This window comes from Streptacidiphilus anmyonensis (assembly GCF_000787855.1).
GTDB lineage: Bacteria > Actinomycetota > Actinomycetes > Streptomycetales > Streptomycetaceae > Streptacidiphilus > Streptacidiphilus anmyonensis.
On record NZ_BBPQ01000010.1, the window covers coordinates 1 to 57,543 of the forward strand.

Consider the following 57,543-nt stretch of genomic DNA (forward strand, 5'->3'; position numbering starts at 1 on the left):
CGCACGTCGCGCACGCGCCAGCTCCGCCGCTGAGAAGAGCAGCAGCCGGTCCCGTTCAGTCGGAGTCAATCGCACGGTGCCTCGCAGGTTAGGCGGTTTAGAACGCCGTTCAAACGTCTCTCGCATTGAACCCCGACATTGGCCGCCTGTCCAGCCCAAGCCCCGGGAACACGCGCGGGGGCACCCGCCCGGATCAGCCGGACGGATGCCCCCGCGACGCGTCGGGACCCTGGCGGGGCCTACACCCCGAGCACCGCCTCGCGGTGCTCGAACCAGGCCAGGCTGTCGGAGATGCCCTGCTCCAACGAGAGCTCCGGACGCCAGTCGAGCAGGCGCTCCGCCTTCTCCGTGCGGGTGAACGCGCCCGCGCTGTCGCCGGGACGCGGCGGCGCCACCTCCACCGGCAGCGCCGCTCCGGTGACCGACTCGAAGGCCCTGATCAGCTCGCGGACCGTGGTGCCCTGCCCGGTCCCGAGGTTGATCACCTCGTAGCAGTTCGGGCCGTCCAGCGGCAGCACCTCGTCGAACCGCTGCACGGCGGCGACATGGGCCTGGGCGAGGTCCCAGACGTGCACGTAGTCGCGGATCCCGCTGCCGTCGCGGGTGGGCCAGCCGGTGCCGGTGATCCGGAAGGGCAGGCCGTTCGCGCGGGCCTGGATCAGCTTGCCGAGCGCGTGCGAGGGCAGTGCCGCCTGGAGGCCGGTGCGCAGCTGCGGGTCCGCGCCGACGGGGTTGAAGTAGCGCAGCGAGAGCACGCGCAGCGGGGTCGCCTGGGCGGCGTCCTTGAAGACGAGCTCGGTGACCATCTTGGTGCGGGCGTAGGGGGAGAGCGGGTCGAGTGCGGACTCCTCGTCGACGGAGAAGTCCTCGCCGGCCGTGTAGATCGAGGCGGACGAGCTGAACAGCAGGCGGTCGCAGCCGTTGCGCAGCAGGTGCTCGGTGAGCGCGATCGTCTTGGCGACGTTGACGCGGTAGTACCGCAGCGGCTGGGCCACCGAGTCCGGCACGACGATCAGCGCGGCGCAGTGGATGGCCGCGCTGATGTCGGGATGTTCCTCGAAGATCCGGTCGATGAGATCCCCGTCGCTGATGTCGCCCTCGTAGAACGCGCGGCCCCGGGTGAACTCGGCGCGTCCGGTCACCAGGTTGTCGAGCAGGACCGGGGTGATCCCGGCGTCCAGGCAGGCCGAGGCGACGGTGCTGCCGATGAAACCCGCTCCGCCGGTGATCAGGACCTTCACGTTCTCGTTCCCCTCCGTAGGTGGACGGGCGCCAGTGACGGCGCCCTCGGAAAGCCCGACGTCCGGGGTCTCGTGATGGTTCCGTAATCGGGGAGAGATGTCGCGGTGACCGTATGGTCGGTATGTCGTGACGCAACCAGGCTTGCGTCAGCATTGCCGCTGGACGTTTCATCCGACAGGATGAAGTCCGGATATACACCCCAAGATCCACCATTCCAGCTCCGAGCTGGGACAATGGGTGAGTAGCAAGCCGCGCACACCAGGCGCGGCCTCTTTGCAGGGCAGGAGAACGATGGCGCCTAGGACGCAGCCGCCCCGGATCCCGAGCCCCGCGCACCGCCCGCCGCAGCAGAGCCAGACACCGGACTGGCTGGAGTCGGCGGCAGCGGCGAACGGGATCGGTTCCTGGCACTGGGACATCCGCGCCGACCGCATCGTCTGCGACCAGCGCGCCTTGGCCATCCTCGGACTCGAGGAGCTCGGCCTGCAGGCGGGTGAGCACGTGCCGGTCTGCGGGCTTCAGACGGCGGCCGCCGTGGCCGCGGTCACCGCTGACCTGGCGGAGACCACTGCGCGGCAGGCGTCGATCACCTCGGAGGAGTTCCTCGCGCTGCTGCACCCCGAGGATGCGCCGGTGGTCAGGGGCCGCGTCGAGCGGGCCGTCGCCGAGCTGGGTCAGTGCGGGGCGTACTACCGCACCCTCTTCCCCGGCGGGGAGATGCACGCCGTCCGCTTCCGCGGCCGCGTGCTGGCCGACGGGAACGGCCGCCCGACCCACATGATCGGCTTCGTCTGGGACGCCACCGTCGAGCTGCACAAGCGCCGCCGCGCCGACCAGGCCGCGTCCGTGCGCGAGGAGCGGACCCTGTTCATCCGCGAGGCCGCCAAGGGCCTCTCGGAGGCGGTGACCACCGCCGACGTCGCCCGCGTCTTCACCGAGCTGCCGCTGCCCGGCATCCCGCCGGACGGCCTGGTCCTCGCCGTGCTGGAGAGCGGGCGGATCCAGATCCTCGCCTCCTCGGGCTACGACGGAGGCTCGCGTCCGCCGCACGACCACGTGCCGCTGGACGCCGACCACCCCGCCGCACTCGCCCTGCGCACCCGCACGCCCGTCTTCCTGGCCAGCCAGCAGGAGTACCGGCAGCGGTTCCCGATGGCCTGGCCCCAGGTCGTCGGCCACCCCAAGCACGCCTGGGCGTTCCTGCCGCTGGTCGCCAGCGGGCGGCCGCTCGGCGTCTGCCTGGTCAGCTTCGACGAGGACCGCACCCTCGACTACGAGGAGCGGACCCTGCTCAGCACCCTCGGCGGGCTGGTCGGCCAGTCACTGGCCCGGGCCCGGCTCCACGACGCCGAGCACGAGCTCGCGGCCGGCCTGCAGCGGGTGCTGCTGCCGCGACGCGTCCCGCCCGTCCCCGGCTTCGAGGCCGTGGCGCGCTATCTGCCCGCCGGCACCGGCCTGCAGATCGGCGGCGACTGGTACGACGTCGTCCCGCTGCCGAACGGCCACGTCGGCGTGGTCATCGGCGACGTCCAGGGCCATGACGTGCACGCCGCAGGCGTCATGGGCCAGCTGCGGATCGCGCTGCGCGCCTACGCGGCGGAGGGCCACCCGCCGGCCGCCGTGATGACGCGGGCCGCCCGCTTCCTCGCGGACCTGGACACCGGTCACTTCGCCACCTGCCTCTACGCGGAGGTCAATGTCGACTACGGCGCGGTCTACGCCGTCCGGGCCGGCCACCTCAACCCGCTGATCCGCCGCGCGGACGGCAGTACGGCCGTCCACCACGTCGACGGGGGCCTGCCGCTCGGCGTCGACCCCGAGCAGAGCTACCCGGTCAGCCGGTTCACGCTCGACCCCGGTGACGTCCTGCTGCTGTGCACGGACGGGCTGGTGGAGACCCGCCGGACCGGCATCGACGAGGGCATGGAGCGGCTGCGGCGCGTGGTGGGCGGCTGCAAGGACGCAGGGCTGTCGGAACTGGCCGACAAGATCGCCCGCTCCGCCGCGGACAGCGCGGAACGCGACGACGACGTGGCCCTGCTGCTGCTCCGCTGGGAGGGGTTGTCCGCCTCCCGTCCGCGTGAGCACCTGCGCCGCCGCATCGGTCAGGCGGATCTGGCCCGCATCGCCGAGGTCCGCGCGGAGCTGCGGGACGCGGTGCGGCGCTGGGGTGTCGGCGACCTCTCCGACACCGTCGAGCTGCTGGCCTCGGAGCTGGTCACCAACGCGCTGGTGCACACCGATCGTGACGCGATGCTGACCGCACGGCTCTCGCGCCAGCCCGAGGGCGGGCAGGCGCGGTTGCGGATCGAGGTCGCGGACGACTCCGACCAGTGGCCCACCCGTCGTACGCCCGGCGAGCAGGCCTCCTCCGGACGCGGGCTGATGCTCGTCGAGGCGATGAGCGACGCGTGGGGCGTCGAGCCGAACGGGACCGGCAAGCGGATGTGGTTCGAGCTGGTCTGCGAGGCCGCGGCGGAAGCTCAGCCGTAGAGCTTCTCGAGGTCCTTGAGCTTCTGCTCCAGGGAGTCCCAGGCGCTGGCGCGCGGGACCTTGGGCATCGCCACGGTGTCGTCCTCGGCCGTCAGGTCGAAGACGCGTTCCTGGGCCTGGGCCTGGGTTTGGGCCTGTCCCTGGGCCTGGGATTGAGGCTGGGGCCGGGCGTCCTTGCGAGCGTCGGATCGGGGGCTGTCGTCAGCCTTTATGGCGGGCTCCCCGGAGCTCACGTCGTCCTGTGCGGACCCGCCGGAACGAGGCAGCTGCGGCAAGCGGCGGCCGCCGCCCAGCGCGTGCAGCTGCGGCCGCTCGGCCTGCCGCTGCCGTACCCGGGCGCGGCGCTCCTCGCGTACCTCGTCCACCGCCTCGTCGAGGCTGCGGACGTTCTCCAGCAGCATCAACGACCAGGCGGCGTACGTCTCGCGCGGCGCGCGCAGCCAGCGCACGACGCGGATCTGCGGCAGCGGACGCGGCACGAGGCCCTGCTCGCGCAGGGCGGCCTTACGGGTCTGCTTGAGCGCGCGGTCGAAGAGGACCGCCGCCGAGAGGGACATCCCGGCGAAGAACTGCGGCGCACCGCTGTGGTCGATGCCGCGCGGCGCGTGGACCCAGTTGAACCAGGCGGACGCGGCCGCGAACATCCAGACGAGACTGCGGGACCCCAGCGCCGCGTCACCGTGGCTGGCCTCGCGCACGGCGAGCACCGAGCAGAACATGGCCGCGCCGTCGAGCCCGAACGGCACCAGGTACTCCCACCCGCCGCTCAGGCCCAGGTTCTGCAGACCGAAACCGACCAGCCCGTGGAAGGACAGCGCCGCCGCGACGGCCGCGCAGCAGAACAGCAGCACGTAGGAGGCCGACCCGTACACGGTCTCCTTGCGCCTGCGCCGCTCCTCGCTCCGCTCCCAGCTGTCCGCGCCCTGCGCGCGCCCGGCCCGGGCCCGCAGCACGACCAGCAGCACGGCCACCACCAGCAGCAGCAACGCGGTGAGCGTCAGAACCCACCCGAGAGCACCGTCGCTCAACCTCATCGTCGTCTCCTTCCCCCGTGGCAAACCGCCCGAGGCGGCTCCATCCTGACGGAGCAGGAGAGACGATCATGTGGATTTGGGACACATACACCAGAACGGGTGAATGCACCACCCCTGAGTCATCCACCCTCGGCCTGCCTCCGGCCGTCCGTGCCCCCGTGCCGGTGGGCTCAGTCCAGCGTCAGCCAGACCGGGGTGTCGGCGAAGGCGCGGGCGAGGCGGCGGGCCTCGGCGCGCAGTTGGGCGGCCTCGGCCGCCGGGGAGACGTCCGCGAGGGCGGCGAGTGCCGGGGCGATCCCGACGGCGAAGCCGGTCTGCTCGCGCAGGCGCAGGGACTCGGCGTAGCCGTGACGCGCGCCGGCGACGTTGCCGTCCTCCTGGGCGATCGCGGCCAGGTGGCGCCAGGTGTACGAGAGCAGGTGGGCGTCCTGCTGCTGCTCCGCTCCGGCGTGCGCACGCCGGTACGCGGCGCGTGCGGAGGTCGCGTCGCCCATCAGGGCGTGGGCGATCAGCCCGCGGCGGAAGTCGAGGAGGGGGCGGGCCGGGTCCTCGGGGGCGAGCAGCGCGGACGCGCGCCCCAGCGCGGCCTGCGCCTCGTCGAGGCGGTCGTGGACCTTCAACACCGTGGCGGCGTAGGCCAGGAAGCCGCGTGCGCAGGCCGCCGCCGCGCGCTCGTGGTTGTCGCGGACCGCGGCCTCGGCCGCGCGCAGCGCCGTCTCCGCGTCGTCCCAGCCCTGGCCGGTGAAGAACGCCGCCTCGATCAGCAGTTCCGCCCGTTCCAGCGCGGAGCCGGCGTCGCCGTCCAGCAGCTCCGCGGCGGCCTGCCAGCAGCCGCGGGACCGCAGCAGCCAGATCCGTCCGGCGTCGGCCGTCCGTTGCTCGGGGACGTGAGCCGTCACGGAGGACTCCGACGCGCGGGGCCGCTGCTGCTCGGACAAGGACACGCCATCGCCCCTCACTGCGACCGCTGTCGGCCGCCGTTGGTCCGCCCTCGGTGACGGTCATTCAACACGCGGGCCGCGACCCGCGCCAGATCATGGACGCGAGGAGTTACGGACCAACTCCCGTGCGGCGGTGTTGACTGCCTGCGGCATGCCCGTCAGATCAAGCTCGAAGAGGGCCACCAGCAGCTGGTCCGCCCGGTTGCGGGCCTCGAGCGAATAACCCGCGAGGGTGAACATGGCGGGGACCAGCTCGTCACCGTGAAGGGTGTTGAGCCAGAGGCACTCCACCGCCCGCAGGTCGGCGGGCTCGGTCCAGGTGTCCACCTGGGCGACGATCGTCGGGCCGAGCAGGCAGACGCCCTCGCGGTCCTGGGAGTCGGAGACCTCCAGCTCGCCGAAGCCGAGCCACTCCAGGTAGCGCGCGGCGGCCAGCACCGCGTCGTCCGAGGTACGGACGGGGTGGGGCAGGAACGGCTTGCGGGCGAGGGCGCGCGGCGGCTGCACCGGGCGCCCGGACGCGACCGGCGCGGGCGCCGGCGGCACCGGCCCGGGGGAGACCGGACGCACCGGCTGCACGGGCTGCACCGGAGCCGGTCCGCCGACCGGGCCGACCGTGCGCGGGCGGCCGCCGGTGTCGACCGGCAGGCGCACCGTCGCCCCGCAGGCGCAGGTGAACTCGGGCTGCGGCCACTGCTCGGAGCGCCCGCAGGAGGGGCAGCGCATGCTCAGCCAGGAGTCCTCCCAGGAGCGGAACCGCACCTGCACCGGGACCCCGCCCTGCAGCAGCGGGATCTTCAGCGCCGCCCCGCACGGGCACGGGAACACCGGCGGCTCGTACGCGTGCTCCCGCCTGCAACTGGGGCAGCGGACGGGCTTGGGTGAACCTGACATGAGGGACCGTCCGTTCCTTCCGAGGCCGTGACTCGAGACGCGACAGAGCAGGACGTTGTTTATGAGACTACGCCGCAGTCGCCCTCGCGGTTCCATGCTTCCCGATCCGGCCCGTGAGCGGAATGCCCATCCGCGCCACACTTGGGGAAGGCACAGCCTCGCGGGGCACCGGCCGGGGCTAGCCGCCGATGGCGGACATCGGCCGGGCGGGACGCTGGAAATCCGCGCTGTCGATGGCATGACCTGGGCCCTTGCCGGCGATGCAGGCACGCCAGGCCGCCTCGATCCGGTCGTCGTCGGCGCCGCCGCGCAGCAGCGCGCGCAGATCGGACTCGTCCGTCGCGAAGAGGCAGTTGCGCAACTGCCCGTCCGCGGTGAGCCGGACCCGGTCGCAGCCGCCGCAGAAGGGACGGGTGACGCTGGCGATCACGCCGACGGTGGCCTCGCTGCCGTCGATCCGCCACTGCTCGGCGGGCGCGTTGTCCTCGCGCGGGACGGGGTGCAGCGTGAAGACCGTGCCGAGGGCGGCGAGGATCTCCTCCGCGGTGACCATCCGGGCGCGGTCCCAGGCGCCCTGGGCGTCCAGCGGCATCGACTCGATGAAGCGGAGCGCGTAGCCGTGCTCGACAGCCCAGACCGCGAGATCGGTGATCTCGTCGTCGTTGACGCCGCGCACCGGCACGGCGTTGACCTTGACCGGAGCGAGGCCCGCCGCCTGGGCGGCGGCGAGTCCGGCGAGGACGTCCGGGAGCCGGTCGCGGCGCGTGATCGCCTGGAAGCGGTCCCGGCGCAGCGTGTCCAGGCTGACGTTGACCCGGTGCAGCCCCGCCGCGCGCAGCGCGTCGGCCTGGCGGGCGAGGCCGATGCCGTTGGTGGTGAGGGAGAGTTCCGGCGCGTCCGGCAGTACCGCGAAGGCGGCGACGAGCTCCGCCAGACCGCGCCGCAGCAGCGGCTCGCCGCCGGTCAGCCGGAGCGACCGGATGCCGAGACGGGTGGTCGCGATCCGGACCAGGCGCAGCAGTTCGTCGTCGCCGAGCACGTCCGGCTTGGGCAGCCAGTCCAGCCCCTCGGCCGGCATGCAGTACGTGCAGCGCAGGTTGCAGCGGTCGGTCAGCGAGACCCGCAGGTCGGTGTGGACCCGGCCGAAGCGGTCCAGGAGTGGGCGGGGGATCGATGAACGCTGCTGCATCGGCCCAGTACAACGGCCCCGTGGCAGGCCGGTCCAGCGGGTGAAGCCCCGGTGAACACCGCAGGTCCCGGCGGCAGGCTTGTGTGATTCTCCAAGCACGGCGGGATGGCGTACGCGCCATGCTGGGACCGTGGACGACGTGATCGGCCTGCTGCTGGCCGCCGGGGGCGGACGGCGCATGGGAAACCGCCCGAAAGCCCTGCTGCCGTACCGGGGACGGCCGATGGTTGAGCACGCGCTCGGGGTGCTGCGCGCGGGCGGCTGCGCGCGCGTGCGGGTCGTCCTGGGGGCCGAGGCGGCGCGGGTGCTGGCCACGGCGGATCTGGGCGACGCGGAGGTCGTGCTCAACCCCGACTGGGAGACCGGTATGGGGTCCTCGCTGCGGGCCGGTCTGACCGGACTCACCGCTGACGCGGCGCTGATCGGCCTCGTCGACACGCCCGGCGTCACCCCCGAAGCCGTCGCCCGCGTGCTCGCCTCCGGCGCGGAGCTGGCCGCCGCGAGCTACCACGGAGAACGCGGCCACCCGGTGCTGATCGCCGCGCGGTACTTCGAGGAGGCCCGGCGGGGCGCCGTCGGCGACGCGGGCGCGCGGGCCCTGCTGCGCGCGCACGCGGGGGAGTTGCGCCTGGTGGAGTGCGGCGACGTCGCCTCGCCCGAGGATGTGGACACCGTCGAGCAGTGGGTCGGCTTGCAACTCCCTCAGGGGCGCGGGGAGCTGCGCGACAAGCCACCCGAGTAGCAGCAGCTCCGAACGCGCAGGGCCATCCGCATGCGGGTGGTTGCTCGCGCCCCTGAGGGAGTTGCACACCGGCGGAGCCGCACAACGGCAGAGCCCCGCGCCCCTGGAGTCCTGCGACTACTCCGCCGCTGACGACGCCAGCGCCTCGCCCAGGCGCTCCGCGATGTCCTGCATCTGCGGGATCAGCGCGCGGGCGCCGGTGCGGGCCTCCAGGGCCCGCAGGCGGGCCTCGGGACCGGAGATGGAGAGGGCCGTCGGGGTGGGCGCGCCGGGGACGACGACGGCGATGCAGCGGACGCCGATCTCCTGCTCCTGGTCGTCCACCGCGTAGCCGACCTCCCGGGCGGTCTCGAACTGCGGCAGCAGCTCTCCGGGGGAGGTGACCGTGTGGACGGTGTGGGCGGGGAGCGGGCCGTTGCCGAGGGTGGCGAGGGCCTCTACGGGCGGGAGTTGGGCCAGCAGCACCTTGCCGACGGCGGTGCAGTGGGGCTGCACCCGGCGTCCGACCTCGGTGAACATCCGCATCGAGTGCCGTGAGGGCACCTGGCCGACGTAGACGACCTCACCCGCCTCCAGGACCGCGAGGTTCGCCGTCTCGCCGGTGGCCTCCATCAGCTCGGCGAGGAACGGGCGCGCCCAGCTGCCCAGCAGGCGACCCGCCGTCTCGCCGAGCCTGATCAGGCGCGGGCCCAGGGTGTAGCGTCGAGCGGTGTCCTGACGGACGTAACCCTGCTGCACGAGCGTGCGGACGAGGCGGTGGATGGTCGGCATGGGAAGCCCGGAGGCGGTGGCCAGATCGCTCAGCGTGCTGACGCCGCCCGCCTCGGCGAGCGCCTCCAGCAACTGGAAGGCGCGCTCGACCGACTGCACTCCTCCGCCGGCGCGGTCGGCGCCCGCGGCCCCGGAGCGGGGATCGGACGAGAGGGATGACGTCACCACAACAGCCTTCCTGGCAGGGTCCGGCAAGCCAACTCAACAAAGTGTTGAATTTCTGTATCGCGGAAACTAGCCTCCACCTTACAGAAGCGAGGCGCGCCGCACAGTGCGCTTCGATCATCCGTATCTTCTGATCTGACGAGGGTTCCATGGGTGCAGCGCAGGAAACCGGGAGCAAGCCGCTTCCTACCGGGGTCGAGATCGTCGGGCCGGTGGTGGACCGCGGGGACGAGGTGCTGACTCCGGCCGCACTCGCCTTCGTCGCCGACCTGCACCGACGCTTCGGCGCCCGCCGCAACGAGCTGCTGGCACGTCGCAAGGAGCGCCGCGCCGAGATCGCGCGGACGGGCAGGCTGGACTTCCTGCCCGGGACCGCCGAGGTCCGCGCGGCCGAGTGGCAGGTCGCCCCCGCCCCGCGGGCGCTGAACGACCGCCGGGTCGAGATCACCGGCCCGACCGACCGCAAGATGACCATCAACGCGCTCAACTCCGGCGCCAAGGTCTGGCTCGCGGACTTCGAGGACGCCACCGCGCCGAGCTGGCGCAACCTGATCGAGGGTCAGCTCAACCTCAGCGCCGCGCTGGCCCGCACCATCGACTTCACCTCGCCCGAGGGCAAGGAGTACAAGCTGGGGCCCGACGCCGAGCTTGCCACCATCGTGGTGCGCCCCCGCGGTTGGCATCTGGACGAGGCGCACCTGCTCGTCGACGGCGAGCCGGTGGCCGGCGCGTTCGTCGACTTCGGCCTGTACTTCTTCCGCAACGCGGCCACGCTGCTCGCGCGCGGCGAGCAGGACCCCAACTCCGGTCCCTACTTCTACCTCCCGAAGACCGAGAGCCACCTGGAGACGAGGCTCTGGAACGACGTCTTCGTCCACGCCCAGGAGGCCCTCGGCATCCCGCGCGGCACGATCCGGGCGACGGTGCTGATCGAGACGATCACCGCCGCGTTCGAGATGGAGGAGATCCTCTACGAGCTGCGCGAGCACGCCGCCGGCCTCAACGCGGGCCGCTGGGACTACCTCTTCTCGATCGTCAAGAACTTCCGTGACGGCGGCGAGAAGTACATCCTTCCGGACCGCAACAGCGTGACCATGACGGCCCCGTTCATGCGCGCCTACACCAGGCTGCTGGTCAACACCTGCCACCGCCGTGGCGCCCACGCGATCGGCGGCATGGCGGCGTTCATCCCCTCGCGTCGCGACCCCGAGGTCAACGCCGCGGCGCTGGAGAAGGTCCGCGCCGACAAGGACCGCGAGGCGGGCGACGGGTTCGACGGCTCCTGGGTCGCGCACCCGGACCTGGTCCCGGTCTGCCGGACCTCGTTCGACGCGGTTCTGGGGGACGCGCCGAACCAGAAGCAGGTCGTGCCGGCGAACGAGGTGACCGGCGATCAGCTCCTCGACGTCGCGTCCGCGGGCGGCAGCTGCACCCGCGCCGGTCTCCAGAACGCCGTCCAGGTGGGCCTGCGCTACATCGAGGCGTGGCTGCGCGGCTTCGGCGCCGTGGCGATCTTCAACATGATGGAGGACGTCGCCACCGCCGAGATCTCGCGCTCGCAGATCTGGCAGTGGGTCAACAACGCGGTCGTGCTGGCGGACACCGGCGAGAAGGTCACCGCCGCGCTGGTGCGCGAGATCGTCGCGACCGAGCTGGCGGTCATGAAGCAGTCCGAGGGCCGCTGGGACGAGGCGGCGCGGCTCTTCGAAGAGGTCGCACTGGCCGACGAGTTCGTCGACTTCCTCACGCTTCCGGGTTACGCGCTGCTGTAGCGCGCACCCGGAGTAGGACAGCGGCGTCTCACGCAACCTGGGGAGGTCCTGCGTGAGACGCCGCTTGGTTCCCACCTTCTGAGTTCGCTCTGGATTCCCTGACGCCGTATTGAACGCGGGGTGTCAGCTCGACTAGCGTCGCGGTCCAGAAGGCAACAACACTACGCGTGGTGGCACAACTGCCGTCCGGCCGGCGGCAACCGCACAGCCCTCCCGTTCCTCGTCGAGAAGGGCCCCACCGTGCTCCGTTCCGCCCTCGTCGCCGGATGCGCCGCCGCGCTGGCCACCGGTGCGCTCGTCGCCGCCGCTCCCGCCGGAGCCAGCGAGCTCGCCCCCCACCACATGAGCCCCCACTCCGCCGCGAAGAAGGCCCCCGCGGCCTCGGGCAACAACCTCGCCTACGGCGGCGGCAACATCGTGACCTCGCCGAAGGTCTACGTCGTCTACTGGGGCAACCAGTGGGGCACGGGTTCCACCGTGACCAACGACCCCTCCGGCGAGGCCGCGCTCCAGCTCAGCTTCTTCCAGCACGCCTACGGCAGCGGTGACACGTTCTTCACCTCGCAGACCCAGTACTGCCAGGGCGTCGCGGCCGGCACCACCCAGTGCGGGACCTCCGGCACGCACGTGGGCCACCCCGCGTCGAACCCGGTCGGCGGCACCTGGCTGGACAGCTCCGCGAAGGCCCCGACCAAGCCGAGCGACGCCCAGATCGCCGCCGAGGCGAAGAAGGCGGCCTCGCACTTCGGCGTCTCCGGCGACAACGTCCAGATCATCGTGGACGCGGCCCACGGCGTGGTGCCCTCGGGCTTCAAGACGCAGTACTGCGCCTGGCACGACCACACCACCGCGAGCAACGGCGCGGACCTGCCCTACACCAACATGCCCTACGTCAGCGACGCGGGCACGAGCTGCGGCGCGAGCTTCGTCGCCACGGGCTCCAGCGGCGTCAACGCCGCGACGGAGGGCGTCACCATCGTCGGCGGCCACGAGTACGCCGAGACGCTGACGGACCCGGCGCCGAGCAGCGGCTGGGTGGACAGCACGGGCGCGGAGACCGGCGACAAGTGCGCCTGGATCTCCAGCGGCCAGGGCGCGTCCGCGATCATCAGCCTGAACGGCGCGAACTTCGCCGTGCAGTCGCTGTGGAGCAACAACTACGGCGGCGGCGCGGGCAACTGCGTGGTCTCGTACACGAGCGCGACCAACCAGCACTGAGCGACCCGTAGGGGCGCGGGGAACTGCGCGGCAAGCCACCCTGTGTGGTGTGTCGCCGCGCGAGCAGGGCCATCCGCACAGGGTGGTTGCTCGCGCAGTTCCCCGCGCCCCTGGATTGCCCGCTCGCGCCCGAGCGGCGGAGCCGCGTATCAGTACGAGCCCCGCGCCCCTGGATGGTCAGGGGCGCGGGTCCAGCACCAGCTTGCCGGTGGTCTTGCGGGCGCGGAGCGCCTCGTGGACGGTGCGGGCCTCGCTCAGCGGGTACGTGCCACCGATCTGCGGGGTCAACTCGCCTGTGGCGACCAGCTGCAGGAGCTCGCGCATGGGCTCGGTGTGGAGGTCGGGACGCCCCAGCGCGTGCATGAGCCAGAAGCCGACCACCGACGTGGAGTGGCCCATCAGCTTCGCCGCGGCCAGCGGCGACGGCTCCTGGCGGGAGGCCATGCCGTAGGTGACCAGGCGTCCGAAGGGCGCGAGCGCCGCGAGGGACGCGTCGAAGACCGGGCCGCCGGTCATCTCCAGGACGATGTCGACCTTCTTGCCGCCGTTCGCCTCGACCAGGCGGTCCTTGAGGCCCTCCGCCTCCGCGTCGACCGCCTCGTCCGCGCCGAGCGCGAGCGCCAGCTCGCGCTTCTCCTTCGTCGACGCCGTCGCGATGACCCGCCCTGCGCCGAACCGCTTCGCCAGCTGCACGGCCAGCGAGCCCGTGCCGCCTGCCGCGGCGTGCACGACGACCGACTCGCCCGGCGTGATCCGCGCCGACGTCCGCAGCAGGTTCCACGCCGTGAGGCCCTGGACGACCAGCGCGAGCGCCGCCGCGTCGGAGACCTCGTCCGGGACGTCCGTCGCCATCGGCGCCCACGCGCAGGCGCGCTCGGCGTAGCCGCCGGTCGCGGTCAGGGCGACGATGCGGCGGCCGTCCGCCGTGCGGCCGACGACCTCGCCGCCCGGGATCATCGGGAGCGAGGAGCGGGACAGGTAGGAGTCCTCGACGGCGTGGGTGTCGGCGTAGTTGACGCCGGCGCCGTCGACGTCGACCAACAGCTGGCCGGGCTGCGGGACGGGGTCGGGGACCTCGGCCAGGCGCAGCACCTCGGGGCCGCCGAACTCCGTGATCTGGATCGCCTTCATGTGCGCCGCTCCAAGCTACTCACCAGTAGTACGTTGCGCACAACATACCCGCTGGTATGGCCGAAGGGAACACCGAAACCCCGGACCCTCGCCGTGGGTCCGGGGTTCCAGCCTCCTCGGCACGCGAACGCGCCGGGGAGTCCGAGCGGCACACCGTCCCAGTGCGCGCCCGGAGTCGATCGGTCACATGTGCGCGTCAGCCGCGCGAGGCGAGCTCCTTGGCCGCGTCCGCGCACGCCTTCGCGATGCGGTCCTCGTTCACCGTGGTCAGGTGGCCGTGCTCGACCACCGGACGGCCGTTGACCAGCAGCAGCGACAGCGGCGGAAGCGCGCCCATCACGAGCGCCGCGACCGGGTCGGCGATGGAGGAGTGCATGATGCCGTCGACCTTCCACAGTGCGAGGTCGGCGAGCTTGCCGACCTCGACCGAGCCGATCTCGGCCTGGCGGCCGAGCACCCGGGCGCCGCCCATGGTGCCGAGGCGCAGCGTCTGACGCGCGGTCAGCGCGTCGGGGCGGCCGTGGAGCCGGTTGATGAGCAGCGCGTTGCGCAGCTCGGTGCCGAGCTCGCCCGACTCGTTGGAGGCGGTGCCGTCCACGCCGAGGCCGACCGGCACGCCGGCCGCCATCATGTCCGGCACCCGGGCGATGCCGGCGGCGAGGCGGGCGTTGGAGGACGGGCAGTGGGCGACGCCGGTCCCGGTCTCCGCGAACTTGCGGATGTCGGAGTCGTTCATGTGGACGCAGTGCGCCATCCACACGTCCTCGCCCAGCCAGCCGACCGACTCGAAGTAGTCGGTCGGGCCCATGCCGAACAGCTCCTTGCAGAACTGCTCCTCCTCGGCCGTCTCCGAGCCGTGGGTGTGCAGGCGCACGCCCTTGCGGCGGGCGAGCTCGGCCGCCTCCTTCATCAGTTCCGTGGTCACCGAGAACGGCGAGCACGGGGCGATGGCGACGTGCAGCATCGAGCCGAAGGAGGCGTCGTGCCACCGGTCGACCGCGGCCTCGGAGGCCAGCAGGATGTCCTCGGTCTTCTCCACCGCGTGGTCCGGCGGCAGGCCGCCGTCGCTCTTGCCGCGGGACATCGAGCCGCGCAGCGCGGTGAAGCGCATGCCGAGCTCGGAGACGGCCTCGATGGACGCGCCCAGGATGTCGCCGCCGCCCTGCGGGAACACGTAGTGGTGGTCCGAGGCGGTGGTACAGCCGGACTTCAGCAGGGCGGCCGCCGAGCCCTGGGAGGCGGCGTGCACCAGCTTGTCGTCGATCCGGGACCAGGTCGGGTAGAGCGCGACCAGCCAGTCGAACAGGATGTCGTCCTGCGCGACCCCGCGGGTGATCCACTGGTAGAAGTGGTGGTGCGTGTTGACCAGGCCGGGCGTCACCAGGTGGCCCTCGGCGTTGATCCGCCGCGCCACGTTCTCCAGCCACATCGGGGCGGGGCCCTCGCCCACGGACTCGATGATGTTGCCGGCGATGACGACGTGGCCGCGGGTGTACTCGGTGTCCAGGGCGTCGACCGTCGCGATCGCCGCGTTCTCGATGACGATGCGCGGGGCGGCGCCGACACCGTTGTTTGCTACGGAAGCCATTGCTCGTGCTCCTCAGAAAGCGGACTTTGTCAGTACCGCCGTCTGGTGCGGCCCAGGGCGGGACGGCGGAGAGAATCCCTGGGGTCGAGCGGGGTTATGCGGGCATTACGCCACGGGGATGACCGGAGTCACGCCCTCGCGGTGCACGGTGCCCTCGATGAGACCGTACATCCTGTCGGCAGCGTAGTAGACCTCGTTGTCGTTCTCCAGACCGAACGGCTCCAGATCCACCAGGAAGTGGTGCTTGTTCGGCAGCTCCAGGCGGACCTCGTCCACCTCGGCGCGGTTGTTCAGGACGCGGGTGCCCATCGCGTAGAGGGTCTGCTGGAGCGAGTACGAGTAGGTCTCGGCGAACGCCTCCAGCATGTGGCGGCGGACCTGCTGGTAGGAGCGGTCCCAGTTGGGCTCCTGCTCGCCCTCGGCGCCGGTGAAGCCGAACTTCCAGCGGGCGGTGACCTGGGTGGCCAGGATCCGGTCGTACGCCTCCTTGAGGGTGGTGTACTCGTCCTTGATGTAGCCCCAGAACTCCGAGTTGGTCGAGTTCATCACGACCAGGTCCTTCAGGCCCGAGATGACCTGCACGCCCGAGGCGTCGTAGACGATCTCGGAGGTGCGGACCTCGGTGCCGCGGCGGACGAAGGAGTGGCCGATCTCCTCCGAGCCGATGAAGCGGGCCTTGTTGTCCGGGATCTCGATGCGGTCCCAGACGTACTCCTCGATCCGGATCCGGGCCCGGTGGATCGGCGGTGTGTCGTCCACGAAGTGCCGGGCCAGCAGGATGCCGAAGTTCTCGGGCGACTGGATGCCGAACTTCTTGGCGTACGCGAAGACGGTGTTCTTGGTGGTGTCCGTCGGCAGGCAGTGCGCGTTGGAACCGGTCAGGTGGACGTCGTCGAGGTCGCCGGAGAGGGCGACGGAGACGTTGAGGTCCCGGATCTCGTGGCGGTTGCCGTTGCGGGTGATCCGTACGACGCGGTTCTCCGCCTTGCCGTACTGGTTCTGGCCGAGCTGGTGGGCCATGGTCTAGCTCCCTCGGTAGACGGAGTACCCGAACGGGTTCAGCAGCAGGGGTACGTGGTAGTGGGCCTGGGCCGGGTCGACGTCGAAGACGATGGCGACCTCGGGGAAGAAGGCCCCGTTGGTGGTGAAGCGGAGCCGGAGCACGGTGCCCGCGTCCAGGTCCGGGACCGGCAGGTCCTTGCAGCGGCCGTCGGCGTCGGTGGCGGAGGCCCCGAGGGCCTTCCACTCGCCGGCGACCTGCTGGGCCAGCTCGACCGGGATGCCCGCGGCGGGTCGGCCGAGGCTGGTGTCCAGCACATGGGTGGAGATGGAGGTCATGTCGTCCTCGCGGGGTGCCTGGGCGGCGGCTGGGAGACCGTCAGCCCTCGTCGAGCAGGCGGTCGATGCGGATGTCGTTGATCTTGCGGAGCTCGCCCCGGACGATCTCCCGCTCGGTGGCGGCGTCGTTCGGGTGGCGCTCGCGTAGTGCCGCCAGCATGGTCTCGGCGGTGCGCCCGGTGGCGCAGATCAGGAAGACGTGGCCGAACTTCTCCTCGTAGGAGGCGTTCGCGGCGGCCAGGTCGGCCAGCAGCGCCTCGTCGGCGCCCTGGACGCCGGCCTGTTCGCGCTGGGAGGTGGCGTCGCCCGGCTTGGGGGTGCCGATCCGGGCGTGGCCGGCCATCGCGTCGTCCAGGTCCGCGGGGGAGAGGGCTTCCATCGCGCCGGCGTTGGCGGCGTGGAAGGCGTCCCGGTCGCGGTAGGGGCGGGCCAGACGCACGAGCGTGGCCCAGGTGTGGCTGGAGCAGATCTCCTTCAGGAGTGCGTCCAGCACCTCGCCGTCGATCGCGTTCACGCGGTCGAGGACGATGTCCGTCGGGGTGGCGGGTTGGGTCACTCGTGACCTCCGAAAGTGGGTGCCACGAGAAAAGTAGATCCGCCGACCCCGATCGTCAACAGTTTGTTGAATTCAGCCGCGCGTCGACATCAGCTCTTCCCCGCCGCCTGCTGGCGGTTGAGGTAGTTGTAGACCGTGAACCGGCTGACGCCGAGGGCCGCTGCGACGTTCTCGACGCCGTGCCGGATGGTGAACGCGCCGCGCTCCTCCAGCAGCGCGACCACGCGCTGCTTGTCGGCGCGGTCCAGCGTCGTCAGCTCGGCGCCGCCGAACTGGCGACGGACCTCGTTCAGCAGCCGGTCGAGGGCGCTCTCCAGGCCCGGCAGCCGCACGGCGACGGCCGGCGCGCCCTCCCATTCGAGCGTGACGTCGTTCGGCTGGGCCTCGTCCAGGCTCACCGCGCTGGCGCCGACGGCGTCGAGCAGCGGCTTGATGGCTATGGCCAGCGGGTGCTGCTCGCTGCTCATCCGGCTCCCTCCCCCTCGTCCATGACGCTGACCTGGAGCGAGATCCGGGTGGCGCCGTGCGCCAGGGTCTCGCGGACCAGCCGGTCGATCGCTGTGAGCGCCTGCTCGGCCTGGCCCTCGGCCGTGGTGCCGAACGGGCCGACCTCGACACTGAGCCCGGCCTCGTCGACGACGCGGCGCGCTGTGCGCGCATGCTCCGGGAAGCCGTCCAGTTCGAACGGCTCGGTTGTGAACTCCACCTTCAATCGCACGCCCGAAGCGTATCCGGGGATCGGCCAGGATCCGAGAGGTGCTTGACAAACTGTTGAAGCGACGTGCCATAGTTTCACCACGCAGAAAACATCTTCCGCAATGTGGAACAAGGTGATGGCATGACCGCCGCGCAGAGCTGGCTGAACCAGCGCTGGACCGTGAACCTCTCGATCCTCTTCACCGAGCTTCCGCTGGTGGAGCGCCCGGCGGCCGCGAAGGCCGCGGGCTTCGACGCCGCGGAGCTGTGGTGGACCCTCGACGGCCCCACCCCGCCGCAGGCCGATCTCGACGCGCTGCGTGCGGCGTTCGTCGACTCCGGCGTGCAGCTGACGGGCCTCAACTTCGACGCAGGCAACATGGCCGGCGGCGACAAGGGCCTGCTGTCGCGTCCCGCCGACTCGCAGCGGTTCCGCGACAACATCGCGGTGGCGGTCGGCCTGGCCGAGTCGCTCGGCTGCAAGGCGCTGAACGCCCTGTACGGCAACCGTGTCGAGGACGTGCCGGTCGCCGAGCAGGACGCGCTCGCGCTGGAGAACCTCGCGCTGGCCGCACAGGCCGCGCAGGGCATCGGCGCGGTGCTGCTGGTCGAGGCGCTGAACGCGCCGGAGGCGCCGCAGTACGGTCTGCTCAGTTCGAAGGACGCGGTGGCGGTGGTGGACGCGGTGAACGCGACCACCGGCCTCGGAAACACGAAGTTCCTCTGCGACCTCTACCACCTGGCGCGCAACGGCGAGGATCTCGCCGCGGTCATTGCGGAGTACGCGGACCGGATCGGCCACGTGCAGATCGCCGACGCGCCGGCGCGCAACTTCCCTGGTTCGGGCGAGCTGGACTTCCCGGCGCTTCTCGGCCAGTTGGAGGCCGTCGGCTACGAAGGCTACATCGGCCTCGAGTACAAGCCCGTCGCCGGGGTCGCCTCGGCCGACTCCTTCGAGTGGCTGCCTGCCGCGCTGCGGACCAGCAAGCGCTGAGCGCTCTCCCACTCCCACGAAACTTCCCACGGAGGAGAACTCCCATGAGCACCACCCCGCGCCGTATCGCCTTCATCGGGCTCGGCATCATGGGCAGCCCGATGGCCGCCAACCTCGTCAAGGCCGGTCACACCGTGACCGGGTCGAACCTGACCCGTGAGCCGATCGAGAAGCTCATCGCCGACGGCGGCAAGGGCGCCGACTCGATCGCCGAGGCGGTCAAGGACGCCGAGATCGTCATCACGATGGTCCCCGCCGACCCGCAGGTCGAGCAGGTCTACTTCGGTGAGGGCGGCGTGCTCGACAACGCCCCCGCCGGGGCGCTGCTGATCGACATGAGCTCGGTGACGCCGCAGATCTCGCAGCGGGTGGCCGCCGCCGCCAAGGAGAAGGGCCTGCGCTCCATCGACGCCCCCGTCTCCGGTGGCGAGGCCGGCGCCATCGAGGGCGTGCTCTCCATCATGGTCGGCGGCGAGCGGGCCGACTTCGAGGAGGCCGAGCCCGTCCTGAAGGCGCTGGGCACCACCGTGGCGCTCGTCGGCCCGTCCGGCTCCGGGCAGACCGTCAAGGTCGCCAACCAGCTGATCGTCGCCGTCAACATCCAGGCGTGCGCCGAGGCCGTGGTCTTCCTGGAGAAGTCCGGCGTGGACCTGGAGGTCGCGCTCGACGTCCTGAACGGCGGTCTGGCCGGCTCGACCGTGCTGACCCGCAAGAAGAACAACTTCCTGAAGCGCGACTTCGCCCCGGGCTTCCGCATCGACCTGCACCACAAGGACATGGGCAACCTGCTGGCCGCCGCGCGCGCCGTCGAGGTGCCGCTGCCGACCGCTGCCCTGGTCGCCGACTTCATCACCGCTCTGCGCAACGCCGGCGACGGCGGGCTGGACCACTCCGCCCTGCTGCGCAACCTGGAGCGCCTGTCCGGAAAGGTCAACTGACCCATGGCCCGCATGACCGCGGCCGAAGCGGCCGTCGAGATCCTCAAGCGCGAGGGTGTCACCAACCTGTTCGGCCTGCCCGGCGCGGCGATCAACCCCTTCTACTCCGCGATCCGCAAGCGCGGCGGCCTGCACCACACGCTGGCCCGCCACGTCGAGGGCGCGTCCCACATGGCCGAGGGGTACACCCGGGCCAAGGCGGGCAACATCGGTGTCTGCATCGGCACCTCCGGCCCGGCCGGGACGGACATGATCACCGGGCTCTACTCGGCCTCCGCCGACTCGATCCCGATCCTGTGCATCACCGGCCAGGCGCCGGTCGCGAAGCTGCACAAGGAGGACTTCCAGGCGGTCGACATCGCGTCCATCGCGAAGCCGCTGACGAAGATGGCCGTCACGGTGCTGGAGCCGGCCCAGGTGCCGGGCGCCTTCCAGCAGGCCTTCCACCTGATGCGCTCCGGCCGTCCCGGCCCGGTCCTGATCGACCTGCCGATCGACGTGCAGATGGCGGAGATCGAGTTCGACATCGACACCTACGAGCCGCTGCCGGTCTACAAGCCGTCCGCGACCCGGGCCCAGGTGGAGAAGGCGCTCAACCTGCTGCAGGCCTCCGAGCGTCCGCTGATCGTCGCCGGTGGCGGCGTCGTCAACGCCGACGCGGCCGACCTGCTGGTCGAGTTCGCCGAGCTGACCGGCGTGCCGGTCGTGCCGACCCTGATGGGCTGGGGCGCGATCCCGGACGACCACCCGCTCACCGCGGGCATGGTCGGCCTGCAGACCTCGCACCGCTACGGCAACGAGTCGCTGCTCGCCTCCGACTTCGTCATCGGCATCGGCAACCGCTGGGCCAACCGCCACACCGGCAACGACACCTCGATCTACACGTCGGGCCGGAAGATCGTCCACGTCGACATCGAGCCGACCCAGATCGGGCGCGTCTTCGCCCCGGACTACGGCATCGTCTCCGACGCGAAGGCGGCGCTGCAGCTCTTCGTCGAGGTCGCACGTGAGCGCAAGGCCGCGGAGCTGCTCAAGGACTACAGCGCCTGGGCCGCCTCCTGCCAGGAGCGCAAGGCGACGCTGCTGCGCAAGACGCACTTCGACAACGTGCCGATCAAGCCGCAGCGCGTGTACGAGGAGATGAACAAGGCGTTCGGGCGCGACGTCCGCTACGTCACCACCATCGGCCTCTCGCAGATCCAGGCCGCGCAGCTGCTGCACGTCTACAAGGACCGGCACTGGATCAACGCCGGCCAGGCGGGCCCGCTGGGCTGGACCGTCCCGGCCGCGCTCGGTGTCGCCACCGCGGTGCCGGACGAGACCGTCGTCGCGCTCTCGGGCGACTACGACTTCCAGTTCATGATCGAGGAGCTGGCCGTCGGCGCGCAGTTCCAGATCCCCTACGTCCACGTCGTGGTGAACAACGCGTACCTGGGCCTGATCCGTCAGGCGCAGCGCCAGTTCGACATGGACTTCTGCGTGCAGCTCTCCTTCGAGAACGTGAACGCCCCGGAGCTCAACGGCTACGGCGTGGACCACGTGAAGGTGGCCGAGGGGCTGGGCTGCAAGGCGATCCGGGTCTTCGACCCGAGCGAGATCGGCAGCGCGCTGGAGCAGGCCAAGAAGCTGGCGGCCGAGTTCAAGGTGCCGGTGATCGTCGAGGTCATCCTGGAGCGGGTCACCAACGTCTCGATGGGCCTCCAGATCAACGGGGTCAACGAGTTCGAGGAGCTCGCGACCGAGCCCGGCGACGCGCCGACCGCCCTGCTGGGCGGCTGATGCCGCAGCCCGAAAGGGCTGCATAGTCTCCTCCCGGCGGCGTGATCCATCCGGTCGTGCCCGCGTCGCCGGGAGGCATTCGTGAAGCAGAAGGTGAGGCTGTCAGTGTCGGACAACCAGGGTCATGTCGTGGTCGCGCCCGACAAGTTCAAGGGCAGCCTCACCGCTGCGCAGGCCGCGGAGCACATCGCGGCCGGCATCCGGCGCGCCGCGCCGGGCACCGAGGTGCGGGCCCTGCCCGTCGCCGACGGCGGCGAGGGGACGGTGGCCGCGGCGATCGCGGCCGGGTTCCGTGCCGTGAGCGTGAAGGCGGCCGGTCCGACCGGCGAGCCGGTCGAGGCGGTGCTCGCCGTCCAGGGTGGGACCGCGGTCATCGAGGCGGCACAGGCCAGCGGCCTGCAACTGCTGCCGGGCGGTGTCAAGGCGCCGCTGACGGCCACCAGCTACGGGACGGGCGAGCTCGTCCGCAAGGCGCTGGAGCTGGGCTGCCGCACGCTGGTGCTGGGCCTCGGGGGAGTGGCCTGCACCGACGGCGGCGCCGGCATGGCGCAGGCGCTGGGCCTGCGGCTGCTGGACGCGGACGGCGCGGAGCTGCCGCCCGGCGGCGCGGCGCTGGCCCGGCTGGCGTCGATCGACCCCGGCCCGCTGGCGGACACCCTCGGCGGCGTGGAGGTCGTCGTCGCCAGCGACGTCGACAACCCGCTGCTGGGCGAGCGCGGCGCGCCCGCGGTCTACGGCCCGCAGAAGGGCGCGACGCCCGAGGACGTGGCCGAGCTGGACGCCGCGCTCGCCCACTGGGCCGATCACGTCGCCGCTCTGACGGGTGACGACGTGCGGGAGGCGCCGGGAGCCGGTGCTGCGGGCGGCCTGGGCTTCGGGGCGATCGCCCTGCTCGGAGCGTCCCTGCGGCCCGGGATCGCGCTTCTGCTGGAACTTCTGGGTTTCGACCAGGCGGTGCGGGGAGCCCGTCTGGTCGTGACCGGCGAAGGCTGTCTTGACGTGCAGACCCTGCACGGCAAGGCGCCCGCCGGAGTCGCCGAGGCGGCGGCCGGGCATGGCGTCCCGGTCGCGGCCGTGTGCGGCCTGCTGGAACTGAGTGAGACGCAGTGGCGCGCCGCGGGGTTCGCCGCCGTGCTCTCGCTCGTGGAACTGGCGGGACCGGACGGCGACAGCCTCACCCGCGCCGGGGAACTGGCGGAGCTGGCTGGGGAGCGGCTCGCGCGCAGCTTCCTCGGCGCGGACTGAGGATGGATCGTACGAACACCCCAACACGGACGTCCGCTCTGCTTCAACAACTAGTTGAAACAAACCGTTGACGTTTTGTTGAAGCGAAGCCTAATCTCACGGCAACCCGATCAGGAGGCCCCAGTTGACCAAGGTGTTCCGTTCCCGACATGCCGTCCTTCCGGACGGCGAGCGCGCCGCCGACGTGGTCGTGAGCGAGGGGCGGATCGTCGAGGTCCTGGCCTACGGCGCCGGTGCGGGCGAGCTCGTCGACCTCGGTGAGCTGGTTCTGCTCCCCGGTCTGGTCGACTCCCACGTCCACGTGAACGAGCCCGGCCGCACCGAGTGGGAGGGCTTCGCCACCGCCACCCGGGCCGCCGCGGCCGGCGGTGTGACGACCATCGTCGACATGCCGCTCAACTCCATCCCGCCGACCACCACCGTCGAGGGACTGGAGGCCAAGCGCAAGGTCGCCGAGGCCCGGCTCTTCGTCGACACCGGGCTGTGGGGCGGCGCCATCCCGGGCAACACCGGCGACCTCGCCCCCCTCCACGAGGCCGGCGTCTTCGGCTTCAAGAGCTTCCTCGCCCCCTCCGGCGTCGACGAGTTCCCGCACCTGAACCGCGAGCAGCTCGAAGAGGCGCTCACCGAGCAGGCCCGGATCGGCGCGTTGTCGATCATCCACGCCGAGGACCCCCGGATCCTGGACGAGGCCCCGCACACGCCCGGACCGCAGTACGCGGACTTCCTCGCCTCCCGACCCGACGACGCCGAGGCCGTCGCCGTCTCCACGCTGCTGGAGATCGCGCGGCGCACCGGCGCCCGCGTCCACATCCTGCACGTCTCCTCCGCGGCCGTGCTGCCGCTGCTGCGCGAGGCCCGCGCCGCCGGCGTGCAGGTGACGGCCGAGACCTGTCCGCACTACCTGACGCTGGCCGCCGAGCAGGTCCCCTCCGGCGACACCGCGTTCAAGTGCTGCCCGCCGATCCGCAGCGAGGCCAACCGCGACCTGCTCTGGCAGGCGCTCGCCGCAGGCGAGTTCATCGCGGTCGTGTCCGACCACTCGCCCTCGACGCCGGAGCTCAAGCACCTGCCGAGCCTGGGTGGGGACGGCGACTTCGCCGCCGCCTGGGGCGGGATCGCCTCCCTCCAGCTCGGACTGCCCGCCATCTGGACCGAGGCGCGCCGCCGCGGCCACAGCCTCGCCGACGTCGTGCGCTGGATGTCCTCCGGCCCGGCCTCGCTCGTCGGACTTTCGACCAAGGGCGCCATCGCCCCCGGCATGGACGCCGACCTGGTGGCCTTCGACCCGGACGCCGCGTTCACCGTGGACCCGGCCGGGCTGCACCACCGCCACCCCGTGACCCCTTACGCAGGCCGTTCACTGTCCGGCGTCGTCCGCACCACCTGGCTCCGCGGTGAGCCGGTGGACGCGAACGACGTGGACGCAGCCCCGAGCGGCCGACTGCTGACCCGAGGAGAGAAGTGACCGACAGCCAGAAGCCCGCCGCCTTCACCGAGTTGGTCAACCTCGCCGCCCGGTCGCTGGGTGCGGGCGTCATAGCCGCCAACGACGAGCTGTTCGCCGAGAAGGAGAACCTGCTCGTCGCCAAGCCCGCCGAGTTCCGGCCGCACACCTTCGGCCACAAGGGCCAGATCATGGACGGCTGGGAGACCCGCCGCCGTCGCGGCGCGAGCGCCGAGGAGCCGCACCCCACCGACGACGACCACGACTGGGCCATCGTGCGCCTGGGCGTGCCCGGCGTCATCCGGGGCGTCGTCGTCGACACCGCGCACTTCACCGGCAACTACCCGGAGACCGGCTCGGTCGAGGCCGCGTCCGTCCCCGGCAACCCCTCGCCCGAGGAGGTCGAGGCCGCCGAGTGGACCGAGCTCGTGCCGCGCACGCCCCTCAAGGGCGACACCGCGCACGAGTTCGCCGTCGACCTCGAGCAGCGCTTCACCCACGTGCGGCTCAACATCTGGCCGGACGGCGGCGTCGCCCGTCTGCGCGTGCACGGCGAGGTCGTCGCCGACCCGCGCGACCTGGACGGGCTCACCTTCGATCTGGCCGCCCAGGAGTTCGGCGGCGTCGCCACCGGGGCTTCCGACCGGTACTTCTCCTCCCCGCACAACCTCAATTCCCTGGGCCGGGCGGCCGTGATGGGTGAGGGCTGGGAGACGCGGCGCCGCCGCAACAAGGACAACGACTGGGTCGAACTCGACCTGGTCGCCGAGGGCGAGGTGCTGGCCGTCGAGATCGACACCACCCACTTCGTCGCCAACTGCCCCGGCTGGGCCTCCGTCTCAGGCCGCTCGGCCGCCACCGGCGAGTGGATCGCGCTGCTGCCGCGTACGCGGCTCCAGCCCGACACCCGCCACCGCGTACGGGTCGCCCCGAGCGAGCCGGTCACCGCCGCCCGCCTGGACGTCTACCCCGACGGTGGCATCGCCCGGCTGCGGCTCACCGGCCGCCTGACCGAGGTCGGCCGCGCCGCGCACGCGCTGCGCTGGCTGAACCTGCTGCCCGCGACCGAGGCCGAACAGGCCCTCACCGAAGCGGGTCTGACGGTCGGTGAGGCCCGCACGCTGGCCGCCGCCCGCCCCCTGGCCGAGGCCGCGGCCGTCCGGGCCGCGGAGGCCGCGTTCCAGCCGGCCGACACCCCCGACGGCGCGGAGAACTCGCGCCGCCGGGCCGCGATCTGGCGGCTGCTGGGAGTCTGACGCCCGCCGACGGCTCTTGTCCCTCCCAGCAGCTGCCGTCCAAACCACCACTGGCGTGCGGATGGTGCTGCGCGTTCGGCCTGACACGTGGATGCCTGGCCGGTCGCGCCCACGCGGCGGAGCCGCATATGAGCACAGCCTCGCGCCCCTGGGGAGTGCAACGCACCCTTCTCGTCACCCTTTGACTCCGTTCCGAGGTACCTCCATGTCGAAAATCCTGACCACCGAGTCCGGCGCGCCCGTCGCCGACAACCAGAACTCCGCCCAGGCCGGCATCGGCGGTCCGCTGCTGATCCAGGACCAGCAGCTGATCGAGAAGCTCGCCCGGTTCAACCGCGAGCGCATCCCGGAGCGCATCGTGCACGCCCGCGGCTCCGGCGCGCACGGCTACTTCGAGGTGACCGACGACGTCACCGGCTTCACCCGGGCGGCGTTCCTGAACACCGTCGGCAAGCGCACCGAGCTGTTCCTGCGCTTCTCGACCGTGGCCGGCAACCTCGGCGCGGCCGACGCGGTGCGCGACCCGCGCGGCTTCGCGGTGAAGTTCTACACCGAGGAGGGCAACTACGACCTCGTCGGCAACAACACCCCGGTGTTCTTCATCAAGGACCCGATCAAGTTCCCCGACTTCATCCACTCGCAGAAGCGCGACCCGTTCACGGGCATGGGCGAGGCCGACAACGTCTGGGACTACTGGTCCTACTCGCCCGAGTCGCTGCACCAGATCACCTGGCTCTTCGGCGACCGCGGCATCCCGGCCTCCTACCGCCACATGAACGGCTACGGCTCGCACACCTACCAGTGGGTCGCCGAGGACGGCGCCGCGTACTGGGTGAAGTACCACTTCAAGACCAACCAGGGCATCCGCTGCCTGGACGCCGGCCAGGCAGCCGAGCTGGCCGGCCAGGACCCGGACAGCCACCAGCGCGACCTGCACCAGGCCATCGAGCGCGGGATCTTCCCGAGCTGGACCGTCTACGTGCAGCTGATGCCGGTCGCCGAGGCCGCCGACTACAGGTTCAACCCCTTCGACCTGACCAAGGTCTGGCCGCACGCCGACTACCCGCTCCAGCGCGTCGGCCGCCTGGTGCTGAACCGCAACCCGGAGAACGTCTTCGCCGAGGTCGAGCAGGCCGCCTTCTCGCCGAACAACTTCGTGCCGGGCATCGGCCCGTCGCCGGACAAGATGCTCCAGGGCCGCCTGTTCGCCTACGCCGACGCGCACCGCTACCGCCTGGGCGTCAACCACACCCAGCTGGCGGTCAACGCGCCGAAGGCCACCGAGGCCGACAACTACGGCCGCGACGGCTACGGCGCGGTCAACGCGGGCGGCCGGGCCAAGAACTACGAGCCGAACTCCTACGACGGCCCGCGTCAGACCGACGCCGCGCTGGCCGCCCCGACCGCCGTCTCCGGCTGGACCGGCACGCACAGCGCCGCCCAGCACGCCAAGGACGACGACTTCTTCCAGGCCGGTGAGCTGTACCGGCTGATGTCGGAGGGCGAGCGGGAGCGTCTGATCGCGAACCTGGCCGGCTCCATCGGCTCGGTCACCCGCGACGACGTCGTCGAGCGGGTGCTGCCGTTCTTCCACGCTGCGGACGCGGACTACGGCCGTCGCCTCGAGGCCGCGGTCAAGGCGGTCCGCAACGCCGACGAGGGCTGACCTCGCAGCTCGCGTCACCCTCCGCGCGCGCCGTCACCGTTCCGGTGGCGGCGCGCGTGCGTTGGTAGAAGAGTGTGCGGCGAAGGGGGGTCACGCTTCGAAGGAGAGGCATGTCCACGACCACCAAGCCCTACGCACCAGGCACCCCGTGTTGGGTCGACCTGATGGCCAAGGACCAGCAGGCCGCGCTGGACTTCTACAAGGACGTCTTCGGCTGGGCGGGAGTGCCGGGCCCGGCCGAGTTCGGCGGCTACGCCGTCATGGAGCTGGGCGGTCGCGCCGTCTGCGGCATCGGCCCGGCGATGGCCCCGGAGGGGCAGCCCGAGCCGCCGCACGTCTGGACCACCTACCTGGCGAGCGACGACGCGGACGCGACCGCCAAGAAGGTCAAGGACGCGCACGGAACCGTCCTGTTCGAGCCGATGGACGTCGGCAACCTCGGCCGCATGTTCGTCGCGGCGGACCCGACGGGCGCGGTCTTCGGCGTCTGGGGTCACAAGGAGTTCTTCGGCGCGGTGGCCGTCAACGAGCCCGGCGCGCTGACCTGGAACGAGTGCAACACCCGCGACGTGCCGGCCGCCGCGGCGTTCTACCAGGCCGCCCTGGGCCTGAAGGCCGAGCCGGCCGAGCAGATGCCGGGCTACTTCGGCCTGGAGGTCGAGGGCCGGACGGTCGGCGGCCTGCAGGACATGGGCGACAACTTCCCGGCCCAGGTGCCGCCGCACTGGATGGCGTGGTTCGCGGTCGACGACACCGATGCGACAGTCGATGCGGCCGTCAAGCGCGGGGCCACCGTCGTCGTCCCGCCGATGGATATTCCGCCGGGGCGGATGGCGGGTATCCAGGACCCGTGGGGAGCGGTGTTCTGCGTGCTCAAGCTGGCGGAGCAGCCGTCCTGACACCCCGGCCGGGGAGTCCGCGGACGCTGCTCGAACACTGCGTAACCCATGCTCACCAGGCTCGCTGACGGCTAGTCTGGTGAGCATGGCTGCGCGGAACCACAACCCCCGGAGCTCCGTGGAACGCGCCCTGAGACTGCTGGAAGCCGTCGACCGACGCGGCTTCGGCGCCAGGGCCGACGAGCTGGCCGAGGAGGTCCAGCTCCCGGCCGACCACGCCCGGCGACTGCTGCGCTCGCTCGTGCGCGAGGGCTACCTGGAGCGCCTGGAGGACGGCGCGTATGTCCTGGGCGGCGCGCTCGCGATGCTGGGCCAGGCCAACCGGGAGCAGTTGGTGCACTCCCGCCTGGTCGCCAAGATGGCCTCGCTGCGCGACGAGTTGGGCGCGGCCGTCTACTTCAGCCGCTACGCCGACGGCGAGGTGAGCGTGCAGGCGGTGGTGGACGGCCCGTTGACGCCGAGCGTGCACGAGTGGGTCGACTTCCGCGCCACCGGCCACGCCAGCGCGATCGGGAAGTGCCTGCTGGCGCAGCTCGACCACGACGCCCGCCGCGACCACCTCTCCCGTCACCCGGCGGCCCGGTTCACCTCCCGCACCGACGTCGACACCGGCGCGCTGCTCCAGCGCCTGGACCGGCATCCGACCACGGTCCCGATGCTGGACCTCCAGGAGTACGCGATCGGCACGGTCTGCGCGGCGGTCCCCGTCACGGCCGGGACGGCGGTCGGCTGCCTCGCGTTCTCGCTGCCGGTCGAGGAGGCGTACCGCCTCAAGGAGACCGCCGAGACGATGGCGGCCAAGGCCGCTCCGGTACTGCTGGCGCTGACGGTCTGACGTCCGCCGCGCCCCTGCCGCCGCCCGCCCCTCGACCCTCGGGTGGCATTGCGCCACCGAAGGGCCGAGGGAGCCAGGACGACGTCGGGGGTCGCCGACCGGCCGGCGGTCGCGTGCTCAGCCGCAGCCGGTGACGTGGTCCTCGGTCACGTAGCCGTGGGCGGCCCGGATCAGGTGGTCGTAGCAGGCGCCGGTGTCCGTCGTGCCGGTGTAGTGCTCGGAGTCCTGGCCGTCGGCGGCCGTGGTGACGCCGTTCGTGCGGGCGAGGACGCCGGAGGCGTCGACGACGTCGCGGCTGAAGTCGACCGTGCGCCAGTGGTCGCCCTGGCTGACGCTGTCGATCAGGACGCGGCCCTGGTGGACGGTGGCGGACAGGGAGTAGTTGTCGCCGTCGGTGTACAGCGGGACGTCGGAGTCGACCGTGATCGGGTAGTCCCAGCTGTGCCGGACCGCGGTCGCGTGCCCGTGCGCCGGTGTCGTGGTGACGACGGTGGCGCCGTTCTCGCGCTGCGACATCACCTGCTTCTGCCCGCCGCTGGAGACGGCGTCGGTGTTGAGGTAGCCCGCCTGCTGGGTCACCGTGGTGCGGACGCGCCCGGCCGAGGTGTCCAGCCAGCCCGAGGTGGTCCAGGCGCGCCGCGCGCTGACGCGGACGTCGACCAGGTCGCCCGCGCCCGGGGTCTCCGTGGTGGTGACGGCGGGGCTCAGCGACAGGGTGTCCTCGGTGAGCGCGCCGCTGGTCCGGGCGGCGTGGTGGTCGGTGTCGAGGAACAGCGTGCTGTCCACGGTCCAGCCGTCGGCGGCGCCGTAGGGCGTGATGGTGAAGGTGTGCGGCCTGCCGTCCACCAGCAGTCCGGCGAAGGGCGTCAGGTCCAGGTCGTAGGCCTGGGTGACGAACTGGTCCACGGCCGGGATGGGACGCCACAGCGTCGGCACGATCCCGCCGGAGTACACGACGGGGTACGGCTGCGCGATCCCGGCGGGCCGCCCGTCGACCGAGACCTGCACCTCGCGGTAGGGCCCGCCGCCGCACAGGTAGTCGGGGTACTTGTTCGCCAGGTCCGTCGGCACGGAGTCGAACCACTGCTCGTCGCAGCCGCCGCCGCGGGCGTAGACCTCCATCCGCACGTCGGTGAGGTTGCGCGGGAGGGTGACCGTCTTCGACGACGACTGGCCGGGGTTGAGATAGGTCCAGCCGGCGTCGGTGGTCGACGCGGAGAGCGGCAGCACCTGGTCGGCGGTGTGCGCGGCCGGGTAGCGGCGGTCGGCCTGGTAGTACGTCAGCGTCAGCTTCATGTGGTAGACGCCGGTGTAGGTGGAGTTGACCACGTTGCCGAGCGAGACGGCGATCGGCTGCTCGGTGCGCAGCAGCGGGATGAAGGCGCTGACGTCCTTCTCCAGCGACCAGCTGATGCCCTGTTGGGTCGGCTCGGGCGTGCTGGTGCGCAGCACCTCCGCGCCGCCGATCCAGACTCCGGCGAGCCGGTCGTACTGCCGTCCCTGCACGCTGCCGGACCAGTTCAGGACGACCTTGCTCCACGGCCCGGCGCAGTCGGCCGGCGGTGTCACCGTCCCGCTCCAGGCGGGGGAGGAGATGGTGTTGCCGAAGTCGTACTGCATCTCCGTGACGGTGCAGTGGTGCGTGTCCGGCTGGCTCACCGGGGGCAGTGCGGTGACCGGGTTCTGATAGCTCGTCTCGATCCGCCCCTGGTCGGCCTGGGCCGTCCCCGCTCCGAGCAGGGCGGCGCAGAGCAGGGCGGCCGTTCCGAGCACGCCTGCGGCGCGCATGCGCATGGGTTCCCCTCCCGTCGATCTTGACTGGGTGGTACGGGGAGGACCCTGGCACCCCTACACGGGGAGACACAAGAGGGCGTCGTCCGGCTCGTCCCGCCGGTCCACCCCTGAGTTGCCGTCGCACCCGGCCGGGCATGTCATGAGAGGCGGAAGCGGGGGAGTCCCGAGCGGGAGGAGTGGTTCCCGATGCCCGTCGTGACGATCGTCGGTGCCGGCGTCATCGGAGTCTCGTGGGCGCGCCTGTTCGGCGCGGCCGGCTGGGAGGTGCGGGTCAGCGATCCGCGACCCGATCTGCGGGACGTCGTCGCCGAGCACCTCTCCGGTCTGTCCGTGGTCGCGACCGACGACCTGGCCTCGGCCGCGCAGGGCGCGGACTTCGTGCAGGAGGCCGGGCCGGAGCGGATGGAGATCAAGGAGCAGATGTTCGCGACCCTGGCCGCCAACACCGGCGAGGGGGTCGTGCTGGCGTCCTCCTCGTCCTCGCTGCTGCCCTCGCACATCGCCGCCGGCAACCCGGCGGCCGACCGGATCGTCATCGGCCACCCGTTCAACCCGCCGGAGCTGATGCCGCTGGTGGAGGTCGTCCCCGGGCCGCAGACGTCGCCGAAGACGGTCGAGCGCGCGGTGGAGGTCTACAAGGCGCTGGGCAAGCTGCCGATCCGGCTGAAGAAGGAGTACCCGGGCTTCGTCGGCAACCGCCTGCAGAAGGTCATCAACGACCAGGCCATGTACCTGGTGCAGGAGGGCGTGATCGACGTGGCGGACCTGGACGATCTGGTCCGCGCCTCGCTCGGTCTGCGCTACGCGACCATCGGGCCGTTCCAGAGCGGCGTCCTCGGCGGCGGTCCCGCGGGCATCCGGCACCTGATCGAGGGCATCGCCTCACAGATGACCTTCGAGATCGGCGCGCCGGACCCGGCCCGGACGGGCGCGGTCGTCGACGCGGTCGACGAGGCGTACGGCACCGGCCAGGAGGCGTACGACCGGCTCGCCGCGCTGCGGGACGAACGCACTCGCGCGGTGCTGCGGCCGCTGGGCTGGGCGGAGCCCCGGCAGGAGGGGTGAGCCGGGCGGGCCGCTCTGTGGCATGGCTGTGACAGTCGGCTCACGAAGCTGTGGATCTCCGCGGGATAGAAAAGGTGCACAAGGTCACCGAACACCCGCGAACACCCGCGAACACCGGAACTACACGTGACGGCAGGCCCGCCGGCCTGCCGTCTGGGGGATTCACATGCGCACCACGTCACGCCTGATCGTCACCGCCGCGACCGCCCTGACCGCCGGGCTCGCGCTGACCGCCTGCGGCTCCGGCTCCTCGCCCGCGGCGGCGGGTTCCGGCTCACCGGTCGCCGGGGGGACGGCGTCGGCGAGCCCGAGCACCGGCACGACGTCCGGCTCCACCACCGGCGGGGCGGGCTCGACCACCGGCGGCACCGCCGGCAGCACCACGGGCGGCGCCACCGGCGGCTCCGGGGCGACCGGAGCCACCGGGGTGAGCGCCACGGCGAAGCGCTGCACCGTCGCCGACGTGAAGCTCACCGTGCAGGGCCCTGCGGGGCGCGCCTCCGAGCAGGAGCCGGCCGTGGCGAGTATCAAGCTCGTCAACACCTCCGGCCACACGTGCTCCGTCTCCGGTTTCCCCGGAGTGCGGCTCGCGGACGACCAGGGCAAGTCCTCCCCGATCGACGCGGTGCGCCACCCGGGCGTCCAGGTCTCCCCGGTGACGCTTCCCGCGGGCGCCACCGCGACCGCGGAGCTGCTCTACAGCGACGTGAACAGCGAGGGCTCGGCCTCGGGCCGGCTCGTGTGCGGGGTGACCGGCTCCAAGGTCTCGGTCATCCTCCCGAACACCACCCAGCAGGTGAGGGTGCCGGTCAGCGGCGGCGTCGACAACGGCACCCTCAACGTCTGCGGGCAGCTGACGGTCAACCCCTTCCAGGGCATCCAGGACTGACCGTCCGTCAGCCCATCTCCTCCAGCGCCTTGCCCTTGGTCTCGGGGACGAAGCGCAGCACGAACGGGATCGAGAGCAGGGCGAACGCCGCGTAGATCACGTACGTGGCCGTCAGGTTCCAGCCCGACAGGCTCGGGAAGCTCGCGGTGATGACCCAGTTGGCGATCCACTGGGCCGCCGCCGCGACGCCCAGCGCCGCCGCCCGGACGCGGTTCGGGAACATCTCGCCGAGCATCACCCAGACCACCACGCCCCAGGACATGGCGAAGAAGAAGACGAAGGCGTGCGCCGCGACCAGCGCCACCACGCCCTGCGCGTGCGGGAGCGTGCCGTCGTGCAACCAGGCGAAGGCCCAGGCTTCGAGCGCCAGCGCGACGGTCATGCCGACGGAGCCGATCAGCGCCAGCGGCTTGCGGCCGATCCGGTCCACCAGGACGATCGCCACGACCGTGCCGACGATGTTGATGATCGACGTGGTGAACGAGTAGAGGAACGAGGAGCTGGGGTCGACGCCGACCGACTGCCACAGCGTGGAGCTGTAGTAGAAGGCCACGTTGATGCCGACCAGCTGCTGGAACACCGACAGTCCGATGCCGACCCAGACGACCGGCAGCAGCCCGAAGCGGCCGCCGAGCAGGTCGCGGAAGGTCGACCGGTGCTCGCTGCGCATCGCCGCGTCGATCTGGGCGACGCGCGCGTCAAGGTCCGTGCCGGCGCCCTCGACCTCGGCGATGACGGCCTTGGCGCGGTCGGTCCGCCCGACGGAGATCAGGAAGCGCGGGGACTCGGGGATCGCGAAGGAGAGCAGGCCGTAGAGCGCAGCCGGGACCACCATCACGCCGAGCATGACCTGCCAGGCCTCCACGCCGAGCAGGTGGCCGCGCTGGTCGCCGTGGGCGGCCTGCAGGATGCCCCAGTTGACCAGCTGTGAGATCGCGATGCCCACCACGATCGCCGCCTGCTGGAACGAGCCGAGCCGGCCGCGGTAGGCGGGCGGGGCGACCTCGGCGATGTAGGCGGGGCCGATCACCGACGCCATGCCGATGCCGATGCCGCCGAGGGTGCGCCACAGCACCAGGTCCCACAGCGAGAACGGCAGCGCGGAGCCGACGGCGCTGACGGTGAACAAGGCGGCGGCGATCTGCATCACCCTGATCCGGCCGATCCGGTCGGCCATCCGCCCGGCCAGCGCCGCGCCGATCGCGCTGCCGATCAGCGCGACGGCCACGACCTGCGCGAGCTCGGCGGAGCCCACGTGGTACCGGTGCTGGATCGCGGTGACCGCGCCGTTGATCACGGAGCTGTCGTAGCCGAACAGGAAGCCGCCCATGGCGGCCGCGGCGGTGATGAAGATGACATGGCCCAGGTTGTCCGACGGTGCGGTCGCCGACTTCCCGGGCGCGGGCGATGTGGTGGTCACGTTGTGCTCCTGAAGAACAAGGTCAACGTGCCGACCATATGCCTTTAGTTTCTTAAGTCAAAACCGCGAGAAATCAGGGACAAGCCCGAGGTTCAGACTTCAATTCTTGAAGTCAGGCGATGCGGCGGGGCTCCTCGGCCTTCGACCGCAGGTCATGGTGGATCGGGCCGTCGTGCGCGCTGAGCGGGAGGCAGCCACCGCCGCGGCGGTGCGCGACGATCTCGGCGGCGACGGCCACGGCCGTCTCCTCCGGGGTGCGCGCGCCGAGGTCCAGGCCGATGGGGGAGCGCAGCCGGGTCAGCTCCACCTCGGTCAGACCCGTCCCGCGCAGGCGGTCGAGCCGCTCGAGGTGGGTGCGGCGAGAGCCCATCGCGCCGACGAAGCCGAGCGGCATCCGCAGGGCGCGCTCCAGCAGCGGGATGTCGAACTTGGCGTCATGGGTCAGCACGCACAGGGCGGTCCGCGCGTCGATGCGGCCGGCCGCGGCCTCCGCGTCGAGATAGCGGTGCGGCCAGTCGACGACGACCCGGTCCGCCTCGGGGAACCGGCGCTCGGTCGCGAAGACGGGGCGCGCGTCGCACACCGTCACGTGGTAGCCGAGGAACTTGCCGACCCGGGCCACCGCACCCGCGAAGTCGATGGCCCCGAAGACGATCATGCGCGGGGCGGGCGCGTAGGACTCGACGAAGAACACCGCGGCCTCGTCGGAGTTCGGGTCGCAGGGACGGCCGTCGAGGGCGAACGTCAGCTGACCGGTGCGGCCGGCGTCGAGCATCGCGCGGGCCTGGCGCACGGCGGGCCCCTCCAACGCCGGTGCGTCCAGCGTCCCGTGGTGCGCGTCGCCGGTGACGGCCAGCGTCGCGCCGAGCAGCTGCGCCGGGCCGCTGATGCAGCGCACCAGCGCGACGGGCGTGCCGGAGTGGATGTAGGCGACCCCGGCGTCCATGCCGTCGTCGGCGCCCGGTCGCACCGGCTGCACGAAGACGTCGATGATCCCGCCGCAGGTGAGGCCCACCGCGAAGGCGTCCTCGTCGCTGTAGCCGAAGCGGTGCAGCACCGGCTCGCCGCTCTCCAGGGCCTCCTGGCAGAGCTCGTAGACGGCGCCCTCGACGCAGCCGCCGGAGACGGAACCCACGGCCTCGCCGTCCGCGTCCACAGCAAGCGCGGCGCCCGGGTCGCGCGGGGCGCTCCCGGACACGGCGACGACGGTGGCCACGGCGAAGGGGCGCCCGGCGGCGTGCCAGGCGGCGAGCTGCTCGGCGATGTCCTGCATGGGGAGGCGCTCCTTCGTGCGGTGACGGCTACGGGTGGTGCCGGGCCGCCCTCCTTCCAGGAGGGCGGCCCGGCATCGGCTCAGTGGACCCCGAGCCAGAGCTTGATCGGATGCAGGGCGAAGTAAACGAGGAAGACCGCGGTCAGACCCCACATCAGCACGCCCGGCTCGCGCCAGCGGCCACGTCCGGCCTTGATGGCGCAGTAGGCGATGACGCCCGCGCCGACACCGGCGGTGATCGAGTAGGTGAACGGCATCAGGGCGATGGTGAGGAAGGCGGGGATCGCCACCTCGCGGTCGGCCCACTCGATGTGACGGGCCTGGGCCAGCATCATCGAACCGATGACGACCAGCGCGGCGGCCGCCACCTGACCGGGCACCATGCCGGCCAGCGGGGTGAAGAACAGCATGGCCGCGAAGACCACACCGGTGACGACGCTGGAGAGACCGGTGCGCGCGCCCTCGCCGACGCCGGTCGCCGACTCGATGAAGACCGTCTGGCCGGAGGCGCCCGCCACACCGCCGATGATGCCGCCGGTGCCGTCGATGAACAGCGCCTTGGAGACGCCGGGCATCCGGCCCTGCTCGTCGGCGAGGCCCGCCTCGGTGCCGATGCCGATGATGGTCGCCATCGCGTCGAAGAAGCCGGCCAGGACCAGCGCGAAGACGGCGAACCCGGCGCTCAGCGCGCCCATGCCCTTGCTGCTGAACGCGCCGAACAGGTCGATGTGCCCGAAGAGGCCGAAGTCCGGTGAGGCGACCGGGTTCCCGGGCCACTTCGGGACCGAGATGCCCCAGGTGGCGTCGGGGATGTTCAGCGCGGCGTTGAGGATCAGCGACAGCACGGTGCCGACCACGATGCCGATCAGGATCGCGCCGGGGACCTTGCGGGTCTGCAGGATGAAGATGGTCAGCAGGGTGATCGCGAAGATCAGCACCGGCCAGCCCTGCAGGTTGTCGTTGACGCCCAGCTGGAGCGGGGTGTCGGTGTGGGCGGCGTCCGGGAGGCGCGACACGAAGCCCGCGTTGACCAGGCCGATCAGCGCGATGAACAGGCCGATCCCGATGGTGATGGCGTGCTTGAGCGCCATCGGGATGCCGTTCATGATCTTCTCGCGGAGGCCGGTGACGACCAGCAGCACGATCGCGGCGCCGTAGATGACACAGAGGCCCATGGCCTGGGGCCAGGTGACATGAGGCGCCATCACCGCGGCCAGGGTGTTGGAGACGCCGAGCCCGGCGGCCGCGGCGAGCGGCGCGTTGCCGACGACGCCGAGCAGGATGGTGGTGACCGCCGCGGCGAGCGCGGTGGCGGTGGTGACCTGCGCGTGGCTGAGGTGCTGCCCGTTCACGTCCGGGACGGACAGGATGATCGGGTTCAGCAACAGGATGTACGCCATCGCCATGAAGGTGGTCAGACCACCTCGGACCTCGCCCGCGACGCTGGATCCGCGGGCGGAGATCTTGAAGAACGCGTCGAGCGCGTTCTTGGGCTTCGGCGTGGACGATCTGTCGGGGTCGGATGAAGAGACGCTGGATTCCGTGGAAATCTGGGTCACGGTTCCACTCCCAAGTTTCGAAGGGGGTTGGGGTGGGGCGGCCGGCCTGGGTGACCCGCTAGGTGGGGAAACAGGGGACGGTGCGGCGCGCTTTACGGGTGGTGCTGCCGGGTGGTCACTGGCCTCGGCGAAGGCGTCGTGCCGGCTGGTGCGGGGTACATCGTTTTCTTTCCGTGGTGCCTTGCGGTGCCTTGTGGTGCGTTTCGGGTGACCCCGGGGCGGGGCGGCGGGAAGACCTGACATGGCTGTGCCCTGCCCCGGGGTGGTCTGTGACGTCCTGTTACTCCCCGGTGCCCGTCAGGTGCTCGGGGCGGACCGGTACCCGGTTCAGCGCGAGACCCGTGGCGGCTCGGATGGCCGCGACCACGGCCGGGGTGGACGAGAGGGTGGGCGCCTCGCCGACGCCGCGCAGCCCGTAGGGGGCGTGCTCGTCGGCGAGTTCGAGGACCTCCACCGGCATCGGCGGAGTGTCCAGGATGGTCGGGATGAGGTAGTCGGTGAAGGACGGGTTCCTGACCTTGCCGTCCTTGACGACGATCTCCTCCATCACCGCGAGGCCGAGCCCCTGGGTGGAGCCGCCCTGGATCTGGCCGACCACGGAGAGCGGGTTGAGCGCCTTGCCCACGTCCTGGGCGGCGGCCAGTTCGACCACCTTGACCAGGCCCAGCTCCACGTCCACGTCCACCACCGCGCGGTGGGCGCAGAAGGTGTACTGGACGTGGCCGAAGCCCTGGCCGGTCTCCTTGTCGAAGGGGACGGTCGGCCGGTGGTGGTGCTCGCGGGTCAGGTCGATCGCCGTGTCACCGAGCAGGTCCGCGATCGGGACCAGGACCCCGGCGGAGGCGGAGACGACCTTGCCGCCGACCAGGGACAGGTCGTTGTAGTCCCAGCCGTAGCGCTTGCGGCCGAGCGCGACCAGCTCGTTGCGGACCGCCTCGCAGGCGAGCTTGACGGCGCCGCCGGTCATGTAGGTCTGCCGCGAGGCGGAGGTCGAACCGGCCGATCCCACCTCGGTGTTGGCGGGGTGGATGGTGACCTGCTCGACGCCGAGCTCGGTACGGGCGATCTGGCCGTGGACGGTGACGCCGCCCTGCCCGACCTCGGCCATGGCCGTGTGCACCATGGCGACCGGCTCGCCGCCGATGACCTCCAGGCGCACCCGGGCGGTGGAGTAGTCGTCGAAGCCCTCGGAGAAGCCCACGTTCTTGATGCCGACCGCGTAGCCGACGCCGCGCACGATGCCCTCGCCGTGCGAGGTGTTGGACAGCGCGCCGGGGATGTCGCGGACGTCCAGGTGGGTGGTGTCCAGCTCCTGCGGGAGCGGCAGCGCCTTGACGCGGCGCAGCAGGTCGGCGACGGGGGCCGGGGCGTCGATCTCCTGGCCGGTCGGCATGATCGAGCCCTGCTCGACGGCGTTGATCTGACGCAGCTCCACCGGGTCCATGCCGAGCTCGGCGGCCAGCTTGTCCATCTGCGCCTCGTAGGCGAAGCAGGCCTGGACCGCGCCGAAGCCGCGCATCGCGCCGCAGGACGGGTTGTTGGAGTAGAGGGCGACGGCGAGCATGTTGACGTTCGGCACCTCGTAGGGGCCCATGCCCAGGGAGGCCGCGTTGCCGACGACGGCGGGGGAGGCGGAGGCGTAGGCGCCGCCGTCCAGCACGATGCGGGCGTCGCAGTAGACCAGCTTGCCGTCGCGGGTCGCGCCGTGCTCGTAGGTGAGCTTGGCGGGGTGGCGGTGCACGTGGCCGAAGAAGGACTCCTCGCGGGAGTACACGATCTTGACGGGCTTTCCGGTGCGCTGCGCCAGCAGGCAGGCGTGGATCTGCATCGACAGGTCCTCGCGGCCGCCGAACGCGCCGCCGACGCCGGCGAGGGTGAGCCGCACCTTGTTCTCGGGCAGGCCGAGGACGGGCGCGATCTGCTCGCGGTCCACGTGCAGCCACTGGGTGGCGATGTAGAGGTCGACGCCGCCGTCCTCGGCGGGCACGGCGAGGCCGGACTCCGGGCCGAGGAAGGCCTGGTCCTGCATGCCGACCACGTAGTCGCCCTTGATGACGACGTCGGCCAGCGCACGCACCTCGTCGGTGACGCCCAGACCGGAGATCAGCTTCTGCGAGTGGACGACGTTGCCGGAGGCGTGGCCCTTGTACTCGTCCGGCTCGTGCACGTACCCGTAGGTCTCCGGGTCGAGGCACTGCTCCTCGGTGGTGATGGTCGGCAGGATCTCGTACTCGACCTTGATCTTGGCCAGCGCGCGGCGGGCCGTCTCCGGGTGGTCCGCGGCGACGATGGCGATGGCCTCGCCGTGGTAGCGGATCTTGCCCATGGCCAGCGCCGGCTGGTCCTTGATCTCCAGGCCGTAGTACTTGGCGCCGGGGATGTCCTCGTGCGTCATCACGGCCTCGACGCCGGGGTGCTTCACGGCCTCGGAGATGTCGACGGAGAGGATGCGCGCGTGGGCGTGCGGCGAGCGCAGCGCCATGCCCCAGAGCATGTTCTCGTGCCACATGTCCGAGGAGTAGGCGAACTCGCCCCTGACCTTCAGGATGCCGTCCGGGCGCAGCGGCGAGCCGCCGATGCCGTCCGGATGGGCGGTGGTGATGTTCTGGAGGTTCTTCTCGGTGCGGATCGTGCTCACTGGGACACCTCCGAGCTCGAACACTTGCGGGCCGAGGCGAGGCGGACGGCGTCCATGATCTTCTCGTAACCGGTGCAGCGGCACAGGTTGCCGGAGAGGGCCTCGCGGATGTCGTTGTCGCTGGGCTGCGGGTTGCGCTCCAGCAGGTCGTGGGACTGCACCAGCAGACCCGGGGTGCAGAAGCCGCACTGCACGGCGCCCGCGTCGACGAACGCCTGCTGCACCTCGTCCAGGCCGCCCTCCGGGTCGGCCAGGCCCTCGACGGTGCGGACCTCGCGGTCCTGCACCTGGCCGGCCGCGACCAGACAGGAGCAGACCGGGGCGCCGTCGAGGTACACGGTGCAGCTGCCGCACTCGCCCTGCTCGCAGGCGTTCTTGGAGCCCGGCAGGCCCAGACGCTCGCGCAGCATGAACAGGAGGCTCTCGCCCTCCCAGACGTCGTCCGCCTCGACCTCGCGGCCGTTGGCGGTGAAGGTCACCCTCATGCTGCGCTCCTCAGGGACTGCGTGTACTCGTTCCAGGTCCAGGTCAGGGTCCGCCGGGCCATGACCGCCAGCGCGTGGCGGCGGTAGGCGGCGGTCCCGCGGACGTCGTCGATCGGCGACGCGGCGGCGGCGACCAGCTCACCGAAGCGCTGGATCGCGGCCGGGCCGATCAGGCCGCCCGACTGCCACAGACCGCGCTCGGCCAGCTCGCCGGCGATGAACTCCTCGGCCTCCACCGCGCGGCGCGGCGTGGGGGCGGCCGAGCCGATGCCGGTGCCGACCGTGCCGTTCTTGGGGTGCAGCGCGATGCCGAAGGCGCACACCGCGATGACCATCGCGTTGCGGGTGCCGATCTTCGAGAACTGCTGCGGGCCGTCGGCCACGGGGATGCGGACGGCGCGGATCAGCTCGTCCGGCTCCAGGCTGTTGCGCTTGACGCCGACGTAGAACTCGTCGATCGGGATCAGCCGGGTGCCGCGCACGGACTCGGCCTCGACCAGGACGTCACGTCCGGCGGCGAGCAGCGCGGGGTGCGCGTCGCCGGCGGGCGAGGCGCCGCCGAGGTTGCCGCCGACGCTGCCGCGGTTGCGGATCTGGGGGGACCCGACGGTGTTGCCGGCCAGCGCGAGCCCGGGCAGCTCGGCGCTCAGTTCGCGGGTGATCCGGGTGTAGGGGACCGCGGCGCCGAGCCGGATCACCTCGCCCTCCTGGCCCTCGTAACGGCCGGACTCCCATGCGGTCAGCTCGCTGATCCGGTTCAGGTCCAACAGGGCGGACGGGCGGTGACGGTCGAAGTTGAGCTCGACCATCACGTCCGTACCGCCGGAGATCGGCAGTGCGGACGGGTGCTCGGCCTTCGCCGCGAGTGCCTCGTCCCAAGTGGCGGGCCGCAGGAACTCCATGCGGGTGACTCCTTCGGTGGGTACGACGAGCTATGCGTGGGGAGGTGCAAGGGGAGGTGTGAGCAGTACACAATTCGCAGGTGGTGTGCCGTCAGTCACTGATGGCATGAGCCGCGCCGCCGAGCCCACCCGGATGGCTGTACGTTTCTCCAACGGGCGGCGAACGGCACACGGCCTGCGGATGGAGCCCGCCGGGTCGGCGACCGGTTGCGAAAAGACCCGGCGGTACTGCCACCCCGCGGCGTAGTGTCTGACCTGTGACACAGCCCACGTCGAACCCGTTCCTGCAGCCCAGCACGCTTCCCTTCGAGCTTCCGCCGTTCGCGGAGATCGAGGAGGCCCACTACCTGCCCGCCTTCGATGCCGGCATGGCCGAGCAGCTCGCGGAGATCGCCGAGATCACGGCGAACCCCGAAGCGGCCACCTTCGAGAACACCCTCGTCGCCCTGGAGCGCACCGGACAGCTGTTGCGCCGGGTGAGTCTGGTGTTCTTCAACAAAGTCTCCTCCGATTCCACGCCCGTGCTGCGCGAGCTCGACGCCGAGATCACCCCCCGCCTCGCCGCGCACACCGACGCGATCCAGCTCGACCCCGCCCTCTTCGCCCGCATCGACGCCGTCCACGCCCGCCGCGACGAGCTCGACCTGGACCAGGCCGACCTGCGCCTGCTGGAGCGCTGGCACGCCCGCCTCGTCCGCGGCGGCGCCCGCCTCGACGAGGCCGGCCAGGCCCGTCTGCGCGAGCTCAACGCCGAGCTGGCCGCCCTCGGGACCACCTTCGAGCAGAACCTCTTCGCCGCCACCCGCGCCGCCGCCCTGGTCCTGGACAGCGCCGAGGAACTGGCCGGCCTGCCGGACGGCGCGGTGGCCGCCGCCGCGGAGAACGCCAAGGCCCTCGGCCACGACGGCAAGTACGTGCTCAGCCTGAAGAGCTTCAGCAACCAGACCGAGCTCGCCTCGCTCACCGACCCGAAGCTGCGGGCCCGCCTGCTGGAGGCCTCGCTCGCCCGCGGCATCCAGGACAACGGACCGCTCGCCGTCCAGATGGCGCAGCTGCGCGCCGAGCGGGCGCGACTGCTGGGCTTCCCCTCGCACGCGGCCTACGAGGTCGCCGACCAGACGGCCGGCACCACCGACGCCGTCGACTCGATGCTCGGCCGCCTCGTCGGCCCGGCCGTCGCCAACGCCGACCGCGAGGGCGCGGCGCTGGCCGAGACGGCCGGCGTGCCCGGCGTCGAGGCGTCCGATTGGCAGTACCTCTCGGAGCAGGTCCGCAAGGAGCGCTACGACGTGGACGGCGCGCAGATGCGCCCGTACCTCGAGCTCGAGTCGGTGCTGCACCGCGGCGTCTTCCACGCCGCCGGCCTGGTCTACGGCCTCACCTTCCACGAGCGGCCGGAGCTCGTCGCCCACCACCCCGACGCCCGCGTCTTCGAGGTCCGCGAGGCCGACGGGCGGCCGGTCGGCCTGTACATCGGCGACTACTTCGCCCGCGAGTCCAAGCGCGGCGGCGCCTGGATGACGGAGTACGTCCAGCAGTCGCACCTGCTCGGCCAGCTCCCGGTGGTCACCAACGACCTCAACATCGCCAAGCCCCCGGCCGGCGAACCGTGCCTGCTCAGCTGGGACGAGGTGCGCACGCTCTTCCACGAGTTCGGCCACGCGCTGCACGGCCTCTTCTCCGACGTGAAGTACCCCTCCCAGTGGATGGAGGTGCCGCGCGACTTCGTCGAGTACCCCTCGCAGGTCAACGAGATGTGGCAGGAGTGGCCCGAGGTCCTCCAGAACTACGCCCGCCACGTCGAGACCGGCGAGCCGATGTCGCCCGCGCTGGTCGAGCGGGTCCGTGAGGCCCAGAACTTCGGCGAGGGCTTCCGCACCGTCGAGTACCTGGCCGCCGCCCTGCTGGACTGGGCCTGGCACACCACCCCCGACGGCGAGGGCGCCGGCGACGCGGAGGCCTTCGAGGCGGCCGCGCTCCAGCGCTACGGTCTGGCCCACCCCTCCATCCCGCCGCGCTACCGCACCGGCTACTTCGCCCACGTCTTCGCCGGCGGCCACTACGCCGCGGGCTACTACGGCTACATCTGGTCCGAGGTCCTGGACGCGGACACGGTGGAGTGGTTCAAGGAGTCCGACCGTCCGGTCCGCGAGAGCGGCGAGATCTTCCGCCGCACCCTCCTGGCCCCGGGCGGCACCGAGGACCCGCTGGCCGCGTTCGCCGCGTTCCGGGGCCGGGCCCCGGAGATCACCCCGCTCCTCGCCCGCCGCGGGCTGCAGGGCTGAGTTCCGCTCCCGCAGGCAGTCGCACCTCGCCAGGGGCGCGGGGAACTGCGCGACAAGCCACCCTGAGTGGTGGGTCGCCGAACGAGCAGGACCACCGCACGCCGGTGGTTGCTCGCGCAGTTCCCCGCGCCCCTTGAGATAGTGCAACCAGAGGCGGTAGCAGACAGTCATTCACCATCTCGGCTGGGCGCGCGGTTCCTCGCGCCCCTGGGGGTTCCGGTACCGTTCCCCGGAAGCCCATCCCTTTTGCCGAGTTTCGGAGGTACCCGACGTGCGGATCGGTGCGCTGCTGGCCCCCGCCGCACCGCCGATGCGGCTGCTCGCGGGGAGCGACGAGCTCGACCGCGTGGTGACCGGCGTGATGACCACGGACCTGCGGGATCCGAGCCGGTACCTGCACGGCGGGGAGCTGGTGCTCACCGGGATGCTGTGGCGGTACGAGCCGGAGGACTCCGAGCGCTTCGTGCGCCACCTCGCCTCCGGCGGCGCCGCCGGACTCGCCGCCGGTGAGGCGGAGGTCGGGCCCGTGCCGCGGGATCTCGTCGCCGCGTGCGAGCGGCACCGCATGCCGCTGTTCGCCGTCGGTGAGGACGTCGCGTTCGGGGCCGTCACCGAGTTCGTCAACCGTCAGGTCTCCGCCGACCGCGCCGCGGACCTCTCCGCGCTGGTCGAGCGCCACCGCATGCTCGTCTCCGCCGCCAGCGGCGCGGGCCTCGACGCCGTGCTCCAGCTCCTCGGCGGCGACGTCGACCTGGAGAGCTGGGTGCTCACCCCGACCGCCCGCCTGGTCGCCGGTCCGGTCGAGGGCATCGACGCCGCCGAGCGGGAGGCGCTGGTCCGCTCCCACCTGGAGTCGCAGCGCAGACGCAGCACGCCCGCCAGCCGCACCCGCGTCGGCGAGCGCCAGTTCTCGCTGCTGCCGGTCCCCGGCGGGACGCCGCTCGCCCAGTGGCTGCTCGCGGTCGAGGGCGACATCACCGACTGGACCGCCAAGCGCCGCCAGCTCGCGGAGAACCTCGCCGGGCTGGTCTCCGCCGAGCGGGCCCGCCGCGACGAGGGCCGCACGCTGCGCACCCGGCTCGCCGACGAGATGATCACCCTGCTCCAGCGCGACTCCGTGCCGGACGAGCTGCAGCGCGCCCTGGAGGCCGCGCACGCGATGAGCAGCGGCCCCGAGCTGCCGCTGCCCCGCACCTGGGTGGTCGTCTCGGTCGCCGGGCAGGCGCTCGCCGAGGGGGAGGCGCGCGAGGCCGTCACCGAGGCGCTGACCGGCCTGGACGACCGCGCGCTGGTCGGCGACGACGGCGACGCGGCCGTGGTGCTGCTGCCGCAGCCGCAGGGCGAGCGGACCGCCTCCGAGGTGCTGGCCGAACTGCTCGCCCCGCTCGAGGCCGGGCTCGGCCCGGAGGGCCGGCTCACCGTCGGCGTCAGCGCGCCGGCGGACGGCGTCGGCGGGCTGCGCGGGGCGCTGGAGGAGGCCCGGCACGCCCGCCGGATCGCCTCGGCCCGCCTCGGCCGCCTGTGCGTCGCCGGCCCCGAGGAGCTCGCCTCCCACGTGCTGCTGCTGGCGGCCGTGCCGGACGAGGTGCGCCGCGCCTTCCGCTCCCGGCTGCTGGACCGCGTCATCGCCTACGACCTCGAACACCAGGCGGACCTGGTCCGCACGCTGGAGGCGTTCCTGCGCTACGACGGCTCCTGGACCCGCTGCGCCGCCGCGCTGCACGTCCACGTCAACACGCTGCGCTACCGCATCGGGCGGATCGAGGAGCTGACCGGTCGTGACCTCTCCCGCCTGGAGGACCGGGTGGACTTCTTCCTCGCCCTCGAACTGAGCTGAGCCGTCCGAACGAGCCGAATCGCGCCGGACGCCCTCCAAGCGGCAGGATGGACGGCACTTACCAGCGCGAGCACGGATCGGACGCGAGTTGAGCAGCGATTACGCCGAGTACGTCCGCAGGACGGCCCTGCGCCTGCCGACGGTCGGCATCGACATCGGCGGCACGAAGATCGCCGCCGGGGTCGTCGACGGCGAGGGCCGGATCCTGGAGCAGCTGCGCACCGAGACGCCGCACAAGAGCAAGAGCCCCAAGGTCGTCGAGGACGTCATCACCGAGCTGGTCCTCGCGCTCGCCGACCGCCACGACGTCCACGCCGTCGGCATCGGCGCGGCCGGCTTCGTCGACGCGCAGCGCGCGCGGGTCCTGTTCGCCCCCCACCTGAGCTGGCGCAACGAGCCGCTGCAGGAGGCGCTGAGCGACCGTCTGGGGCTCCCGGTCATCGTCGAGAACGACGCCAACGCCGCCGCCTGGGCGGAGTGGCGCTTCGGCGCGGGCGCGGGGGAGGAGCACCTGGTCATGGTCAACCTCGGCACGGGCATCGGCGGCGCGATCGTGCACGGCGGCCGGCTGGAGCGCGGCCGCTACGGCATGGCGGGCGAGTTCGGCCACATGACGGTGGTGCCCGGCGGCCACCGCTGCCCGTGCGGCAACCGCGGCTGCTGGGAGCAGTACTCGTCCGGCAACGCGCTGGTGCGCGAGGCCCGCGAACTCGCGGCGGCGGAGTCGCCGGTGGCGCAGCCGCTGCTGGACCGGGTCGAGGGCGACGTCGCGTCCATCACCGGTCCGCTCGTCACGGAGGCGGCGCAGGAGGGCGACCCCTGCGCGGTGGAGCTGCTCCAGGAGATCGGCCAGTGGCTCGGCCTCGGCCTGGCCAATCTCGCGGCCGCGCTGGACCCCGGCCGCTTCGTCATCGGCGGCGGCGTCTCCGCGGCGGGCGAGCTGTTGCTCCGCCCCGCGCGCGAGGCGTACCGGCGCAACCTCACCGGCCGCGGGTTCCGCCCGGAGGCGGAGATCTTCGAGGCCGAGCTCGGCAACACGGCGGGCCTGATCGGCGCGGCGGACCTCGCCCGCGGCCGGGCGCGCCGCTTCCGCACCGTCAAGCGGGCGCGCGTGGAACGCGCGGAGCGCGTCTCCCGCACCGGCGTCGGCCGCCGCCGCACCCAGTGGTGGACCCCGCTGGAACGGTGACGGCGCGACGCATTGACCGCGCTACAGTCGCGACATATCGTGTTGTCATCGCCCGGCACCGCCGCATCCTCTGGAGTACGTCGTCGTGAACGAGCCCGTACCGCGTCCCGTGTCCGCCGAGTCCCAGGGCCCCGTCCTGCGCGCGGGGGACGTCGACCGTGACCGCGTCGCCGCCGTGCTGGCCGACGCCCTCGCGACGGGGCATCTCGATCCCGACGAGCACTCCCAGCGGCTCGAAGCCGCCTACTCGGCGCGCACGTTGGCCGAGCTGCACCCGCTCACCGCGGACCTGCCGGTCTCGGCCACCGAGTTGCAGCCCGTCGCGCCGCCGAGTGCGCAGCCGGTGACGGCGCTGTTCAGCAAGGTGCGGCGGGGCGGGCAGTGGCCGGTGCCGCCGACGAGCACCGTGCGGGCCCGCTGGGGCAAGCTCGTGATCGACCTGCGTCACGCGGTCTTCACCCGGCGCGAGGTGGTGATCGAGGCGGACGCCTTCTGCGGCCTGGTCGAGGTGGTGCTCCCGCCGCACGTCCGCGTCTACGACGAGGGCAGCGCGCTCTTCGCCAAGCGTCAGCTGCCGTCGGCCGCGAAGGACGAGACGCTCGCGGACGGCCCGATCGTCCGGATCACCGGGCGTGCGCTCTTCGGTCAGGTCCGCGTGCGCCGCGCCGGCGACGCGCGTTACCCCTGGCGGGAGTGGCGCTGAGCCCTCGCCGTGCACGGCGAGGGCTCAGCGGTTCGCGCGGTTGCTACTCCGCGGCCGTCAGCAGCGGGCGCAGCATCCCGCTCTGGAGGCGTACCACCAGCGGGGGCGCGTAGCGGCGTGCGGCCAGGGTGGCCGGGACGGCCACCAGGGCGCCGACGAGGAGGCCGACCACCACGTCGTGGGGGTAGTGCGCGCCGACCCAGACCCGGGAGAAGGCCATGAACAGCGCCAGTACCGAGGCGATGACCCCGATCCTGCGGTCCAGGATCCACAGCGCCGCCGCCGAGGCGGCGGCGATCGTGGAGTGGTTGCTCGGGAAGGACCAGTCGCCCACGCCGGGGCAGGGCTGGAGGGTGTAGCTGTGGGCGATGGCCTGACACGGTCGGACCTCGGTGAAGACGCTCTTCAGGAGGTCGTTCACCACGTAGGCGAGGACGACGACGACCGGTACGGACAGGGCCGTCGCCATCGCCGCGGCGCTGCGCGCCCGGCGGGCCTGCCACCAGCCCCAGAGCATCAGCAGGGCGAAGACGCCCAGGCCCAGGGTGGCGTAGAAGGAGACCACGTCGTCCAGCCAGTGCGGCGCGTTCTCCGCCTGCCGGGTGAACCAGCTGTACAGGCCGCCGTCGATGGAGGCCCCGTTCAGTGCGAGGTCGTTCACGGTGTTCACGGTGTTCAAGGGGTGCTTACTCCGCGGAGGGGCTGCTCTTGCGGGAGCGCATCAGTTCGAGGCCGATCGGGATCACGGAGATCACGACGATCAGACCGATGATCGGCAGGAGGTACTTGTCGATGTCGGGGATGCTGGAGCCGAGCGCGTAGCCGGCCATGGTCACGCCGACGGACCAGAGCAGCCCGCCCACGACCTGCCACAGGGTGAAGGTCTTGACCGGGACGTTGAGCGCGCCCGCCATCGGGTTGAGGACGGTGCGCACGACGGGGATGAAGCGGGCGAGCACGATGGCCTTGGCATGGCCGTACTTGGTCAGGATCTCCTCGGCGCGGTCGGCGCCGGCCAGCAGGTGCTTGTTGTTGGTGCGGGCGAGCAGCGTCTTGCCGCCCTTCTGCCCGATCAGGTAGCCGACCTGGGCGCCGAGCAGCGCGCCGACGGCGGCGCAGGCCAGTACCGCGCCGAGGTTCAGGTGCACCCCGTTCTTGCTGGTGGTGCAGAGCAGGCCGGCGGTGAACAGCAGCGAGTCGCCGGGCAGGAAGAAGCCGACCAGCAGTCCGGTCTCGGCGAAGAGCACGACCAGGATGCCGAGGGCGCCGAAGGCGGCGAGCAGCGAGTTCGCGTCGAGGATGTTCACCGCGAGCTGGTGCACGCCCGTGGGGTCGGGAGCCATGGGGTTCGATCCTCCTGCGATAGTGGCTGCGAATCGTTTATCGTCTACATGTGTGTAGTCGTTCTGTGTCACTGTAGTGGATGGAACCGCGGAATCACGAAGACGGCGGAAGGGTGGCTTGCAGGTGGCGACCGAGGGGCAGCGGCGGAATCCGGGTGAGCTGGAGTCGAGCGTGCTGTCCGTGCTGTGGGCGGCCGAGGGCCCGATGACCCCGGCCGAGATCCAGCGGTCGCTCGGCGGGGGACTGGCCCGGACCACCGTCAACACGATCCTCTCGCGACTGCACGAAAAGGGGGTCGTGGAGCGCAGCCGCAGCGGTCGCGCGTTCGCCTACGCGCCCGCGCGCGAGGCCGCGGACGCGCCGGGGCTCGCGGCTCGCCGGATGCGCAGCGAGCTCGAGAAGCAGCAGGACCGCGAGACCGTGCTCGCGCGCTTCGTCTCCGGTCTGAGCGACGAGGACGAGGAACACCTGCGCCGCCTGCTGGGCGGTTGAACCCTCGCGGGGGCCGTTCCGGGAAGATGGGCGCATGACGTTCAGTACCCGCACCTTCCAGCTCACCACCGGACACCGCGAGACCGCCGTCGACCTCACCGACCGCTGCCAGTCCTTCCTCGACGAGGTGGCCGCCGGCGCGGACGGCCTGCTCAACGTCTTCGTGCCGCACGCCACCGCGGGCGTCGCCGTGATCGAGACCGGCGCAGGGAGCGACGAGGACCTGCTGGCCGCGCTGCGGGAGCTGCTCCCGGCGGACGACCGCTGGCGGCACCGCCACGGCTCGCCGGGCCACGGCCGGGACCACGTCCTGCCGGGGCTGGTCGCACCGCACGCGACGCTGCCGGTGGTGGACGGGCGGATCGCGCTCGGAACCTGGCAGTCCGTGGTGCTGATCGACACCAACATCAGCAATGTCAACCGTACGGTCCGGCTCTCGTTCCTCGGGGGCTGATCGTCCGGCCAAGGTGCTGCCGCCGATTCTCCTTATCCTGCGTGCGAACGGGAGAGGGAATGAGCAGCTCAGACCAGGACGCGATCGAGCGACCCTACGACGGATGCGGCAGGTGCTTGCTGGGCGTCCGGCGGTTGTCCCGGATGAAGGGGACGACGTACTCGCCGGAGAGCCAGCGGGCGGACGTGCTCGCGGCCGCTGCTGCGGTGGGAGGTCACATCGTCGGCTGGGCCGACGACTGGGAGGTGTCCGGTGCCACGGACCCGATTACCCGACCGAAGCTCGGTCCGTGGCTCCGGGACGAGATGGGACCCTACGACGGGTTGGTGGCTGCGGCGGTCGACCGCCTCGGCCGCAACGTGGTCGACTGCCTCAATACCGGCTACAAGATGCGCGACGAGGGCAAGCTCCTCGTGACCTACGGTCATGAGGGGGCGTGGGACCTTGACGACCCGGTCGACGAGAACCGCTTCACCATGGAGGCGTGGGGCGCCCAGATGGAGCTGCGCGCCATCCAGCGTCGCAACCGCAACGCCACCGTGAAGACCCGAGCCGCTGGGCGTCCGAAGGGCAAGCCGTCATACGGTTTCCAGTTCGTACGGGTGACCATGGGCGGCAAGATCGATCATGTAGACCTGCACCCGCACGCTTCCGAGGTGATCAGGAACGTTGCACGCCGCATTCTGGCTGACCCCGAACACATCACCCCCAGCAGTGAGGCAGCTCGGCTGAACCGCGCCGGTGAGCTGTCGCCGGCCGACCACTTGGCGGTGATGTACGGCAAGCCCTCGCAGGGCCGCCCATGGCATCCGAGCACCGTGAAGAGCATTCTGCGGTCCGAAGCGGCGCTGGGCTACCTCATGCACAAGGGCAAGCCGGTCATCGGCACGGACGGTCACCCGGTCCGACTCTGTGAGGGGCTTTGGGACCGGGCGACGCACGATGCGCTTCAGAAGGCCCTCGCGCCGTACAGGATGGCCTGGAAGGGACGGCGCACGAACCGCGCGTACCTGCTGACCCAGGTGGCTGTCTGCGGGCAGTGCGGGAACCGGCTCTACACACAGACGTCCGCGGTGGAGCCGCCCCGCTACACGTGCACCGCCCGAAACAAGGGCTGGGTTTCCGCCGAGAACTGCCGCCCTGCCCCGCTCGTCCGCATGAAGATCCTGGACACATGGGTCGAGGAATGGTTCTTGCAGACGTTCGGAGACGGTCTGATCTACGAGACGGTGTTTGACCCGGGCAACGGCATCCCCGAACGCATCGCCGAGCTCCAGGCGAACCGTGAGCGCCTCCGAGCCGACCGACAAGCAGGACTGTACGACGCGCCGGACGACGCCGAATGGTTCCGCTCGCGCTACGCCGAGATGGGCCACGAGCTGGCTGCGTTGGAGGCAGAGCCGGTGCGGAATCCAGGAATGGTCCGGCGTCCGACCGGTGAGACCGTGGCGGATCGCTGGGAGAAGGCACCCGATGTTCAAGCGCGTAAGGAGATCCTGCTCGACTTCGGTGTCCGAGTGACGCTGTTCCCGGCAGGCGCTCCTCGCCGGTGGAAGGCCGACGTCCAGGGCGGCCGGGCTCCAAGTCGAGATCCCTCTCGGTACGTGCTTTCCGCTTGAGAGAAGAGAGCGGTTCGGGGGCTGCACTACACCACAACTCCAGCATCGCGAAATCCGTCAGGACTCCGATCCTGGTGAGCAGTGCCGCTCACCAGGATCGGAGTTGCTGAGGTGCTTGTTGAGCACGAGGACGTAGTTGGTTTCCTCATGGCAGAGGAGTCGAGGAACGGGCGGACGGTGGCGCTACCCGCCTGGAAGATGACAACCGGAGATCGGGCTGTGGCCGATGGTGTGCTTCGCGCTTATGGAGGAGTGAGGCGTACTCGCGGCGACGGGCGCGGGTATGACTGCATGCTGCGCTGCGATTCGATAGCGATCCGCGTGAACCCCCGAGTTGACATCACAAATCACCTGGTACTGAGGAAGGGTGAGGACCTGGTTCGCGTCTGTGATGGATCGGTGCTCCTGCATCTTGCGAGCAGCTCAGGCGCGCTCTGCTCCTGTCCAGTTGATGCATTCGAACGCCGGGCAGCCGCGAGGGCGGGAACCGGGCCTAAGCCCGAGGTCCGCCTCACGTTCGAACTTGCGGAGGGGCCAGAGCTAGGACGATTCTCGCTGTTCTCGTCATCCTGGGAACTTGCGGACTCCCTGCGCCGTGTCTTGCCCGGGACGGATACGAACGTAGATCGAGTTGAACTCGTTCTGGATCTGCATAGGAAGCAGTTCGCGACCCGTTCGGGACTTGACGTCAGCATCGTCTTTCCAGCTGCGGCGTCCCTCCCATCGAAGTGAATCCTCGGTCAATCCCCTCGCTTGCCTTGCTTGACACCCCGCAGGGCTTCGGCGTGGTCGACTGATGTCCGTTTCATGATCACGCGAGGTCGAGGAGTTCGAGCCGTCGGCGGGCGTCGCGCGCGTTGCGGCGGAGTCCTGCGGCGATGTTCGTGACGCCGTTGAGCCGGAGGGCGCCGACAGCGAGGTTTCCGCGGGTCGCCATCGCGCGCGGAGCGTTGCCGGTCCGTAGCTGGGAGGCATCCTCGGTGAAGGTGGTGTCGCGAACATGGTGCAGGGCCTCGATCTTCCAATGGTCTCGGATCAGCTGTGCGAGCTGGGCGGGGATGGCCTGCTCGACAGTCAGGCTGGTCACCGCGTAGACGGTGGTGATCGTCGACTTGCCGGTTTTGCGGTCGGTACGGCGGCACTTGATCTGAAAGGCCTGGTGGGCGCCGGGGACGAGCAGGTTGTTGACGCTGGCGACCTTGATCCGGTGGATCTCGGCGCGGCCGTGGCCGGTGCCGCGGGTGCGTCCCTGGAGCGGGATGTCCTTCCAGGGCAGGGACTTCAGCTGCTTGCGCAGCTTCTTCCGGTTGCCTGGCGATCGAGATGTAGTGGGCCCGGCGACCGAGGAGGTAGCCGGCGTGCTCGCGCTTGTTGTGCAGCTGCGTCGCTGGTGACGACCCTGCCGGCGAGGTCGTCGACGCTGTCCAGCAGCGGCTGGAAGCGGCTGGTCCCGCCGACGTCGAGCTGGGCCAGCACCAGCCCAGTGGTGTGCTCCAGGCCGCGAGCAGGTGGATCTTCCGCCCCGGTCCTTCGTCGCGCCGCGCAGGGACTTGCCGTCCACGGACAGGCCGCGCGGCCCGGCTCCAGCAGGCTGGCGATCGGCGAGTCATCCGCCGACTGCCTGATCCAGGGCATCCCCGTCGATGCGCGCGAGAAGTCGGCGAACCGACGATGTTGCTCCCGGCGAGATGCAGTGGGCAGTACCTGCCGTTCACTGGTCGATCAAGCGTTCGACTTCGCTTCGAGCACGTGGCGCAGCAGCTTCAGCACGGTGTTCCAGTTGTAGTTGTCGCGCCCCCCGCCCGCCTTCGGCTTGTGCGGCAGGTAGTCGCCGAACAGGACGCCCATGGAGCGGAGGCGTTGAAGGCTCGCCTCGTAGGCGGGGTGGGCTGCCTGGGCCGAGTTGACGTATGGCTGAGCCGCCACGGGGATGCCCAATCCGTACGCCTCGGTCAGGATGCCCAGCGCCAGGGTGTCGGCGTGGCCGTCCGCCCACTTGTTGATCGTGTTGAAGGTGGCCGGTGCGACCGCGATGGCGTCGGCTGGCGGCAGCGACGCGGGTACGTCGGGTGTGCGCCAGGCCGATCGGATCGTGTAGCCGGTCTGCTCCTCGATGGCCGCGGTATCTATGAACTCCATGGCGTTCGGCGTAGCCACCACACCGACCCGCCAGCCTTCTTCCTGGGCGGCCGAGATCAGCTTGCCGACGTCGTCCGCAATGCCCGAGGCGCACACAATGACGTACAGGAACGGCTGGCTGGTCAAGCTCGGACTCCCAACTCGCGGCTGAACTGGCGTAGCTCAGGTAGGGTGCCGCGCCGATCCCGAGCCGCCATGTCGGCCACCAGCTCACGGATGTCCGGTCGACGCCGGATGTCTTCAGCCGCGTGGCGTTCAGCGATCCGTAGGGCGCGGTAGCCCTCGAACAGTTTGCCTTGCTGGTTGTAGGCGCGGGCAAGGTCCACCCACAAGGCCGCCTGTCGCTCGGGCGCCGGGATGCGGCGGCGCAGCAGGGGGCGAGCAGCGTTAAGGGCGGCTCCTGCGTCTCCCAGGGTCACCGCGGCCGAGACCCGGTGCAGCGCCACGTTGGTCGAGCTGAAGTTGGCCCAGGCGTCCGGCTGATCCCGGTTGACGTACTGGGCCACTTCCTCGGCCTGGGCCAGCAGGTCTTGGGTGGTGCTGCGGTCGCCACCAGCGCTGGCCGCCGTGACGCCGCGCAGCAGCATCAGGCCGAAGGCTGCCAGGTCGGCCGGCTCGCGCTGGTCGTAGTGGCCGCCGAGCTGGTTTGCCGTGTGCTGGACCAATGTGACGGCTGGGCCGGTGTGGCGCTCGCGGGCCATCAGGTGGGCCTGGACTCGGACGCTGGAGGCTAGGACTATCGGGTCGCTGCTGCGCTCGGCCTCGCTCATCGCCCGCCCGACCGCCAACCAGGCGTTGCCGTGGTCGCCGAGCTTGAGCAGCAGACTGACGGCGGTCTGGTAGGTGGTGGCGGTGAGGCCGGCCAGCGCCAGGGCGCCGGGCGCTTCATGCTGGGCGTGGCGCAGATCGGTCAGCAGCTCCGGCAACAGCGCTTCGAGCTCGGTGTAGCGGCAGGCGTAGAAGAGCCGCCGTGCCTGCGACAGACGCCCTCGGAGGGCCGCCTCGGTCAGAGGCCGCCGGTCTGGCAGCGGAGCAGCCGCGGGCAGTAAGGCCTGGATGAGTTCCAAGCCAGCGGTATGGGGTCGGGCCGGGGTGGCGAGGGCTGCGACGCCTGCCGCCAGGAAGCCGCGACGATGCATGTCGTCCGTCCTGAGATCCGCGCTGGTAGGAGCGGTCAGGCCCAGGCTTTCCAGGGGGATGTCGAGTTCCGCCGCGACGGCCCGGAGCACCCGGACGTCGTCGACGCCCTTGCCGCTCTCAAGACGGCTGAGCTTCGACTGGTTGTAGCCCAGCTTGGAAGCCACGTCCTCCTGCGACCGGCCAGCCAGCACTCGGGCGCGTCGAATCACTGTTCCGAGCTGACGCGCCGCGGTGGGCTCCCCAGTCGCCTGCGACATGGCTCCTCCTGCCACCCTCAGCCTGCCGGGCGTGGGCCCGAGCAGCCGATCTGGATCAAGACGTTATGCACAGTCTGCATGGTTCATGCAGCGACGGCACCAGAGCTAACCCTGCGCTCCTTCGATGGAGTTGACTTGGCATCAGCCCACTCGAAGAGCCAGGGAGGAGCCACGCCATGTCACTCCGTGATCGTTCGCCGCATGGGCCAGTTATATGCAGCGCGACTGCATTGCAGCTGCACTGCTGGTGCATGGTGCCGGCCCTGGAGCCACTCCAGACTTGCTGGCATAGCCCGAACTGGTCGAGTCCCTAGCCTTCGCCGATCCTAGGGCAGCTCGGCCGTGAGCATGAGCAGTTCAACTGACCAGGCACGGTTCGCTCGGGCGGCCCAGTCGCTGAATCGAAAACCGCTTCACCCGCGCGGGTAATCTCGGACTCGGACGTGCCCCGACGGCCCGTCATATCTCAATCCTGGCAAGCGGAAAGGGAACACATGACCGAGACCCAGGTCCACACGGTCGAGCGCACGCTCGTGCTGCTCAAGCCCGACGCGGTGGCCCGCGGTCTGGCCGGACGCATCCTGCAGCGGTTCGAGGACGCCACGCTCAAGATCGTCGGCACGAAGATGAAGTGGATGGACGCCGAGTTCAGTCGCAAGCACTACTTCGACCTGGAGGAGCGCCTCGGCTCCGAGGTCTACAACCTGACCGCCACCTTCATGCAGCAGGGTCCGGTCATCGCCCTGGTGCTGGAGGGCTACGACGCCGTCGCCACGGTCCGCAAGATCGTGGGCAGCACCTACCCGGACCAGGCGCCCGCCGGCACCATCCGCGGGGACTTCTCGCAGATGAGCCGCGACGCCAGCGTGGCGGTGGGCAAAGCGGTGGCCAACCTGATCCACGCCTCCGGCAACAAGGAGGAGGCGGAGCAGGAAGTCGAGCTCTGGTTCTCCAAGGACGAGCTGTTCGACTACCAGACCCTCGCCCAGTCCTACGTCTACTGATCTTCGGCCGGGGCGTCACCAACTACGGCGCCCTCCCGTTGAGCACTACCAACGCACGAGAGTCGCAACAAGAAGGGGCACCATGAGCAACCAGTCTCGCCTGGCAACTCCCGCGGAGCTGGAGGCGGCCTTCCAGCAGGAGCTGGCGACCGACCGGTGGGCGGCCACCGAGACGGCCTACGCCCTGGCGACGCTGCTCCGGGACGCCGGGGAGTGGGACCAGTCGCGCACCTGGGTCACGCAGTGCCTGGACCTGCTGGGAACTCAGCCCACCGACGAGTTGGAGCAGGTGGTGCCGCGGCGGCAGTCCGTGGGTGGTGTGCCGCTGCCCAACTACCTGCATGAGGGTGTCGTCCGCGAGCGGTTCGGCGAGCTCGCCTAACCGTACCGAGCTGCCGGTGGTGCGGATCGTCTTCTGCACCGGTTCGCGCCACCGGTTGATCCGAGATCCACAACTGCATATCGGCTCATCCGAACTGGCCAGGGGATACCTGGCGCCAGTTCGGCTGCATCAGCCATGCCCAAAACACGCGAAGGAGCAGACGTTGGCCGTCGAGATCGAGATGCGCGCCAGGTTCGACAAGGAGACGCACGACCAGCTGGTGGCCCTCCTGATGGAGAAGGCCGAGGACCTGGGCCAGGACGACAAGCACATCTACTTCTTCGTCCTGCCGGACCAGCTGCTCAAGGTCACCGACAACAAGTCGGCCGGCACCGCCAAGATCACGCTCAAGAACAGCAAGATCGGCCAGGGCTCGGCCTTCGGCGAGACCGAGTTCCCCATCGCGCAGCAGGACGTGGCGGCCGCCGTCGAGGTCTTCAACGCGCTGGGCTTCCAGGAGGCCATGCACGAGGCCTTCAACTTCCGGCGCAACTTCAACTTCAAGGGCATCGAGATCGCGGTCAAGTGGAGTGAGGCGTGGGGCTACCACGCCGAGTTCGAACGGCTGCTCACGGACGACGCCACGGCCGCCGCCAAGGACGAGGCCGTCGCCGAGATCACCGACGTCGCCGACGAGCTGGGCGTGACCCTGATGACCGAGGACGAGCTGGCCGCGTTCACGGCGGCCTTCGAGGCCGCCGAGCAGGCCCGCAAGGAGGCCGATCAGTCGCCGGCCGAAATCCACTAGGAGTCCCGGACGCCTGAATCCACCGAGGGGGTGGGCCGCACCGTGAGCACAACCCGAACGGACAGCCTGGTCGAGTTAGCTGCCCGGAAGCAGTTGCCGTACCACCAGTTCACCGACGTCGCCACGGTCGAGTGGATCAAGGCCAACCGGCCTGACTTCCCGCCGGCCTGGCCGCCGCCGTTGCGCCCCACCACCAAGGCCCTGGTCGAGCGGGCCGCCATCCCGACACGCTGGCTGGCCGAGCCGAAGCTGGCCGACTCCATCCACGGCCACCGCCACGGCCTGCGCACGGCGGTCCTCGCCGCGCTGCTGGCCGATTGGCGCGGCTGGGACGAGCGGATGACCGCCACGGCCGTCATCGCGGCGGCGGTACACGACTGCCAGCGGCACCACGACCGGGACGACCAGGGCCACGGCGCACGAGCGGCCGTCTGGCTGGCCGCCAACGCCGAGCTGGTGTGGAGCCACTTCGGCCTGAGCCCGCACACGCGCCGCGTGGTTCAGGCGGCCACCGCCGTGCGGTTGCACGAAGTGCCGTACGACGCGTTCAGTGCCGTTGACCAGGTCGACTACGCCCGCGCCTCGCGAGTCTGCGACCTTGTGAAGGTGGCGGACGCCTTGGACCGCTACCGGCTTCCGAAGCTGTCCTGGTGGCCCGACGGTCAGTTCGTCCGGGAGCCGGCGTTCGAGCAGCTGAAGCCCCTGGCCTACGACCTGGTGGTGACCTCGGAAGCCGCCTTCCTGGCAGGGGCCAGCAGCGCCGAAGCCGTCGCGTTCGCGGTCGCCGAGAAGGGGCTGGTGTGAGCCGTGGACTTCCTCGACGCCTACAACCTCTGGGCCGACGCCCACGCCTTCTTCGACACCAGCCTCATACCAACCATGCCGAACCCGGACGACCCCCTGGGGGCGCAGACGGCGGCTTGGAACGACCGACTGGCCATCGGGACGCCGAACGGGCACCTGCTGCGCCGCAACAGCCTGTTCGACGCTCTCTCCGGCGGCGGCAAGCTGCACCTACTGCACGTCACGCACGCCCTGGAGGAGATCACCCGTAACGGCGTGCTCTACCCGTCCGGAGGGTGCCTGGTCGGCAGCA

The 57,543-nt window shown here is 71.2% G+C and carries 52 protein-coding genes and 1 pseudogene (1 of these 53 only partly in view); 28 read left to right on the forward strand and 25 right to left on the reverse strand.

Annotated features, from left to right (window positions below; all coding sequences use genetic code 11):
* Positions 1-239: 239 nt before the first annotated feature.
* Entirely contained in the window at positions 240-1,241 is a 1,002-nt protein-coding gene (gene galE, locus TR50_RS12590) for a UDP-glucose 4-epimerase GalE (RefSeq protein WP_042419550.1), read from the reverse strand.
* A 292-nt stretch (positions 1,242-1,533) separates the two neighbouring features.
* Between galE and TR50_RS12595 the strand changes: the two genes are divergently transcribed.
* Positions 1,534-3,735, forward strand: coding sequence for a SpoIIE family protein phosphatase (locus tag TR50_RS12595; RefSeq protein ID WP_042419553.1), 2,202 nt, complete (start codon positions 1,534-1,536; stop codon positions 3,733-3,735).
* Here TR50_RS12595 and TR50_RS12600 read toward each other — a convergent pair.
* The 4 genes from TR50_RS12600 to moaA form a co-directional block, all read right to left on the reverse strand.
* Positions 3,726-4,769, reverse strand: a complete 1,044-nt coding sequence (locus tag TR50_RS12600; RefSeq protein ID WP_042419556.1) for a DUF2637 domain-containing protein — start codon at positions 4,767-4,769, stop codon at positions 3,726-3,728. The genes TR50_RS12595 and TR50_RS12600 overlap by 10 nt on opposite strands.
* A 170-nt stretch (positions 4,770-4,939) precedes the next feature.
* Positions 4,940-5,668: a hypothetical protein gene (locus tag TR50_RS12605; RefSeq protein ID WP_042419964.1), complete on the reverse strand. Its 729-nt coding sequence runs from the start codon at positions 5,666-5,668 to the stop codon at positions 4,940-4,942.
* 135 nt (positions 5,669-5,803) lie between these two features.
* On the reverse strand, positions 5,804-6,604 hold the full coding sequence (locus TR50_RS46675; RefSeq protein WP_042419559.1) for a hypothetical protein: 801 nt from the start codon (positions 6,602-6,604) through the stop codon (positions 5,804-5,806).
* A 178-nt stretch (positions 6,605-6,782) separates the two neighbouring features.
* Entirely contained in the window at positions 6,783-7,793 is a 1,011-nt protein-coding gene (moaA, locus tag TR50_RS12615; protein ID WP_042419562.1) for a GTP 3',8-cyclase MoaA, read from the reverse strand.
* A gap of 130 nt (positions 7,794-7,923) precedes the next feature.
* Here moaA and TR50_RS12620 point away from each other — a divergent pair, with 130 nt between their 5' ends.
* A complete protein-coding gene (locus tag TR50_RS12620) occupies positions 7,924-8,535 on the forward strand; it encodes a nucleotidyltransferase family protein (RefSeq protein WP_269084793.1) in 612 nt (203 codons plus the stop codon).
* 117 nt (positions 8,536-8,652) lie between these two features.
* On the opposite strand, the gene TR50_RS12625 is transcribed toward TR50_RS12620, so the two are convergent.
* Positions 8,653-9,471, reverse strand: coding sequence for an IclR family transcriptional regulator (locus TR50_RS12625; protein WP_063775058.1), 819 nt, complete (start codon positions 9,469-9,471; stop codon positions 8,653-8,655).
* 149 nt (positions 9,472-9,620) lie between these two features.
* Between TR50_RS12625 and aceB the strand changes: the two genes are divergently transcribed.
* Positions 9,621-11,243 carry a malate synthase A gene (aceB, locus tag TR50_RS12630; RefSeq protein WP_042419579.1) on the forward strand — a complete coding sequence of 541 codons (1,623 nt, stop codon included), beginning with the start codon at positions 9,621-9,623 and terminating at the stop codon, positions 11,241-11,243.
* A 240-nt stretch (positions 11,244-11,483) separates the two neighbouring features.
* Entirely contained in the window at positions 11,484-12,461 is a 978-nt protein-coding gene (locus TR50_RS12635; protein WP_052440947.1) for a hypothetical protein, read from the forward strand.
* Positions 12,462-12,638: 177 nt separating this feature from the next.
* Here the strand turns inward: TR50_RS12635 and TR50_RS12640 are convergent, their stop codons facing one another.
* From TR50_RS12640 to TR50_RS12670, 7 genes are all read right to left on the reverse strand, one after another.
* Complete coding sequence (locus TR50_RS12640; protein WP_042419583.1) at positions 12,639-13,592, reverse strand: quinone oxidoreductase family protein; 954 nt, start codon at positions 13,590-13,592, stop codon at positions 12,639-12,641.
* Positions 13,593-13,788: 196 nt separating this feature from the next.
* A complete protein-coding gene (locus tag TR50_RS12645; RefSeq protein ID WP_042419587.1) occupies positions 13,789-15,180 on the reverse strand; it encodes an 8-oxoguanine deaminase in 1,392 nt (463 codons plus the stop codon).
* A gap of 105 nt (positions 15,181-15,285) precedes the next feature.
* Positions 15,286-16,200, reverse strand: coding sequence for a factor-independent urate hydroxylase (gene pucL / locus TR50_RS12650; RefSeq protein WP_042419590.1), 915 nt, complete (start codon positions 16,198-16,200; stop codon positions 15,286-15,288).
* A gap of 3 nt (positions 16,201-16,203) precedes the next feature.
* The gene (uraH, locus tag TR50_RS12655; protein WP_042419591.1) at positions 16,204-16,518 is read right to left on the reverse strand and encodes a hydroxyisourate hydrolase; all 315 of its coding nucleotides are present in this window, start codon (positions 16,516-16,518) and stop codon (positions 16,204-16,206) included.
* A 40-nt stretch (positions 16,519-16,558) separates the two neighbouring features.
* A complete protein-coding gene (gene uraD / locus TR50_RS12660) occupies positions 16,559-17,074 on the reverse strand; it encodes a 2-oxo-4-hydroxy-4-carboxy-5-ureidoimidazoline decarboxylase (protein ID WP_042419594.1) in 516 nt (171 codons plus the stop codon).
* A gap of 89 nt (positions 17,075-17,163) precedes the next feature.
* Complete coding sequence (locus TR50_RS12665; protein WP_042419598.1) at positions 17,164-17,541, reverse strand: helix-turn-helix domain-containing protein; 378 nt, start codon at positions 17,539-17,541, stop codon at positions 17,164-17,166.
* Positions 17,538-17,792, reverse strand: coding sequence for a thiamine-binding protein (locus tag TR50_RS12670; protein ID WP_084700173.1), 255 nt, complete (start codon positions 17,790-17,792; stop codon positions 17,538-17,540). Before TR50_RS12670 ends, TR50_RS12665 begins: the two co-directional genes overlap by 4 nt.
* Before the next feature lie 120 nt (positions 17,793-17,912).
* Between TR50_RS12670 and TR50_RS12675 the strand changes: the two genes are divergently transcribed.
* The 9 genes and pseudogenes from TR50_RS12675 to TR50_RS12715 all read left to right on the forward strand — a co-directional run bounded on the left by TR50_RS12675 (position 17,913) and on the right by TR50_RS12715 (position 28,829).
* Positions 17,913-18,764 (forward strand): TIM barrel protein, encoded by an 852-nt coding sequence (locus TR50_RS12675; RefSeq protein WP_042419604.1) that lies wholly within the window; start codon positions 17,913-17,915, stop codon positions 18,762-18,764.
* 44 nt (positions 18,765-18,808) lie between these two features.
* Complete coding sequence (locus TR50_RS12680) at positions 18,809-19,702, forward strand: 2-hydroxy-3-oxopropionate reductase (protein ID WP_042419607.1); 894 nt, start codon at positions 18,809-18,811, stop codon at positions 19,700-19,702.
* Between the two features lie 3 nt (positions 19,703-19,705).
* Positions 19,706-21,481, forward strand: a complete 1,776-nt coding sequence (gene gcl / locus TR50_RS12685) for a glyoxylate carboligase (protein WP_042419610.1) — start codon at positions 19,706-19,708, stop codon at positions 21,479-21,481.
* Between the two features lie 105 nt (positions 21,482-21,586).
* Complete coding sequence (locus tag TR50_RS12690; protein ID WP_042419613.1) at positions 21,587-22,726, forward strand: glycerate kinase; 1,140 nt, start codon at positions 21,587-21,589, stop codon at positions 22,724-22,726.
* Between the two features lie 124 nt (positions 22,727-22,850).
* Positions 22,851-24,194: an allantoinase AllB gene (gene allB / locus TR50_RS12695; protein WP_152648374.1), complete on the forward strand. Its 1,344-nt coding sequence runs from the start codon at positions 22,851-22,853 to the stop codon at positions 24,192-24,194.
* Positions 24,191-25,216: pseudogene (alc, locus tag TR50_RS12700) on the forward strand (allantoicase); the annotation flags it as partial. The gene allB and the pseudogene alc, both read left to right, overlap by 4 nt.
* Before the next feature lie 418 nt (positions 25,217-25,634).
* A complete protein-coding gene (locus TR50_RS12705) occupies positions 25,635-27,095 on the forward strand; it encodes a catalase (RefSeq protein ID WP_042419620.1) in 1,461 nt (486 codons plus the stop codon).
* A gap of 110 nt (positions 27,096-27,205) precedes the next feature.
* The gene (locus TR50_RS12710) at positions 27,206-27,994 is read left to right on the forward strand and encodes a VOC family protein (RefSeq protein WP_042419622.1); all 789 of its coding nucleotides are present in this window, start codon (positions 27,206-27,208) and stop codon (positions 27,992-27,994) included.
* 85 nt (positions 27,995-28,079) lie between these two features.
* Positions 28,080-28,829 (forward strand): IclR family transcriptional regulator, encoded by a 750-nt coding sequence (locus TR50_RS12715; RefSeq protein ID WP_042419624.1) that lies wholly within the window; start codon positions 28,080-28,082, stop codon positions 28,827-28,829.
* Positions 28,830-28,946: 117 nt separating this feature from the next.
* Here TR50_RS12715 and TR50_RS12720 read toward each other — a convergent pair whose 3' ends face one another.
* Positions 28,947-30,623 carry a peptide-N4-asparagine amidase gene (locus TR50_RS12720; protein WP_052440948.1) on the reverse strand — a complete coding sequence of 559 codons (1,677 nt, stop codon included), beginning with the start codon at positions 30,621-30,623 and terminating at the stop codon, positions 28,947-28,949.
* A 186-nt stretch (positions 30,624-30,809) separates the two neighbouring features.
* Between TR50_RS12720 and TR50_RS12725 the strand changes: the two genes are divergently transcribed.
* A complete protein-coding gene (locus tag TR50_RS12725) occupies positions 30,810-31,688 on the forward strand; it encodes a 3-hydroxyacyl-CoA dehydrogenase NAD-binding domain-containing protein (RefSeq protein ID WP_042419626.1) in 879 nt (292 codons plus the stop codon).
* A gap of 166 nt (positions 31,689-31,854) precedes the next feature.
* Positions 31,855-32,577, forward strand: a complete 723-nt coding sequence (locus TR50_RS12730) for a DUF4232 domain-containing protein (protein WP_042419630.1) — start codon at positions 31,855-31,857, stop codon at positions 32,575-32,577.
* A 7-nt stretch (positions 32,578-32,584) separates the two neighbouring features.
* Here TR50_RS12730 and TR50_RS12735 read toward each other — a convergent pair whose 3' ends face one another.
* The 6 genes from TR50_RS12735 to TR50_RS12760 all read right to left on the reverse strand — a co-directional run bounded on the left by TR50_RS12735 (position 32,585) and on the right by TR50_RS12760 (position 40,854).
* Positions 32,585-33,997, reverse strand: coding sequence for a sugar porter family MFS transporter (locus TR50_RS12735; protein WP_042419633.1), 1,413 nt, complete (start codon positions 33,995-33,997; stop codon positions 32,585-32,587).
* A gap of 112 nt (positions 33,998-34,109) precedes the next feature.
* On the reverse strand, positions 34,110-35,270 hold the full coding sequence (locus tag TR50_RS12740; protein WP_042419636.1) for an XdhC family protein: 1,161 nt from the start codon (positions 35,268-35,270) through the stop codon (positions 34,110-34,112).
* An 80-nt stretch (positions 35,271-35,350) separates the two neighbouring features.
* A complete protein-coding gene (locus TR50_RS12745) occupies positions 35,351-36,829 on the reverse strand; it encodes an NCS2 family permease (RefSeq protein ID WP_042419638.1) in 1,479 nt (492 codons plus the stop codon).
* A 280-nt stretch (positions 36,830-37,109) separates the two neighbouring features.
* The gene (gene pucD, locus TR50_RS12750) at positions 37,110-39,467 is read right to left on the reverse strand and encodes a xanthine dehydrogenase subunit D (RefSeq protein ID WP_439654215.1); all 2,358 of its coding nucleotides are present in this window, start codon (positions 39,465-39,467) and stop codon (positions 37,110-37,112) included.
* Complete coding sequence (locus TR50_RS12755) at positions 39,464-39,952, reverse strand: (2Fe-2S)-binding protein (RefSeq protein ID WP_042419642.1); 489 nt, start codon at positions 39,950-39,952, stop codon at positions 39,464-39,466. Before TR50_RS12755 ends, pucD begins: the two co-directional genes overlap by 4 nt.
* A complete protein-coding gene (locus tag TR50_RS12760; RefSeq protein WP_042419644.1) occupies positions 39,949-40,854 on the reverse strand; it encodes an FAD binding domain-containing protein in 906 nt (301 codons plus the stop codon). The genes TR50_RS12755 and TR50_RS12760 overlap by 4 nt, the downstream gene beginning before the upstream one ends.
* A 257-nt stretch (positions 40,855-41,111) precedes the next feature.
* Here TR50_RS12760 and TR50_RS12765 point away from each other — a divergent pair, with 257 nt between their 5' ends.
* The 4 genes from TR50_RS12765 to TR50_RS12780 all read left to right on the forward strand — a co-directional run bounded on the left by TR50_RS12765 (position 41,112) and on the right by TR50_RS12780 (position 46,868).
* On the forward strand, positions 41,112-43,139 hold the full coding sequence (locus TR50_RS12765; RefSeq protein ID WP_042419646.1) for a M3 family metallopeptidase: 2,028 nt from the start codon (positions 41,112-41,114) through the stop codon (positions 43,137-43,139).
* Positions 43,140-43,410: 271 nt separating this feature from the next.
* On the forward strand, positions 43,411-44,976 hold the full coding sequence (locus tag TR50_RS12770) for a PucR family transcriptional regulator (protein WP_042419649.1): 1,566 nt from the start codon (positions 43,411-43,413) through the stop codon (positions 44,974-44,976).
* A gap of 76 nt (positions 44,977-45,052) precedes the next feature.
* Entirely contained in the window at positions 45,053-46,165 is a 1,113-nt protein-coding gene (locus TR50_RS12775; RefSeq protein WP_042419652.1) for an ROK family glucokinase, read from the forward strand.
* A gap of 85 nt (positions 46,166-46,250) precedes the next feature.
* Positions 46,251-46,868: a DUF1707 SHOCT-like domain-containing protein gene (locus TR50_RS12780; protein WP_236654392.1), complete on the forward strand. Its 618-nt coding sequence runs from the start codon at positions 46,251-46,253 to the stop codon at positions 46,866-46,868.
* Positions 46,869-46,911: 43 nt separating this feature from the next.
* Here TR50_RS12780 and TR50_RS12785 read toward each other — a convergent pair whose 3' ends face one another.
* Together TR50_RS12785 and TR50_RS12790 are read right to left on the reverse strand one after the other, a co-directional pair.
* Positions 46,912-47,529: a phosphatase PAP2 family protein gene (locus TR50_RS12785; protein ID WP_052440961.1), complete on the reverse strand. Its 618-nt coding sequence runs from the start codon at positions 47,527-47,529 to the stop codon at positions 46,912-46,914.
* 25 nt (positions 47,530-47,554) lie between these two features.
* Positions 47,555-48,211 (reverse strand): DedA family protein, encoded by a 657-nt coding sequence (locus TR50_RS12790; protein ID WP_042419663.1) that lies wholly within the window; start codon positions 48,209-48,211, stop codon positions 47,555-47,557.
* Between the two features lie 124 nt (positions 48,212-48,335).
* On the opposite strand from TR50_RS12790, the gene TR50_RS12795 reads away from it, so the two are divergent.
* From TR50_RS12795 to TR50_RS45460, 4 genes are all read left to right on the forward strand, one after another.
* Positions 48,336-48,704 (forward strand): BlaI/MecI/CopY family transcriptional regulator, encoded by a 369-nt coding sequence (locus TR50_RS12795; RefSeq protein WP_042419978.1) that lies wholly within the window; start codon positions 48,336-48,338, stop codon positions 48,702-48,704.
* Between the two features lie 34 nt (positions 48,705-48,738).
* The gene (locus TR50_RS12800) at positions 48,739-49,158 is read left to right on the forward strand and encodes a secondary thiamine-phosphate synthase enzyme YjbQ (RefSeq protein ID WP_042419668.1); all 420 of its coding nucleotides are present in this window, start codon (positions 48,739-48,741) and stop codon (positions 49,156-49,158) included.
* Positions 49,159-49,217: 59 nt separating this feature from the next.
* Positions 49,218-50,777, forward strand: coding sequence for a recombinase family protein (locus tag TR50_RS12805; RefSeq protein ID WP_084700177.1), 1,560 nt, complete (start codon positions 49,218-49,220; stop codon positions 50,775-50,777).
* A gap of 81 nt (positions 50,778-50,858) precedes the next feature.
* Entirely contained in the window at positions 50,859-51,509 is a 651-nt protein-coding gene (locus TR50_RS45460) for a recombination directionality factor (protein ID WP_152648377.1), read from the forward strand.
* A gap of 79 nt (positions 51,510-51,588) precedes the next feature.
* On the opposite strand, the gene TR50_RS48670 is transcribed toward TR50_RS45460, so the two are convergent.
* The 3 genes from TR50_RS48670 to TR50_RS12820 form a co-directional block, all read right to left on the reverse strand.
* The gene (locus TR50_RS48670) at positions 51,589-51,864 is read right to left on the reverse strand and encodes a hypothetical protein (RefSeq protein WP_236654393.1); all 276 of its coding nucleotides are present in this window, start codon (positions 51,862-51,864) and stop codon (positions 51,589-51,591) included.
* A gap of 635 nt (positions 51,865-52,499) precedes the next feature.
* Positions 52,500-53,042 (reverse strand): flavoprotein, encoded by a 543-nt coding sequence (locus TR50_RS12815; RefSeq protein ID WP_042419671.1) that lies wholly within the window; start codon positions 53,040-53,042, stop codon positions 52,500-52,502.
* Complete coding sequence (locus TR50_RS12820) at positions 53,039-54,313, reverse strand: helix-turn-helix domain-containing protein (RefSeq protein WP_042419674.1); 1,275 nt, start codon at positions 54,311-54,313, stop codon at positions 53,039-53,041. The genes TR50_RS12815 and TR50_RS12820 overlap by 4 nt, the downstream gene beginning before the upstream one ends.
* A gap of 494 nt (positions 54,314-54,807) precedes the next feature.
* Between TR50_RS12820 and TR50_RS12825 the strand changes: the two genes are divergently transcribed.
* The 5 genes from TR50_RS12825 to TR50_RS12845 all read left to right on the forward strand — a co-directional run.
* A complete protein-coding gene (locus tag TR50_RS12825) occupies positions 54,808-55,317 on the forward strand; it encodes a nucleoside-diphosphate kinase (protein WP_042419678.1) in 510 nt (169 codons plus the stop codon).
* Between the two features lie 82 nt (positions 55,318-55,399).
* Positions 55,400-55,699: a hypothetical protein gene (locus TR50_RS12830; protein WP_042419681.1), complete on the forward strand. Its 300-nt coding sequence runs from the start codon at positions 55,400-55,402 to the stop codon at positions 55,697-55,699.
* Between the two features lie 163 nt (positions 55,700-55,862).
* Positions 55,863-56,447: a CYTH domain-containing protein gene (locus TR50_RS12835; protein ID WP_042419685.1), complete on the forward strand. Its 585-nt coding sequence runs from the start codon at positions 55,863-55,865 to the stop codon at positions 56,445-56,447.
* 42 nt (positions 56,448-56,489) lie between these two features.
* Positions 56,490-57,251: a hypothetical protein gene (locus TR50_RS12840; RefSeq protein ID WP_084700189.1), complete on the forward strand. Its 762-nt coding sequence runs from the start codon at positions 56,490-56,492 to the stop codon at positions 57,249-57,251.
* 3 nt (positions 57,252-57,254) lie between these two features.
* Positions 57,255-57,543: the start of a hypothetical protein gene (locus tag TR50_RS12845; RefSeq protein ID WP_042419691.1), read on the forward strand. It continues 1,127 nt past the right edge of the window; 289 of the gene's 1,416 nt are visible here — the first part of the coding sequence; the start codon lies at positions 57,255-57,257; its stop codon lies beyond the right edge, outside the window.

Bases quoted from the DNA above. Each gene is read 5' to 3' on its own strand.
- TR50_RS46675 (WP_042419559.1), bottom strand. From the start codon at position 6,604: ATGTCAGGTTCACCCAAGCCCGTCCGCTGCCCCAGTTGCAGGCGGGAG.
- TR50_RS12725 (WP_042419626.1), top strand. From the start codon at position 30,810: ATGCCCGTCGTGACGATCGTCGGTGCCGGCGTCATCGGAGTCTCGTGG.
- TR50_RS12820 (WP_042419674.1), bottom strand. From the start codon at position 54,313: ATGTCGCAGGCGACTGGGGAGCCCACCGCGGCGCGTCAGCTCGGAACA.
- TR50_RS12755 (WP_042419642.1), bottom strand. From the start codon at position 39,952: ATGAGGGTGACCTTCACCGCCAACGGCCGCGAGGTCGAGGCGGACGAC.
- TR50_RS12790 (WP_042419663.1), bottom strand. From the start codon at position 48,211: ATGGCTCCCGACCCCACGGGCGTGCACCAGCTCGCGGTGAACATCCTC.
- TR50_RS12665 (WP_042419598.1), bottom strand. From the start codon at position 17,541: ATGAGCAGCGAGCAGCACCCGCTGGCCATAGCCATCAAGCCGCTGCTC.
- TR50_RS12675 (WP_042419604.1), top strand. From the start codon at position 17,913: ATGACCGCCGCGCAGAGCTGGCTGAACCAGCGCTGGACCGTGAACCTC.
- TR50_RS12760 (WP_042419644.1), bottom strand. From the start codon at position 40,854: ATGGAGTTCCTGCGGCCCGCCACTTGGGACGAGGCACTCGCGGCGAAG.
- TR50_RS12720 (WP_052440948.1), bottom strand. From the start codon at position 30,623: ATGCGCATGCGCGCCGCAGGCGTGCTCGGAACGGCCGCCCTGCTCTGC.
- aceB (WP_042419579.1), top strand. From the start codon at position 9,621: ATGGGTGCAGCGCAGGAAACCGGGAGCAAGCCGCTTCCTACCGGGGTC.
- moaA (WP_042419562.1), bottom strand. From the start codon at position 7,793: ATGCAGCAGCGTTCATCGATCCCCCGCCCACTCCTGGACCGCTTCGGC.
- TR50_RS12680 (WP_042419607.1), top strand. From the start codon at position 18,809: ATGAGCACCACCCCGCGCCGTATCGCCTTCATCGGGCTCGGCATCATG.
- TR50_RS12645 (WP_042419587.1), bottom strand. From the start codon at position 15,180: ATGGCTTCCGTAGCAAACAACGGTGTCGGCGCCGCCCCGCGCATCGTC.
- TR50_RS12595 (WP_042419553.1), top strand. From the start codon at position 1,534: ATGGCGCCTAGGACGCAGCCGCCCCGGATCCCGAGCCCCGCGCACCGC.
- TR50_RS12715 (WP_042419624.1), top strand. From the start codon at position 28,080: ATGGCTGCGCGGAACCACAACCCCCGGAGCTCCGTGGAACGCGCCCTG.
- TR50_RS12600 (WP_042419556.1), bottom strand. From the start codon at position 4,769: ATGAGGTTGAGCGACGGTGCTCTCGGGTGGGTTCTGACGCTCACCGCG.
- TR50_RS12800 (WP_042419668.1), top strand. From the start codon at position 48,739: ATGACGTTCAGTACCCGCACCTTCCAGCTCACCACCGGACACCGCGAG.
- TR50_RS12705 (WP_042419620.1), top strand. From the start codon at position 25,635: ATGTCGAAAATCCTGACCACCGAGTCCGGCGCGCCCGTCGCCGACAAC.
- TR50_RS12710 (WP_042419622.1), top strand. From the start codon at position 27,206: ATGTCCACGACCACCAAGCCCTACGCACCAGGCACCCCGTGTTGGGTC.
- TR50_RS12830 (WP_042419681.1), top strand. From the start codon at position 55,400: ATGAGCAACCAGTCTCGCCTGGCAACTCCCGCGGAGCTGGAGGCGGCC.
- gcl (WP_042419610.1), top strand. From the start codon at position 19,706: ATGGCCCGCATGACCGCGGCCGAAGCGGCCGTCGAGATCCTCAAGCGC.
- TR50_RS12825 (WP_042419678.1), top strand. From the start codon at position 54,808: ATGACCGAGACCCAGGTCCACACGGTCGAGCGCACGCTCGTGCTGCTC.
- TR50_RS12805 (WP_084700177.1), top strand. From the start codon at position 49,218: ATGAGCAGCTCAGACCAGGACGCGATCGAGCGACCCTACGACGGATGC.
- TR50_RS12640 (WP_042419583.1), bottom strand. From the start codon at position 13,592: ATGAAGGCGATCCAGATCACGGAGTTCGGCGGCCCCGAGGTGCTGCGC.
- TR50_RS12740 (WP_042419636.1), bottom strand. From the start codon at position 35,270: ATGCAGGACATCGCCGAGCAGCTCGCCGCCTGGCACGCCGCCGGGCGC.
- pucL (WP_042419590.1), bottom strand. From the start codon at position 16,200: ATGGCCCACCAGCTCGGCCAGAACCAGTACGGCAAGGCGGAGAACCGC.
- TR50_RS12730 (WP_042419630.1), top strand. From the start codon at position 31,855: ATGCGCACCACGTCACGCCTGATCGTCACCGCCGCGACCGCCCTGACC.
- uraH (WP_042419591.1), bottom strand. From the start codon at position 16,518: ATGACCTCCATCTCCACCCATGTGCTGGACACCAGCCTCGGCCGACCC.